Below are 40,736 nucleotides of genomic sequence, written 5' to 3'. Positions count from 1 at the left end.
CAAAGGCGTTCAGAAAGGGATGACTGGAGGCAAAAGGGATAAGATCGGGTTAAACCGATCGTTCCCATTTGCTGAAGTCACGCCCTTTCTGCCTTTGCGAACCCGACTAGGAGGGTGTGAGAGGATGCGAGAGAAAGGGACCTTCTGGAGCAAAAAACTAGAGAAGGCTGAAGGCCTTCGACAGATTTTTGCGAAGAGGAGTCCTTTCTGCCTTTGCGAACCCAACTAGGAGGGTGCGAGACATAGCGATTAGACTCGGATGACTGGAGCAAGTCAGCATCTTCCTATTTGCGCTCAAAGTTTCCGAATGCAAATTGAAATTCGACAGTTGCATACAAGACGTCCGAGCGCAAATTCACAAACGCTATTTGCTCTCAGGCCGACTGAAGGCAAATCCACACCTTCTATCTGCTCTCAGGCCTACTGAAGGCAAATCCACACCTTCTATTTGCTCTCAGAACCGCTGAAGGCAAATCCAGCCCATTTTACTCACAAAGGCTAAAGAGAACAATAAAAAGACCAGCTGAACAGCTGGCCTCGACATGTCGCAATCTGCCTTCTTGCTTGTGGGGAGCGTGAAAGCAAGGCTCTGACATTGAGCCTACCGAATGAGTATATGCTTCGATTGCTTTTAAAGGAAAATTTATGCATGTCTGTTTCCCAACAGACAATTACATTATAGCTAAGCTTTATTGATATCATGTTAAAAACCTGTAAATCTTATGTAAATTTATGGGATGAAGTCTACCTTTTGCCCCCAAACCGGATAATACTGGCCGGGACTGACTTCATTCATCTTGTCGGCCACGTCTTGGGACTGGTAGAGTTGGACAATTTTCTGAAGCGTAGGGTTATCCTGGTCTTCCTTGCGGGCTACGATCAAGTTATAGCGGTCGTTAGGAATTTGATCCAGGTGGTCGGCATCGGTGAAGATATTGTCCTCAATCTTCATGCCTGCGTCCTCAGCGAAGGACCCGTTCACAACCGCCGCGTCCACGTCCTTGACCAGACGGGGCGCCTGGGCAGATTCTACCTCTACCAGCTCAATATTCTTAGGATTCTCAACCACATCACTGACCTGGGAGAGGGTTGACCCACCATCGCGGAGCTTGAGCACACCCGCTGTCTGTAGGGCTAAGAGCGCCCGACCCTGGATGGAGGTCTCCTGGGGAATCAAGACCTGGCCGCCTTCTGGAAGATCCTTGAGATCATCCACCTTGTCCGAGAAGATATAGAGGGGCGTGATGAAGGTCAGCCCAATCGGTGTCAAGTCCTCCTTGTGGTCCTCATTCCACTGCTTGAGGAAGGCATAGTGCTGGAAGGCGTTGAGATCGACATCGCCATTGGCCAGGGCCTGGTTGGGCTGGTTGTAGTCCGTTAATTCTGTCACTTCCAGGTCGATCCCTTCTGCCTTAGCCTTGTCTGCCACGAACTCCCAGATCTCCTTCTCGCTCGAACCGACCACCGCCACACGCACCTTTTCCTTAGCTGCCTGGTTCTTTGACGACGCCTCCTCTTGTTTGCCGCAAGCCCCCAAGACTAAGAGCGCTAAAAATGCTAGAAAAATTTTCCCAAATCGCTTCATACGATCACCTTTCCCTTCTGTAGAGGCTACTATAGCAAATATTTCGCCAGGCCGGAAGTCTCAAAAAGAGAACAGGAGTGATCGATTGTGGGGATCAGTTGTGAAAGATACTAAATTTAATAAAATTAGCCTCCCCGTTCATTAACACACGAGGAGGCTTATTAGATTTGAGGGGGTATTGGGCAACTTGCCTTCCAGGGGCTGGTTAGCAAGTTCTTGGGTGCCAACTTGCTAATAGGAGGTCCATTCGCCAGTTCGTGAATGCCAACTCGCTAACAAGAGCCTCATTCGCTAGTTCCCCACCATTCATCAATCCCCCAAAAAAGAAAAAACCAGCCGTAGCTGGTTTTACCCCCCTCCTAATGGTGGAGTTGGTCTTCGAGAATCTGGTCGCCGGTCCATGCCTTAGGGTAGAAGGTTGGCCAATTGTCCATTTCTTCAAAGAGGGCTTCGTGGGAGTCATTGCCGACGAAGATATGGAAGTGGTTGACCCCTTCACTCGGCGCAACGTGGTGGTCGGAGAATTGGACATAGTTATACGCGTCATCATCCCCGGAGACCTTAGTAAAGAGCGGCCGGACGCCGCGGTTACCCTTCTCATAATCCAAGATTTTAGACCCTTCTGCCCGGTAGGTCCCGGTTGCGGTCGACCCGTCCTTCTTAATAAAAGTGATCTGGTCGCCCTCAATCTTGATCCCCTTGAGGTCGGTCTGGTAGCCCTTCTGATAATAGGCCTTGTAATCTTCCGCCGACTTCTCGCCCTCGGACTTGACCGCCTTCAATTCCATAACAGGGTCCAAAGTGCCGTCTTCTAAATAGGGGGCCACCGACTGCCAGTCGCCCTGCCAATCTGCCAGGGTCCGGTCCGCCACATCCGCATCATCAAAATAGCCCGCTTGGACCTGGAGCGCCTTCTCGTGATCGGCCTTGAGATTGGGGTTAGCGGCTAAATAGGCATCAAAGTCCTTCCGCTCCTCTTCAGTCAGCTTGTCGGCAGGAACTTTATGGTAGTGGTCACCGTGCGCGACTAGGTAGTCTTCTCCCTCCTTGCCGACCAGGGTCTCCTTGGTCACTTCGAATTCATGGTCGTGACCTTCGTGATCATGATCGTGGCCATCCTCTCCATGCTTGTGCCCCTCATGGCTATGGCCTGAATGATCATGGCTAGCGGCCTGCTCAGTCTGATTAGAAGAAACTGCCGATTGCTTAGCCGGCGCTTCCGAAGTCTGGCAAGCCCCCAAGGCCAAGACACTCAATAAGCTCACCGTCAATAATTCTCGTTTCACAAAATCCCTCTTTCTTTTATTTAAATCGTAACCGTTACGATTAATAGTTTAATGGAGATTTAAGGGACTGTCAACTGGAGAAAGAAAAAAAGCCCCAGTCAATTGAGACTGGAACTCAATAAGCTGTACACATTCAAGGACGGATGGGAAGGCAGTGTTTGTTGAAGTAAAAAAATAAGACAGTGGAGGGCTTGCTTGGGATAAAATATTTAGAATTTGAATGAGATGGTTTACCTGCAATCTAATAAATTATAACTTTATACTTATGTTATAATATTTCAAGTGCATGATATGAATTTGTTTTGGTGCGTGATTCGCGTATCTTTTTGCTGATGTAGGCAGGCGTAGTCTGCGTGCACTCATGTCGTCAATATCGACTATTTGACATATCGTTCTAATGAGATATCATGCACTTATTTTTATTAAGGATTAGATATGAACTTACAAATTAACAATTTTACAACAAGAACCGAATTAGCTAATTTACTTGAAATTGAATTACAAACTTTAACGCGCTTGCTCTACTCTCCCGACCAAAATGTTAATACCCAATATCATACCTTTAAGTTAGAGAAAAAAGGGGGGGGTGAGACAAGAACAATTGCTGCTCCAAACGACTCTTTAAAACGAGTTCAGAGAAAATTAAATGATCTTCTTAACCAATACTATTTAGAAGCTTTCGCTTTCAGAGAACCTGAAAAACAGATTTCGCATGGTTTCGTGAGAGAAAAAAATATTTTTACAAATGCTTCCCAACATAGAAATAAAAAATATATTCTTAATATAGATTTAGAAGACTATTTCGATCATTTCCATTTTGGCAGAGTAAGAGGTTTTTTTGAAAAGGATAAACGATTCAAACTTTCTAAAGAGATGGCAACTGTTTTAGCACAATTAACCTGCTATAAAAAAGTTTTACCGCAAGGCGCTCCTACTTCTCCTACAATTGCAAATATGATTACTGCAATACTTGATCGCCGCATATTATCCTTATGTCAAAAATATAAATTAAAGTATACCCGCTATGCAGATGACTTAACCTTCTCAACAAACGATAATACTTTCAGTGATAAATATGGTGAATTCTTGATTGAATTAGATCAAATCGTCAAAGCTTGTGGGCACGATATTAATCATGATAAGACACATTTTCTTACCTATAAAAACAGGCAAACAATTACTGGACTCTCTGTGAACGAAATAGTAAATGTCCCAAGAGCTTATAGTTCTAAAACTCGTGCAATGGCCCACAGTTTATACACTAAAGGGGAATATTTCATAGGCGATAATATCTATAATATTAACGAGAATGAAAGAACCTTAGAGATCCTAACTGGTAGATTTAATTTTTCGAATTGGATTGATAATCTTAAGTTAGAAAATAATCAATTTACACAAAATAACAAGTCTTTAAGAAGTTATTCGAAACGAGAAAGAGATTTCTCTAAATTTCTATTTTATAAAACATTCTACGTCAACGCTATACCCCTATTAATTACTGAAGGTAAAACTGATTTTTCATATATTAACTCAGCATACAAATCTTTACTACCTCGGGGTATTGAAGTAGTCAATAATTTTGATTATAAACATTTCAAAAAGAACAATTCAATTACTACATATTTTTTGAATTCAAAGAGTAAAGATAATAAAACAGGCGAAGGTGGAGATGAGCTTTCTAAGCTCTTTTTCCAATATACTTCTCAGATAACGTTTGGAAAAGGAATAGTAGAAGACTGCGAAATTGATATAGGATTATCTACGGTATCGCCTCATTTTTATCATTATTTTCGACAATACGGTCATCCTTTTAACCATCATCCTGTCGTTATTCTCTTAGATAACGAAAATGGTAAGAACAAACCTTAAAAAAAATTCTTGAAAGCTATTTACAAGGGTGGTAATTATCACCCCCCCTATGAATTATTACAATCTAATAATTTTTTACATTTAGTCGGAAATCTATATCTGACAACCATCCCTAGTCCCCAAAAAAATCCTAATGCTTTTGAAATTGAAAATTTATTTACGGAAGAAGATAAAAAACGTTTATCCTTTTCTAGAAATCGAAAGGCTGCTTTTTCAAAAGCCATAGAAGAAAATAGAGAGACTATAAATTTCGACAACTTTATCGAATTATTTGAAATATTAGATGATATCAAACAGCATTATTCAAACTCTGAACAATATTAAAATCAAGAACCGTATCGATAAATTCTGCATAATAGCGTCGATACGGTTCTTGATTTTTTAATATTCATAGTAAGTTTAAGAGTTATTCTCAACAATCCCATCAAAATTCTCTGCCTGCTTCACGATTAATTCAATCACCTTATTCCGTTGATCTTTTGGATACTTATACTTGGCTAGTAAGCGCTTAACAGTTCGGCGCATGTTGGCACGTCCTGATTCACGCATCATCCAGTCAGAAGTTATTTCATTCGATATAGTTTCTGCTAAATCCTGGGTGAAAGTAATTAATTCTTCATCTGTATAGAAATCTGATATATTTTCAGGTTTACTAATGGCATGATAGAAAGCTAGTTCATCTGGACTTAAACCGGACTCTTTATTTTCTTTATTCAATTCCACCATATCTTTGGCTAATTTAATCAATTCGATTCGTGCTGATGCTGCTGTATAAGATGGTTGTGAGTCTTCTACATATAATCCCACAAAGCGATCCAAACTTTCTGCATTATCAACCATACTTTGTCGATAAGTCTTCATAATACGTCGTAACCGTTCTGAGAATTCCTGCCCTTTGACGATATCTCCTTTAGAAAACACTTTGATCTCATCACGGATGAGTTTATTAAGCAATTCAATACTTAAGTTTTGTTGCTGCATCTTTTCGATTTTAGCAAGGAAAAGTGGATCAAATAAGCTAAAGCCTTTATCAAAGTCCTGGAATAGGTTAATGACACCTTCACTATGGATCGATTGTTCTAATAAACCAGAAATCTCTTTATTAATATCTGATTTATTCAATTTTCCTGGTGTAGTAATCCGATTCATACTTGTTCGAATGGCTTCAAAGTAGGCTGACTCTCTTTGCTCATGCTTTGTTGAGATAGAAGAACAGAGCGTGTGAGCTTGTTTAAGCGCATAGGCTTCCTTCTTGAAGTTATTTTGCTTCTTCTCGGAGAAGGTCAAGATATGATTAAGTCCTTCGATGATTAGCTCGGCGAGTTCAGCATTCTCTATCTGTTCTGAGAATATGGGAGAATAATTGAAGTTATAGAAGAAAACACTACGAATGACTTCTAATTTCTCTTGGAACATTGGATAGGCTGAGTCGCGAATATTCGCATTATCAATCACTTCTTGGTCTGCCTTGGTGTAATCGCTCATTGCTTCTTTAAGTGCTGAAGCAATGCCAATATAATCAACGATCAGTCCACCCTCTTTATCCTTAAAGACACGGTTTACCCGAGCAATCGCCTGCATGAGGTTATGGCCTTTCATGGGCTTATAAATATACATGGTAGATAATGAAGGCACATCGAAACCTGTTAACCACATATCAACTACGATCGCAATCTTGAAGGGATCATTATCATCTTTAAATCGTTTAGCAAGTTCTTCCTTGTCCGCTTTAGAGCCAATAATTGACTTCCATTCCTCAGGGTCATTATTATTAGCTGTCATAACTACCTGAACCTTTTCATCCCAATTTGGGCGTATCTCTAAAATCTTTTGATAAATTTTCATAGCTATTGTGCGGTTATAAGCCACGATCATCGCTTTACCGGTTAAAAGATTTTCTCGAGTTTCTTCATAGTGGTTCACAATATCATGGACTAAAGTATCAATAGCTTGGTCTGAACCGATAATTTGTTCCAAGCGGCTCAGTTCGTTCTTACTGGCTTCAATATCCCACTCATTGGCTTGTTCAGATAATTCTTCATACTTATGGTCGATCTCATTCAATATCGCATCATTTAAGCCAAGATTAATCACTCGATTCTCGTAAAAAACAGGTCGCGTCGCCCCATCCTCTACAGCCTGACTCATATCGTAGATATCAATATAGTGCCCAAAAATTTCCTGAGTATCTTTATCATTTTCAGTCAAAGGCGTACCCGTAAAACCAATATAGGTGGCATTAGGTAAGGATTTTCTAACTAATCTAGCCATCCCAGACAGGATCTTCCCGTCTTTAGTCATCTTCTCACGCAGACCGTATTGGGACCGGTGGGCTTCATCAGCGATAACAATCACATCATTTCGATCAGTTAAGGCTTCTTCTGATTCCGCAAATTTCTGCATAGTAGAGAAGAAGATCCCATTTGAAGCGCGATCATTCAGCAGAGCATGAAGGTGTCGCCTCGAATCAGCTTGAATCGGTTGTTGCCTGAGAAAATCCTGAGCTCTTGCGAACTGACCATAGAGCTGGTCATCTAGATCATTACGGTCCGTCAGAATCACAAAAGTCGGATGATTCAGAGCTTGGATCATGGCATGGGTATAGAAGACCATGGAAAGCGACTTACCTGATCCTTGGGTATGCCAAAAGACACCGCCTCGACCATCCCCTGATTCAATGGCTTGAAGGGTAGAATTAACCGCCTTATGGACAGCAAAATATTGATGGTATTGAGCTAAGATCTTAACCGTGGCTTCTTCCTTATGTTCAAAGAAAATAAAATTCTTAATCAAATCTAAGAAGCGTTCCTTGTTTAAAACACCTGTCAATAGGGTCTTATAGTCCGCATAGCGGGTCGACTCATAAGAGCCGTCCACTGACTTCCACTCCTTGTACCAGGCCTCATTGGAAGTAATCGTCCCTAACTTGGTCGTTGTAAAATCTGAAACGATATTAAAAGCGTTATAGACGAATAGTTTTTCAATATCATATTGATAATTCTTAATTTGACGGTAGGCTGAAGACACATCAGCTGTTTGAGCTGTCATAGATTTTAATTCAATGACCGCCAAAGGAAGACCGTTAACATAAATAAGAATGTCTGGACGCTTGGTATCCTTACCAACCAAAGTCAATTGGTTAGTCACAACAAAAGAATTATTCTCGATATTGTCATAATCAATTAGATAAACACGATCCGTTATAGACTGATCATCTTGGTAGTGAGCCACTTCAATCCCGTTTTGTAAGTAATCGAAGAAAAGCTCATTACGGTTAACCAAGAGGCCAGCGTCAATATGTTTAATTTGGTGAAGGGCTTGGTCAAGAACTTCTTCAGATAAATTTGGATTCAATCGGTGCAAGGACTCCTTTAGCCATTCAATCGCTAAAGGAGATTTTATACTATCACGAACAATTTCTTGTTGGTTTACATACTGATAGCCTAAATTTTGGATTGAATTGATGAATAACTTTTCCAAGCCATCTTCTAGATAAATTTCACTCATATATATCTTCCTTTAGTTTTTACTAATCTGGGAAACGTCAATTTCGCCTGACATGAGTTTGGGGAGGAGGGTGTCGCGTAATTTACTTAACGTTATGTTTTCTTGTTCAAGAGATTTTATCATCTTGAAATGAGGATAAATTATATTATGGAAATCAATAAGGTAGCATTTAGGTGGATAAATCACTGATAAATTTTCAAAAGATTTCTTATTAATGTTCTTCGTTGTACTTCCACCGGAGCCTATTGCATTCAAATATTCATAAGAATTTTTCATAGTCAAATATAAATAATATGTTAGATAATCTACATTAGGTATAATAGAATTTATCTGTTGATTTGTCTGACTGTTTTCTGATGTTAAAATAACTAATCCAACTGTAGCTATACAGCTAACACAGATCGTATCTGCTGGAATTGTCTTATTAGGTTGTGATAATTCCCCTTCATTTGATAAATATCTCTCTGTTGTCACGATATAGGTGTTATTATGCATATCTGGAATAGTTATGAAAGGTAAGGATCCTCCATAAAATTTTTTATTTTTAGTTGGTGGTGTCTTTCCAGTTACTACTGATTTTGACAAATCTTTGATCCTAGCTACTGTCCAACCTTTAGGAATTCTACCCAATTCACTATCAATAAATTCACCATCTTGAAAAGGTTCAAAGTCAATAAACCAAGATTTAAAGATAGCTTGGGCCTGGGCTTCGAGGTTAGCGATAATTTTGTTGTTGGTAGCGATTTTTTGATCTAAATTACTAAGAATTGCAGATATCTTATTTTGGATTTTTAAAGGAGGGACAGTTACATTAATATTCTTCATAACGCGTCCCGAAACTTCACTAAAAGTACTGCCGCTCCCTTGTGATTTAATATTTTCAATATTATTAATTAACAAGTAGTACAGAAAATCACTAGTTGTCTTCTTATTAGGTATTATCGATTTAAAACCTTGGTTAGTTGCTAACTCCTGACTAGCTATTGCAATATATCCTATAGGCGCTCTGGATGAAAAAAGAACGGTCCCTTTCGGTAAAATTTTGGCACTCGAATTATCAAGACCCTCTTTAGTTATATTTCTTTCCCCTCTAGAAATATATTTCGATTCATTATTAGAAAGATCTTTAGGGGTTATCCATGGGATATCACCCCCGTAGTAACTCGCTATTTTAGTAGACGGTGTACCTCCGCCTACAATTTTTCCTAAATCTTCTAACTTCATTTTTTGCCAGCTACATATCATATCCAATCTCCCCTAACAGCTCCATTATTTGATCTTCTAATTGATGAGATTCTTCAAAAAGCTGACCTAAATCAACAGCTAGACGCTCCATCTTTTCTTCAAAGGGTTCTCCGTCATCGGCTTCTTCCTCCAAACCAACATAACGACCAGGAGTGAGTACAAAACCATTATTCTCAAGCTCTTCAAAATCAGCTACATGCGAATATCCTGCTTCTTCGACATTTTTACCCTCTGTAAAGTCACGGTAGGTCTGAGAAATTTTATTAATATCTTCCTGACTAAGATCACGGTGAGCGCGATCGATCATGTACCCAAAGTTTCGGCAATCTAAGAAGAGCGTCTTACCCGCCTCTTGCTTATCTTTATTAATGATCCAAAGAGAGACAGAGATGCCCGTTGAATAAAACAGGCGATCAGGCATGGCAATAATGCATTCTACTAGATCATCTTTAATGATATTCTCACGGATCGTCCCTTCTTTGCCTGAAGCTGAAAGTGCCCCGTTGGCCAAGACCAATCCTAACTTACCCTTCGGCGCCAAATGATAGATCATATGCTGCATCCAAGCATAGTTTGCATTACCTTCAGGTGGTACGCCATACTTCCAACGAACATCTTCAGTTAGCTTATCGCCACCCCAGACTTTAAGGTTAAAGGGTGGATTAGCTAAAACATAGTCAGCACGCATAGTTGGATGTTGGTCGTTGAAGAAGGTATCGGCAGGCCCCTGTCCTAAGTCACCTTCGAGTCCATGAATGGCTAAGTTCATCTGAGCTAATTTCCAGGTATTGGCATTCGATTCTTGACCATAGATAGATAGTTCATTCACCCGACCTTGGTGTTTTTCAATAAATTTGGCTGATTGGACGAACATACCACCAGCCCCGCAGCATGGGTCATAAACACGACCTTCATAGGGTTCTAGTATCTCAACAAGAGTCTGAACAATACTTGTAGGCGTATAGAATTCCCCAGCTTTCTTTCCTTCTTGTGAAGCAAATTGAGACAGAGCATATTCGTAAGTCCGGCCGAGAATATCCTTGGCATCTCCATGTTCCTTTAATTTTAGATTGTTGAAGAGATCAACAACTTCTCCTAAGCGACGTTTGTCTAATTCAGGTCTGGCGTAATTTTTGGGTAATACTCCTTTTAGACGATCATTTTCTTCCTCAATCGCAACCATGGCTTGGTCAATTACTTGCCCAATCTCAGGCGTCATCGCTTGTTGGACCACATAAGACCAACGTGCTTCTTTAGGAACAAAGAAAATATTCTCTGCAAGATATTCATCGCGGTCTTCTTCAAAACCGTCACCTTCAGCGACTAATTCCTGATATTTTTCTTCAAAACTATCTGAAATATATTTTAAGAAAATTAGCCCTAGAACCACATTCTTGTACTCTGCTGCATCGATGTTTCCTCTTAACTTATCCGCTGCATCAAAGATTTGTTTTTCAAAACCTAGATTCGCGCCACTTACTTTATCTGCCATATAATCCACACTTTCCTTACGATCTTTTCTTAACTTATCTTACATTATAACAAAGTTCATTGCTTCTTCTCTTAAAGAAGGAGAAAAGTTAAATAAATTCTAAATCTAGTCTTTCTAGAGCGTTTCGAAAGCTGGTCTTTGTAATCTCTAAATTGTGTCTTGAATTCACTAAACGGAGAAGAGGCGGAAAGTCGGGATCGCCTTCCATTTCACTAATCATGCTCCCCGCCTTAATTAACCCTTTTTGCTTATGTGCCATGGGGCCGACCAAGATATAGACATAACTCTTATTCTGACGCAAAACCGAAAAATCGAAACGTTCGATATCTTTATAAGTAATGATAAATTCAAAGCAACTTGGATCATAACCTGACATTTCCGCTAGCTTAAGGAGATGTTGTTTTTTTACATTAGATTGACCAATAACAAGAATTTTCGATTGCTTTTGTATGGGTCTATCTCTTAAGGAGCTTCTGAAGCCAATAGAAGTAAGAAAATTGTCTAATTGGCCAAGCCGGTTAAACTTCAATAACTGTATATGAAGGAATCCCTGAATTTCTCTTTCAAGTTGTTCTAGCTCTTCCATTCCTCTAACCATTGACATCCTATCACTCCTTAAACAGACGATTACTTTCTTCGCAGTAATCCTCCAAAGCTAGTTCTAATTCCAAGATTTTTTGGCTAATTTGTTCTAATTTCCTTTCGATAAGTCTCCCCCAATGCTCCTGTTCTTGTATTGTAGCTTTTGGGACAGGAAGTTCTCTCAAAGATTTAACACTTGCTTGTTTAATCGCTCCTGAACTATAAACTGCCTGTAACTGTTCCTGGCCAAGCTCACTTTGTAAGTAAGCTATTAGATAGTAGGGATTCAAAGACTGCTGCCTAGCCCGAATGACTAAGAGGCTCTGATCAACAATACTTTGGACGCCCTCTTCAGCCTGATAAATAGCTATCCCTAAACTTGAACTAACTCGTGTAATCAACACGTCTTTATCTTCCAGTAGGACTGGGGACTCAGGAAGATCAGTTAATGAGGTAACTTCTGCTACTAAACCATTATTAAGGCCGCTACTTCGAATCAATTGAAAGGAAGTTAATTCATCTGTTTTTAAATCTTCAAGATCCTTTTTCTTTAAATCGCTGCCCCTTAAAACATCCGCTAACTCACCTAGTGGTCTAGCATCTTCGATAGGAGTTAATAGATAATATGACGGCAACAAACGACCAGTCTCCAAGACTTCTTGGCAGGGAACCTCTTTATGCTTCGAAAATTCAGGATCAATAATCGTTTGAATATCTTGGTCTGAGAAATAATAGCCATTACGACCTTCTATATGCATTTGACTTGCATCAATAAAGTCTATACTCTGGTTTCCAAAACTTAATTCTAATAATAAAGATGGAATAGCAGTGTAAGAATAATAACGCTCAGGTAACTGGATCACACGATGAATGAAGCCTTTTTCAATAAATCTCTCTTTTAACTCTTCAAAAGCTTTACGGTGTTCAATGCCGCAAGGTACGCACAAGAAAGCCTGACCAGTTTCTTTAAGGTGATTCATCGCCAGTTCAATAAAACGCCATTCTGACTGATTAGAAGTCCTATCTCCCCAAGGGCAATGGGAGAAAATTAGATCAAATTTCTTTTCGCCATATACCTCACTATAGTTATTTAAATCATTAACTTGTATTTCTATATCGTTCATACGATCAGGGTAAATCACTTTTAATTTCATTGCTGAAATCGCTGCGTTTTTTTCCTCCCGCTCTACCAATGTTAAACTTTCAAAGCCTTTGTTTCCTAAGCGTAATATCGAATTTCCTCTGCCACTTGTGAAATCTGCGATATCTCTTCTAGAGCTATCAGAGACCAAATGCTGGATTAACTTAATCAGATTGTCAGGGGTTTTATGATAGATAGCCCGTCTGTTCGTCTGAAAAATTTCCTCCCCTTCAATTAAGAAAGATTGAAGGTCACTTAAACTGTACTGTTCTTTAACCTTATCGTAGTTTTTTTCATAGCTTTCTGGCTCTAGCTCAGATAATAATCTATAAATCAAAGGTTCATTTTTCTTAGTTTCTTCGAGGATTTGTTGAGCAGTTAAATTTTGAGAAGTCATTTGATAATGGGTATAGGCAAATGCGTAGATATCAAACTGCTCTTCTTCTCTATACAAATTGCAGTATTCAAAATATCTTCTTTCTTGTTCCTTTGTCAGCATAGTAGGCCTCCTCTTTATTGTATAACTTTAACTTTTATTTTGTTATATCGGTTAACATTAACTTTTTCAAGTTATTTTTGGAAGTTAATGTTATACAAAATAAGCCCCCCCTTTACACAAGCCACACAAGACTTTTACATAATCTAAACATCCGCTCGCTATAATTGAGGGTAGTAGTAGATTAATGATATGGAGGGTTTAATATATGAAGAAGTTAACTGTTGGTAAGCACCTCTTGTTCTCATCGGCTGTGGTCTGTGCCTTTGTGAGTGCGGGCCAGGTGTCGGTTGCAGCTGCAGAGCACACGGAAACAATCCAACCCCGGACGGTTGAACGGGCGGCGACTGACCAGGATAAACAGAATACGCTTAAGGTCTCGGACCAGATCGCCCAGGAAGCGCCGCTCAAGACCCAGGAGAATATCTCTTCGGCAACGGACTCCAGGGAACAGATTGTGGACCAGGATCCGACTTTCGAGCAGGTGGTGACGCCGGTTAAGGAGACTGAGATCCCGACAACCGTTGAGGCGGGGCAAAAGCCCGGTTCACGTTTTTCGATAGCGATCTTGCCGGATACCCAGTTCTACGCCCGCTATACGACAGAGGCCGAGGGTGACCAATTCAATGCGGCTTATGGGTCGGAACCTTTTGCGACCCAGACCCAGTGGATTGCGGACCATGCGGATGACTATGGGATTGCCATGACTCTCCACGTGGGGGATGTGGTCGACCAGGCCAATAAGCCCGCCCAGTGGCAGGTCGCTAGCGAGGCCATGGGTATCCTCGAAGCCAACCAGGAACCTTACCTGATCATTGCCGGCAACCACGATATCGGCGGCCAGGCCTTAGAGAATGGCCAGAGTCCTTACTATGGCTACTATACCGACGTCTTCCCCGGCGAACGGGCGCAAAAGAACGCCACCTTCCAAGGCCGAGGCCCCAACGATGCCCATGAATACCATATCTTCAATGTGGACGGCCAAGACTTCCTCGTCCTCGGTCTATCCTGGGGAGCTGAAGGAGCAGAATTAGACTGGGCAGAAGCGGTTTTGAAAGAAAATCCAAACACGCCAACCATCCTGGTTTCCCACCAGTTGATCAACAACGATACGGTGACCTCACAGACCCTGAAGACCCCATTCGGTGAAGTGGTCTGGGACCGGCTCATTGCTCCTAATGACCAGGTCTTCCTGACCTACAATGGCCACCACCACGGGGCGTCCCGCGTCAAGCGAACCAATAACTTCGGTAATCCCGTCTATCAAATCCTGACCGACCAACAGATGGCCTATATGGGCGGGAACGGCTACATGGCCCTGACCGAGTTCGACCTGACCAATGGCAAGATCCATCAGACGACCTTCTCTCCCTGGGTACCGACCAAGGCTGAGGAGACCCGGAACGGCTATGACCAAGTCTTCCTGACCGACGACGGGGCCAGCTTCACTTTCGACTTCGACTTCAAGGGCCGCTTCCCTAACTTAGTAGTCGGACAGCCTGATGACCCCTCCTATTCCAGCCAGCTGCGTACCTATTACAGTGAAAACTACCAGGCCCCTCAGCCTGTTGAACAAGAAGAGCCAAGTTCAGAGGATGACTACCCTGTCGTTGAAGGCACCGTGGCCCACTGGCGGATTTCCGGCGAAGACGGCATAGTCGTTAATGTTGGCGACGCCTTAGTCGACATCACGAACCCGGCCAACAACTTCTACCGGGCGCCCCTCAATGAAGGCAATCTCGGGGGCGCTGTCCTGGAAGACGTGACCTGGTCCAAGGACCACCACCCCCTATCCTCGAATGCGGGATCGATCCGCTTCGAGAATGGCAGCCGCCCAACGGCTGACAATCCACAGCACCGGGCCTCCTACTTCCGCACCAAGGACGGGGCTCCAATCAATCTGGAAAACTTTGAGAATGGTTATACCTTCGAAACCTTCATCAAATTTGATCCTAACTACAATCCAGATGGCGTCAACAACTGGATGCAGTGGCTCGTCCGCGAAGGCCAACGTCAAAATATCCCCGGCTATGTGGGAACTGAGGGCGAGGAACCACCATTCGCTTGGGACTTCTCTAACCTGAGCGAAGTCCAATTCTCCTTCGTCGATCAACAGACTCCGGAAGCAACTGAAGGCTCAGCCTGGTCAGGTGAAATTGTGGACCTGAGCGACTGGTACCACCTGGCCGCGGTCAACGACCCTGAAACCAAGACCCTGACCATGTATGTCAACGGCGTCCCTGTCCTCCGCAATGCCACAGACACGGTCGGCCTAGCTGACGACAAGGGCCAACCATGGCGCCTGGGCGGGTCCTTCTACGGCGGCCAGGGCGAGCACGGCTTCATCGGCTGGATCGGGGAAACACGTTTAGTGGACCGCCCTCTCCAAGCTAAGGATTGGTTAACAGCCCGTGCAGCCAAGCCAGAAACTCCCGGAACAGGGACTGGCGGTACAACAGGAACTGGAACGACGACAGGTCCAGCCAAGCCAGATCAACCAGGAAGCAAGCCTGGTTCAGAGGTCAAACCAGGGACCAGCACTAAACCTGGGGCAGGTGTTAAGCCTGGACAAAATGAAGGCCCAGCGACTCCAACCACCACTGGCGATCAGGCTAACCGCAAGCCAGAGCAAGGACAAGCGGCTAGCCAAGTTGATCCTGGTCAGACAGGAAGCCCAGCAACTGACCAGGCTAGTGGTCAAACGACTCGCTCAGAAACCGGTGCAGGTCAAGCTGAGCAGACGAAGCCAACAGTAGCAAGTCGTCAAACCGCTAGCGAGCAAGTGACCCGTGCTAAAGACCCAGCCAAGGCTAAAGAAAGCTCACGCTCACTTGCTTCTAAGAAGACAGCTTCCAGCCTACCCCAAACGGGTGCTAGTGCAGGTGTACTCGGCTTTGGCTTGAGTTTAGTCGCTCTGGGTTCTGCCTTTAGCTTTAAGAAGCGTAAATAGAATCTTACCGCTCTCACTTTAATGGTGCTAGTGAAAAGCAAATCTTTAGTAAAAAGCAGCAGATACGCGCCTAAGCTATCTGCTGCTTTTAATCGTTGAAGTATAAATAAAAATGCCCTACAAGTCCTTCAAGAAAAAGCGGTCCATAGTGGTATGGATCAAGTTCTCAGGACGAGAAATTTCCCTGAAGCCGTACTTCTGGTAGAGGATAATGGCGGTCGCCAAGTTCGAATGGGTCTCTAGGTAGAGCTTTTGATAGCCAGCTTCCTTGGTCTTGTCTATCACTAATTCCATCAGCATACGACCTAGGCCCTGCCCTTGACTCTGGGGAGCCAAGTAGAGCTTCTGCAATTCCGCACAGTGGTCAAAAATCCCACATTCTGCATAGCCAACCCCACCTAGGACCCGGTCCTGGTCGTCCACGGCCACATAATAAGCCCGCTCTTGGGGCTTGGCTTGGTAAAAATCGCTCAGATGGTCTAATTCCGGATCATAGTAAACTGTCCCCGGCAGGTCCAAATGAAAAGTTTCTAGAGTCGAACGAATAAGACCAGCCAGCTGGCTATCGTCCTTGGCTTGGATGGGCCTAAATTTCATGAGAGCATCCCCTTTTTCCTTAAGATTTAACTAGTATAGCACAAAGGCTTGGAGCTTGTGAGTTCAAGCACAGAAATGCTAGAATGGAAGTAAGTGAACAACTGAACATACAGGAGGGAATACTATGACACTCGTTATCAATATCATCTACAGCGGCCAGGGCGACAATGCGCGAAAGTTCGCCCAAGACATGATGGATCGTGGCGTCGTCGACCGCATCCGCCAGCAGCCCGGCAACCTGCGCTATGACTACTTCGTCCCCCTAGAAGACCCCAAGAGCATCCTCTTAATCGACACCTGGACTGACCAGTCCGCCCTCGACGCCCACCATAAGTCGCCCATGATGGGAGAGATTGCCGAACTCCGCGATAAATATAAACTGCGGATGAAGGTGGACCGGTATTTGCCGGAAGGAGAAAAATAGTAGAAAGAAAAGCAAGCTACAAAAGAAGGTAGCTTGCTTTTTGTTTGAGAATTATTTACAGTTTTTAACTTTATTTTCGACTCTCCCAAGACAGGTCTTCCCCATTACTTGCAATAACCTGCTTGTACCAGTCGAAGGAATCTTTCTTCTTGCGGTCTAGACTTCCAGACCCGTTATCATCACGATCAACATAGATCATGCCGTAGCGTTTGGACATCTGGCCGGAAGTGAAGGAGACGAGGTCAATAATGCCCCAAGACGTATAGCCCCAGAGCTCGACACCGTCATAGTTAATAGCCTTGGACATTTCTTCGATATGCTGTCTCAAATAATCCACCCGGTAATCGTCATGGATCTGGCCGTCTTCGCTAATTTCGTCATAGGCGCCTAGACCGTTCTCAACGATAAAGAGGGGGAGCTGGTATCTTTCCCATAAGCGGTTCAGGGTATAGCGCAGACCTACCGGATCCACTGCCCAACCCCAGTCACTAACTTCCAGGTAAGGGTTCTCTACCTGGTATGGAATCTGGCCATGAATCTTGTAGTCATCATCCGATTCTTCAGACGCGATATCCACTGCATTGGACATGTAGTAGCTAAAGCCAATATAGTCAACCGTCCCTGCCTTGAGTATATCTTCATCCCCAGCTTGAATGGGCACAGAGATATTGTCACGCTCAAATTTCTTCAAGGTATAGCTTGGATAATAGCCACGGACCTGGACATCAGGGAAGAAGAAGCGAAGGCGCATGGATTCGTCAGCTAGCATCACATTGTCAGGTAGGCAATTCTTCGGATAGATTGGCACATGGGAAATCATGGTTCCAATCTTGAAGTCAGGATTAATTTCTTTGCCCTTGGCGACTGCTAGGGCACTCGCTAAGAGAAGGTGGTGGGCTGCGGTATACATCACTTCTTCAGCATCCTCCCCTTCTTCAACAGTCACCCCCGCATTGGTCCACAAGAAGATTGGATTCTCATAGTCCATCATATTGTTAATCTCGTTAAAAGTCATCCAGTACTTGACTTTATCCTTGTACCGTTCAAAAACAGTTTCAGCGAAGTGAACAAAATAGTCAACGACCTTACGATTCCTAAAGCCACCGTATTCCTGGGCCAAGTGAAGAGGCATCTCAAAGTGAGTCAAGGTAATGACTGGTTCAATACCATTAGCGATAAGTTCATCGAACAAGTCGTCATAAAACTGCAAACCTTCCTCATTGGCTTCCACTTCGTCCCCTTTAGGAAAGATACGTGACCAATAAATCGACGTTCTAAATGCTTGCAAGCCCATCTCCTTGAATAAGGCAATGTCCTCCTTGTAGCGATGGTAGAAATCAACCGCTTCATGATTGGGGTAATAGACATTGGGATCAATCTCTTGATGGATTTCGCGGGCTTGTCCAGCGGCTCCTGCTGTTAGGACATCTGCCACACTTGGGCCCTTACCGTCAGCATCCCATCCCCCTTCTAATTGGTGGGCAGCTACTGCACCACCCCATAGGAAGTTTTTCGGAAATTGTGTCATTCGTCTACTCCTTTCCTAAATCAACTCAAAATGTTGAAAAGCCTTATATATTCCATCATCATCCACCGCTGCGGTCACATAGTCCGCAGCTTCTTTGATTTCAGGACCTCCACTGGCAACCGCGACGCCAACTTGGCAGTAGTCAATCATGGAAAGGTCAATTTTGGCATCGCCAATGGCTAGGGTAGCTTCTTTAGGATGGTTGACCAGTTTTAAGAGTCGGCCAATTGCGCCAGCCTTTGTGATGTTAGCGACACCAATATCACCGAAGAGGGCCTTCTCACCATTACCTCCCCAGGTTCCAACTTTCAGATGGGCGAACTTGTCCTTGGCTTCAAGGTAGTCGTCATAGGATTCTAGGATAAAGGAGACTTTATTCAAATCTGTTCGTTTGAGATCCCCTCCGAAAATCATTTCAGGGAATGACTTCCTCACATCCATATCTTCAGGATGAGGTTGGCCCTTATAGGCTGCATATTCCTGCATGGTCGACCGACCGCGCTCTTCAAAATTGGGACTGGCGAAGAGACCATTATTAGATTCCAGGTAATAGGCTAGGCCTTTGTCATCCAACCAATCAACGATCGCCTGGCTATCTTCTGTCGAAAGCACTTCTTCGTAAAGGACTTCATCCTCATATTCAATATAAGAACCGTTACCACCAATATAACCATCAAAGCCAATATCTAAAATTTCTTGGTACATCTCTGCCTTGCTCCGGCCTGTAACGGGCAAGACCTTGTGCCCATTAGCTCGGGCTTGACGAATAGCTTGAATAGCCGATTCTGGAATTTCATTGCGGTAGTTAGTAATTGTCCCATCCACATCTAAGAATACAAATTGTGTCTGCATAGATCCTCCTCTTTAGGCATCAGGGGCTTGGAGACTGCCCCCATTTGTTTCAATCACTTCTTTATACCAGTCAAAGGAATGCTTCTTATAACGGCTTAGCGTTCCTTCCCCATCATCATTACGGTCCACATAGATAAAGCCATAACGCTTAGATAGTTCAGCAGTCGATGCCGAAACGAGATCAATACAGCCCCAAGTGGTATAACCCATCACGTCAACACCATCTTTAATGGCTTCCCCCACCTGGTAGAGGTGCTGGTTGAGATAGTCAATCCGGTAATCATCTTCAATCGTTGGCCCGTCTAGACCGTCAACGAGTTGGTCTTTAGCACCCAAGCCATTTTCAACAATAAAGAGAGGCAGTTGGTAGCGGTCATAGAAGTCATTGAGGACGAGTCTTAGACCGACCGGATCGATCTGCCAGCCCCATTCACTGGCTTCAAGATAAGGATTCGATAGACCGCCTAGAATATTCCCCTTACCGGATGAATAGGCTTCAGGATTATGGGCAGCGGCGACACTCATATAATAAGAGAAGGAGATAAAGTCTACTGTATGTTCCTTCAATAAGTCTGCATCCCCATCGGCAAATTCAATCTCAATCCCATGCTCTCTGAAGTAACGCTTGGCATAACCTGGGTATTCCCCACGCACGTGAATATCAGAGAAGAGATAGTTGTGGTTCTCATAGTCACGGGCTGCTAATTGGTCGAGCGGGTGCGCCGTCATAGGATAGGCTGGCATAGCAAGAACCATGCAGCCAATCTGGAAGTCAGGGTTGATTTCATGCCCAATCTTCGTTGCTAAAGCAGAAGCCACGAGTTCATGGTGGGCTGCTTGGTAGAGGTCAGACTCGCTGAGTTCTTCTTTAGGCGTGGCAATCCCTCCACTGATGAAAGGCAGGCTAAAAAGGGAGTTAATTTCATTGAAGGTTAACCAATACTTCACCTTATCTTTATAACGTGTAAAGACTGTGCGTACATAGCGAGCATAGAAATCGATCAACTTTCGATTGGCCCAACCATTATATTCTCGGGCGAGATGGAGCGGGGTCTCATAGTGAGAGAGAGTAACTAAAGGTTCAATACCATATTTAGCGAGTTCATCGAAGACATCATCATAGAATTGCAAGCCTGCCTCATTAGGTTCTGTCTCATCACCCTTAGGAAAGATACGGGACCAAGCAATGGACAAACGAAAGACCTTAAAGCCCATCTCCGCGAACAAGGCAATATCTTCCTTGTAGCGATGGTAGAAGTCAATGCCTTCTAACTTGAGATTATCTGGAGTGGGTTCTTCAGTCACCCGGCCAAAACCACCGTCTGGCGTAACATCTTGAACACTCAATCCCTTACCATCAACATTATAAGCTCCTTCGAATTGATTGGCAGCCGTTGCGCCACCCCATAAAAAATTCTCTGGAAATACTGACATCTTATCCATCCTTTCTATCTACACAAGTGTCATAACTCGACTCGATTGATCAACTGGACCTTCTTCAACAAAAACATCCATATAATCTGCTGAATTCGTGACGATCACTGGGGTTACTGTATCATAACCTGCTTCAGCAATCTTATCCTGGTCAAAACTTAGCAATAAATCACCTGCTTTAAATTCTTGGTCAACAGCAACCTTAGTATCGAAGTAAAGCCCATCTAATTGGACCGTGTCTAAGCCGACATGGATCAATAATTCAACCCCATCTGTGCTCACTAGGCCAATCGCGTGGTGAGTTGGGAAGAGGGAGACAACCTTGCCATCGAAAGGTGCATAGACCTTACCTTCACTTGGTTTAATAGCGAGGCCCTTACCCATCGCACCACTCGAGAAGACACTGTCATTCACTTGGCTCAGTGGGATCACTTCCCCCTTAAGTGGTCCTGCGATTTCAATCTTGAGTTCCGTATCAAGTGCTGATTTGCTTTCATTACCTGTCTCCTCCTTAGCCTCAACCTTATTATCTCCTGCCCCAAAAATAAAGGCAAGAACCGTGGCAATAACGAAGGAAGTTCCCACGCCAATACTGTAACCGAGCATAGGAGAATAGCTAGGAATAGTTAAGACACTGTTAAAAGCAAAACTAAACAAACGAACATCAAAGACACCGACAATTGCTCCACCAATCATTGAAGCGACCACCATGAGTGGAATAAGACGGCGATATCTCAAGATTAAGCCATAAAGAATTGGTTCTGTTACACCTGCTAAAAGTCCTGAAGTTGTTGCCGAAAGGGCTAGTGACTTTAATTGCTTATTCTGCCGACTCCTTAGGAAGATACCAAAGGCAATGCCTGTTTGGGCAAAAGTAGCAGCCGCTGTGATAGGATTGATAATATCTCCACCTTTGGCAAAGTTTTCAATCATCAAAGGGACTACCCCCCAATGGACGCCAAGAATCACTAAGAAGGGCCAAATCCCACTAATTAGGAAGCCCCCAAGGATCCCTGAGAAATTAACCAGAGCATTAATCCCTTGCCCAACTAAACCACTAGCATATTGGGCAAAGGGTCCGAAGGCAAGCACCGTTAGTGGCACCATAATTAAAATTCCCATCATAGGAACAAAGAACAAGGAAATCGTATCTGGCGTGTGTTTCTTCAAAAAGCGTTCTAAGGGGGCATAGAGAGCCATGGCTAGAAGAATTGGGAAGACGGTTGAGGCATAGTCCGTCACCACTAAGGGTAGGCCCATAAAGTGGAGTCCTTCTTGAACATCTAGTAAAGCGGTATAGCTTGGATCGAGTAAGGCCGCGGCAATAGCACCGCCTACAAAAGGATTAGCATTCAACTGCTTAGCCGCTGTGATCCCAACAAAAATCGGTAAGAGGGTAAAGAAACCAGAACTTGCTGCATTAAGAACAGCATAAGTAGCCCCCTCTGTATCCATTAAAGAGAAAATCGAAACAATTGCCAGTAAGGCCTTAATCATCCCTGCCCCTGTCATAGCTGGTATGAGCGGGGAAAAGGTGCCTGAAATATATTCAAATATCTTGTTCCAAGCATCCTTTTCCTCTTTCGTGCTCTCTTCACTGACAGTCTGATCATTACCTGAACGGATGGGATAATTATCCATAATCGCTTGATAGACCTTAGATACCTTATTCCCAATGACTACTTGAAATTGCCCACCCTGTTCCACAACAGAGAGAACTTCTGGAATATTATCCAAGGCCTCACGGTTGGCCTTCGAACTATCTTTCAACTTAAAGCGTAAGCGGGTCGCACAATGGACCAAGCTTCGCACATTTTCTTCCCCACCCACATTTTCCATAATGGCCTGGGCTAAATCATGGTTTGACATCTTTTCCAACTCCTTTATTCCTCATTTTCTAACTGACTTATCACGCGTTGAATATGGATCATCAAATATAATTTCTCTTCCTGACCAATCGTCACCTCAAGTTTCTGCTCAATATATGCAGCTACTTTTTCGACGCAGGCGCGCACTCTCGGATACTTCTTGACCATCTGCCCATAAAGGAAATCATCACTATCTGAATGATTTCCCACTGTTTTGTGGTCATATAAACGAATCACTAGATAGCGCAGGTGGGTGACAAAACGACTGTAGTGGAAGGACGAACTATCTAACTGAATCCCATAGAAGTAAGACACAATATCTAAGATATCTTGAACCATCTCAATGACTTCAATGGTTTGATCCATCCCTGGACTATCTACTTTGGCATTGATGATATGAAGAGCAATAGCCGCTGCTTCATGCTCAGGAAGGGCTAGTTCTAATCGTTGATAAATCAATTCCAGGGCCTTCTCGCCGATCATAAATTCGACGGTGTAAAAATTCTTAACCTCCCAATAGAGAGGAGAAGTGACTTCCAGGCCTTTTTGTATCCGGTTAATAGCAAAGTCCAAGTGGTCTGGCAGGGTCAAATAAATATTATTATTTAACCGACTTCCTAGAACACCTTGGGCATATTTGATAATATCTGTCGCTATTTCGACAATCACAGGGTCAATCTTATGGTAGATTTCATAATCACTCTTCTTACTTGAGTCCATGACAAAGACCTTCTCAACCTTTTCTAGTTCAAGGTCATCCCCCACTCGTTTGTTAAAGCCAATTCCCTTGCCCATGGCTATAATCTCTTCATTCTTCTCATTCATAGACATCACAACATTATTATTAAAAACCTTCTTAACTTCCAAAATCTCACCCCTCTCGCCAAAAAGAAAAGACCTAAATAAAAGTCTAAAGCTAGTCTGCCTAGCCCTACACCTTTACTTAGGTCTTGCCTGATTGAACAGTCACAATCCATATCTATCTCTTACTATAGCAAATCTGCTCTTGTTTTGCAAGCGCTTTTATAGAAAGAAATAGGAATAGAAGTTTAGCTCCTATTCCTATCTGAAATCAACGACTTTTAACTCACTCTCTTATTGGAACTGCATCCCGCCATCAACGATCAAGGTTTGGCCGGTGATGTAGTTGGAGTCTGGGCCAGCCAAGAAGGAAACAGCCGCAGCCACATCTTCAGGTTCCGACAGGCGACCGAGTGTGATGTCCTTGGCGAATTGTTGCATGCCCCAGTCATCATCCTTGCCAGCATTCTTGCCAACTTGGTGGGCGATGTCGAACATCATTGGGGTCTTCACGATCCCTGGCGCGTAGCAGTTAACTGTAATGTTCTTCTCTGCTAAGTCGCGAGCTGTGGTTTGGGTAATGCCGCGGACAGCAAACTTAGTTCCCGCATAGAGGGCTAAGTTCGGATTGCCGACTACCCCAGTTTGTGAGGTCGCGTTAATGATCTTACCGCCATTGCCGAACTTGTCGAACTGCTCAACCGCAGCTTGGGTCCCCCAATAAACCCCACCGACGTTGATCTTGTAGACCTGTTCGAATTGTTCAGGGGTGATGGTTTCGATTGGTGTAGTTGGGCCAAGGCCTGCATTGTTCACGATCACATCGAAACGCCCAAAAGCTTCTGCTGCTTGTTCTACAGCCGCAAAGACTTGGTCGCGATCAGAAACATCTACCTTAACGGCGATAGCCTTCTTCCCCTTTTCTTCCAAGCTAGCAGCCACTTTCTTGGCTTCCTCTTCGTTCAAATCAGCTACAGCGACTGCAAAGCCATCTTCGGACAAACGTTCAGCGATGGCCTTCCCAATCCCTTGAGCAGCACCAGTAACTAATGCAACTTTTTCTTCTGCCATATTAAAATCTCCTTTTTTTATTATTATAAATAAATTATACCAAGCTTTGCAAGCGGTGTCTAAGAGAAATCCCCTGTGATCGTTAATTGCGATGAATCCTGGTCACTTATCGATACTGCCAGTCAAGCGATTCTTCCACTATACTAGTCACTAAGATAAATAGAAATAAAGGAGCGATTGACTTGGCTTACGATTTTGATCAGATCATTGACCGCAAAGGGACGAATGCTTTAAATACCGATGGTTTCCGCGGTTATATCTTCAATGCGGATGATTCCATGACCTTTCCTTATGCAGATGATGAGTTTATTCGAATGTGGGTAGCGGACATGGAGTTTGCGACACCTGATTTCATCCGTGAGGCTATCAAGAACCGTCTCGACCGTCAGATTCTAGGCTATACCAAAGTTTTTAGCCCTGATTACTATCAAGCTGTGGTTTCCTGGACCGAGCGGCGGAACGATTGGACATTTCCAAAAGAAGAACTAGTCACCGCACCAGGTATCATCCCAGCTCTCTATGAACTGGTCTCCTATATTTGCCAGTCCAAAGATGATAAGGTTTTAATCCTAACCCCTTCTTACGCCTACTTTGAGAAGGCAGTTAGCGCTAATGGAAATCAATTAGTCACTTCTCAATTGATCCATAAAGACGGACACTTCTCTATGGACTTCGATGATCTCGAAGAGAAGTTTAACCAGGAAGACATCAAACTGTGTATCTTCTGCAATCCTCATAATCCGACTGGCCGAATTTGGACAGAGGAAGAGCTTCAACGCTTTGGCCAACTGGTCCAAGCGCATAATACCTGGTTAATTTCCGATGAAATCCATTGCGACATCCGACGCCCTGGCTTAGCTTACCATCCCTTTGCCAAAGTGTTACCGGACTATGACCGACTGATTGTGACCTTCGCCCAGAGCAAGGCCTTCAATATGGCCGGACTCATGTTCTCCAATGTGGTCATTCGCAACCAGGAACTCCGACAAATCTGGAAAGCCAACCACTATGACTTCGAAAATCCCCTCAGTCTAGCCGGCAACCAGGCCGCTTATGAGAAGGGCGACCAGTGGCTAGACGAGATGAACGCTTATTTAGCTGATAATTTTACCTTCACTAAGTCTTTCATTGACCAATATTTGCCCCAAGCTAATTTTGAAATTCCAGGAGCAACCTACCTAGCCTGGGTTGATGTTAGCGCCTATCTTCCTGATGATGTTACTGACCTTCCCCTTTACTTCGCTAATGAGGCAGGGGTGCTCCTGGAGGGCGGCGACATGTTCGTCAATAATTCGGATGGCTATATCCGGCTCAACCTCGCCATGCCACAAGCTATTCTCCAAGAAGGACTCAAACGCATTAAAAAACTTCTCACACAGAAAGGACACTAAGCATGAAAAAGAAAAAATCACTCATCTTATTGGCCCTCCTCCTTCCCCTCTTCCTCTTAGCTTGCGGGAAAGAAAGTGGCCAATCGCAAAAAACAATAACCATTGGAACAACCGCCATTTCTCAAGACGTCCTCGATAAGGCGATTGACGTCTTTAATAAGAGCCAAAATGAATACAAGGCTGAGAAGAAAGTCTTTGATGATGCAGTTGGCCCGAATATAGGGGCTGAGGATGGCAGCTTAGATGCGACCCTCCACCAACACGAGCCCTATCTCAATAACTTCAATAAGGAAAAGAATGGCCATCTCAAAAAGATTGGCCCTCCTATCTTCGCCTTCCAAATTGGTCTCTATGCCAAGGACATCACTGACCTCAAGGATGTCAAAGATGGCATGACCGTTGCCCTCTCCAATGACGTCAGCAACGGCGCCCTGGCCCTCCAATTATTAGAACAAGAAGGTCTCATTAAACTGGACCCAAGCAAGAGCCTGCCAGCTGTTGAAGATATCACCGAGAATCCTCACAATCTGAAATTTATTGAGATGGAGCGGATGCAATTAGCCAACGCCCTAACTGATGCTGATTTGGCCCTCGTAATGTCTGACGTCATGAAGGAAGCCGGCCATGACCCAGCCAAGGCCCTGGCCTATGCTCAAGAGCCCGGCATCTACCTCGTCGTCAAGGAAGAAGCCCCTTGGAATGACGCCTTCATCAAGGCCCTCACCAGCCAAGAAGTCAAAGACTACATCAACAACGAAACCGAACAAACCAAGAAAGCCTTATTCTAACTTCACAGACAAAAACTATCCGCCCAGTGTAAGTTACTGGATACGGATAGTTTTTTATACACTACAATATCTCCCCTTCCTCAAAGACATCCATGGTCCGCTCAAAGGTCCGCTGGATATTCTCCCGATCAATCTCAAGCAGATAATCGTAGATAATATCGCACATAATAATAATGGGCAATTGGGGTGAAATCCGGTTACCTGAATTCAAATTTTTCACCGTCGCCACGCGTACTATTTCATTAAATTGGTCCTTCAATGACACATCAAAATTGGCTGTCACCAAGAGCGTATAGGCTCCCTGTTTAGCTGCCTGGCGTAGGCTGTTGAGGACCACCTTCTTCTGTCCTGAGATACTAAAGCCAAGGACACAGCACTCCTCATCGATAACCACCTGGTGGACGCGCATGGCATCGGCATCACTCACCGTAGCGCTCACGATCCCTAGGCGCAACAAGCGGCTGGTCATCTCCTCAGCAGCTAGGGCGGAACTCCCTACGCCATAAATAATCACCCGCTTGGCTTGACGGATGGCATGGGCAATCCGGAAGAGTTGGTCTGAATTGGCTAAATTATAGCTTTTATTTAGGATGGCATTGTAGTCAGATAAGACTTTTTCAATGTTTTGACTGCCTGGATCATCTTGCTTCTTGGGCAAACCTGTCCGATAATCATAGAGAAACTCTCGGTAACCCGAATAGCCCAACTTCTTAGCAAAACGGGTAAAGGTCGCCGGGGACACATGGAGGACCTCTCCCAAGTGTTCAATGGAGTAGTCTTCGTCCTGGTGGCTGTCCTCAACGAAGTAATCCGCCACAATCCGTTCCGTTGACGTTAGAGATTCATAAGACGTCTCAATCAAAGGCAGAATACTCTGCGAAAATTTAATCATAACCTTCTCCCTTACCTCCTCTTTATCGATTATTAATCAAGAGTCCAATGAGCCTCCGTTCCACTTTTGAATTTGGTTGTTAAAGAGCCATGGCACCGGCTCGAGCCAAGGTCTCTCGCCTAGCGAGCATTCAAACGGCTAGTACGGCTAATCGCCTACTAGCCGTAATTCACATCGCTTGCTTTTCATGGCTAACAACCAACTTCAAAGCTCCACTCCTGCTCATCAAAAAGCACTTTTTTAATAATCGACCAGTATTAATATAAAAATCAAAAGAACTATACTGTCACTCTCTATTATAGCCAAATACTCAAAAAATTTCCCCAGCAACTTGACTCATCGAAAGCCAGCTTCTAGGGAAATTTTTATTCTTTTTTATTTACTAAGTCCAGGATGTTCTTGGAGGAAATGGTAGACAGCCCCTAAACGTCCAGCTTCATTACCCAAGCCTGCTGCTACAATCTTTTCGGGCAAGAAGAAGTCACTCTCAATCCGCTCTGCCAGGGCTTGTTCAATCCGAGGCAGGAGGATAGCTGACTGGGCCATGACGCCCCCTCCTAAGATAATCGCATCTGGGTTCAAGAGATAGACCATGGGCAGCAAGCCCTGGGCCAGGGCTTCTGTGAACTGACGGATGGCTTGGTCTGCCTTGTCATCTCCTCTCTGGTAAGCCGCAAAGACCTCCCGACCTGTGACCTGGTCCTGGCCAGTCATCGCGGCATAGTTCCGGCAGAGAGCGGTCGTCGACGCGATATCTTGGAAGCGGTCCGAGCCAACAGGAAGGTAACCCACCTCGCCTGCACTAAACTGGCGACCAAAGTGAATCTTGCCATCGATGAGGACAGCGCCTCCTACTCCTGTGCCGATGGTTAGGCAAATTAGACTAGCCTCTGTATCGTAATCGCCCTGCCAGAACTCCCCATAAGCTGCTGCATTGACATCATTTAGGATACTGAGGGGCAAGCCTCGTCCTTCTTCAATGGCCAGGCGGAAATCCGTTCCCTGGTAAGCTGGGATGGTGTAGCCCGAATAGATGACCTTCCCCGCTTGGGAGTCAATGACTCCGGCGCTGGAGATGGCCACCCCATCCAGACCCCCTACACTTGCTTGATAGTCATCCACTAGGGCCAAGACCTGGTCGAGAATGCCATTGGTCTGGTCTTCAATAGAGACTGCTGTCGCTTCTTCCCTAAAGTGTCCCAGGGATTGACCGAGAGCGTCATAGAGGTCTGACTTGATAGTTGTCCCCCCAATATCAATGGCTAGAATCTTCATGGCAAACGCTCCTTAATCGTATTTGACCTTGAAGACAGCCTTCTTGATGCTCTGGCTCTTATCCACAATCAAGCCCGTCTTATGGACGTCTTCTCGGTCTAAGACCAAGATTTGACCAGGTGCAATGATTAGCTCTGACTGGGCGGGGCCTTCAGAAGCTTGGAAGTCATCGCCTGGGTCATAGTCGCCCAAAGTCATATGGGCGATGAAGTTATGGGCAATCCGTTCCTTGCCTTCAATAGGCACATGGATATCAATATAGTCCCGGTGACTCTCCCACACCCTCTGGTCCGGCGTGGTCGTGTCATAGGCAATCACATTGTAGAAGAAACCTTCTTCAATCGGGTGATTGCCTGGCTCATCTTCTGAAATATCATGGGTCTTGAGATAGGCCGTCACCCGGTGCAGGGCTTGGCGGTCCGTATAAGTTAAGTGGTTCATATCATAGAGTTCCATTAGTCTCTCACCATCCAATCAGCATTTTCTTTAATTTCAGGGATATCATAAATGGTTGTGTATTTCGGTGCTTGGGCCTGGTCAGTCTTAAAGATCAAGGAAACCACATAGCCGACGATCAGAGAAACCGCGATTGAGATCAGGGAGTAAGCCCAGATACTCACGCTATCAGCTGGCAAGACATATTTGACACAGATCATGATGATAGAAGACACGATCAAGGCAGCATAAGCCCCGTACTTGTTGGCACGCTTGGAGAAGACGCCGAGGATGAAGACCCCGCCGAGGACCCCAAGGACCAGTCCCATAAAGCTGTTAAACCATTCGTAAGCGGATACAATTTCAGAGTGAGCTAAGATAATCGAGATCACAATTGAGAAGATCCCGACCCCTAGAGATACCCAGCGGGCAATCCAAGTCCGCTTGGCGTCATCGAGGTCCTCAGTCAGTAAGTCCTGGATATCCAAGGTCCAAGAAGTGGCAACTGAGTTCAGCCCAGTGGATAAGGTGGACTGGCTAGCGGCATAAATAGCAGCTAGGAGGACACCGGTAATCCCAACTGGTAAGCGGTAGGCAATGAAGTAGGTGAAGATTTGGTCTTGGGGCATTTGCGCGCCTGGATCTGATGGGTTTTGGATTTGATAGTAGGCATAGAGCCCGGTCCCAATCAGATAGAAGACGGTCGCAATGAAGATTGACAGGGCCCCATTGGTGAACATCATCTTGTTTAATTTCTTAATATCTTGGGTCGTGGTAAAGCGTTGGACAATATCTTGACTGGAAATATAAGACGATAAGGTATTAAAGCCTGCCCCGACAACCAAGAGGAAGACTGATGTATGTAAGAGATTGGGATCGAAGAGCACTTCATCTGGCCCTAAGAACTTATCGGCTGTCAAGTGGTTCATAATAGTACCAAAGCCCCCATCCAGATCATGGATCAAGAAGACGAGGGACAAGGTCACCCCAACTAGGAGGACAGAGCCTTGGATAAAGTCCGTCCAAAGTACCGATTTAATCCCACCGGTGAAGGAGTAGACAATAGCGACAGCCCCCATTAGAATGATCAGGATATTCACATTAATCCCTGTTAGGAGAGCCAGGGCAGCTGAAGGCAGGTACATGATGATAGACATCCGCCCTACTTGGTAGATAATAAAGAGCGCTGCCCCGATAATCCGTAGAATCTTAGAGTCAAAGCGTTTGTCAAGGTAGTCATAGGCTGTATCAATATCTAGCCTGGCATAAATCGGTAAGAAGAAACGAATGGCGATCGGTATGGCCACCAACATCCCTAATTGGGCAAACCACATGATCCAAGTCCCAGCATAAGAGTTCCCAGCCAAGGACATAAAGGATATCGGGCTCAAAAGGGTCGCAAAGATAGAAACCGAAGTCACATACCAGGGGATGGACCCATCCCCCTTGAAGAACTCCTTACCCTGCATCTCACGTTTTGAAAAGAATAAACCTGCAATCAACACCGCTAATAGATAGACAATCAGGATAATTAAATCGATTGTCGTAAACCCGCCTGAATTCATAGCTAGTCTCCTCCCCACAAGCCAGCACGGCTATTTCATTAACTATACATACTCTTTGTAAATACGATCTGCTTCCTTAATTTGTGCTTCCGTCATTGAAGCCATTGGTTTCCGGCTTAAGAAGTCCCCTTGGTCGCAACCTTGTAATTGTAAGAGACGTTTCAAGGTTGGGTAGAGGCCATTAGCGAGAACGGCTTCAATCAAGTCGTTACTTTCCTTTTGGAGTTGACGGGCCTTGGCTAAGTCATTGTCAGCCACTGCATCGAGGATCCCCTTGGCTCGGATGCCGTTCACATTGTAGGTTGATCCGATGGCCCCATCGACTTGGTAAATGGCTGCTGGGAATAACATTTCGTCAAAGCCGGAGTAAATCTTGGTATCTGGGAAGGCATGACGGAGACGTTCTAACAAGAAGAAGTCAGCAGCGGTGAATTTCACCCCGATAATATTATCAATGGCCAGTAATTCATTGAATTCAGCCATGCCCATGCCAATTCCGGTCAAAGCTGGGATAGAGTAGATGATCAAATCATTGTCAACAGCCGCTGTAATGTCTTCATAATAAGCCTTCACTTCAGGGAAGGAGAACTTATAGTAGAAAGGTGTCACAGCAGATACGGCATCGTAGTCTAAATCGGTCGCATATTGCCCTAATTCGATGGCTTCGTATAAGTTGGTCCCACCGATTTGGGCAATCAATTTAACAGCATCGCCTGCTTCATCCTTTACAATATCAAAGATTTGCTTCTTGGTTTCCTTTTCGAGGAGGAAGTTTTCCCCGGTTGACCCGCCAACATAGAGGCCGTCCACCTTCATGTCATCAATGTCATGGCGGACGATTTGACGGAGGCCCGCTTCATTAACCTTACCTTCCGCATCGAAAGGTACGAGGAGCGCTGCGATAATGCCTTTGATATCTTTTCCTGTACGTTTAGTCATTTTAAAAACCCTTTCTATCTATTGATGAATTTTAGTGACAAATTTTTCTGTAATTAATTGGGGGCGGGTAATAGCGGAGCCGACAACGACGCTGTAAACTCCAAGGTCAAGCACCCGTCGCGCCTTGTCTGGAGTATCAATGTTCCCCTCTGCAATAATGGGATGGTCGACTTGGCCTAGGGCTTGGCGGATCAATTCGAAATCATTGGCTTCGATCTTGAGCTCCTTACTTTGCTCTGTGTACCCCACCATGGTCGTCCCAATATAATCAAAGCCTAAACGATCAGCTTCTAACATTTCATCTAAGGTGGAGCAATCCGCCATCAATGCTTGGTCGGGATACTTGGCCTTAATTTCTTTCACAAAATCCTCTAATTTTTGATTGTTGGGCCGCTTAGAAACTGTGGCATCCAAGGCAATCACTTCAACCCCCGTGGCCACTAAGGCATCAATTTCTTTCATGGTTGGGGTGATATAAATCTCTGCGTCCGGATAGTCCTGCTTGATAATCCCAATAATGGGAAGGTCTACGACTTCTTTGATTGCTTCAATATCTGCCACAGAATTGCTGCGAATCCCCTTGGCACCGCCTTCCTGGGCTGCAACCGCCATCCGCGACATAATATATGAACTGTGCAAAGGCTCATCATCAAGTGCCTGGCAGGAAACAATCAATTCGCCTTTTGCCGACTCTAGCATCTTTAATCCCTCCTATAAATTTTGTAATCCTTTACATGCCTTATTCTATGCTAATGCAAACCCTTTTTCAATATAATGGCGATAAACTGAAAGTACTTTTATTTTATGAAGATTATCATTAGTTTTTAGCTCAGTTGGGTGAATTTACTTTCAGCTCAGGGCCTTTCTTCAAACAAAAAAACAGCGCTAGGGGCTTGGCTAGCGCTATCAATAATATAGAATTTATTAGCTATAGTCACTCTCTAAGTAGGAAATGACATCTTCCAAAGATTCCTTAATGGCGACAGCCTTGTCCCGCACTTCCTCATCGGCTGGGATCAAATCAGGAACCACAATTGTTGGAAGTCCTGCCCGGTAGGCTGCTCGGACGCCATTCTTTGAATCTTCAAGAACCAAAACTTCCTGCTTATCTTCGGTATGAGTCAGGTCAAAAGCTTTTAGATAAATTTCGGGGTCAGGCTTGGCTCGCTTGACTTCATTGCCAGCTACTATCCCTTCGAAATAATCAGCGAGTCCCTTGCCCTCTAGGTTGCGGATAATCTCATCCCGCCGACTGCTCGAAGCAATATAGAGCTTAATCTGTCGCGACCTGAGATAGTCGAGCAAGTCATAAAGCCCCTTTTTGTCATCGATATTATCGGGATCTTTTAAGGCTTCCTCGATGTATCGAACCGTCAAAGCGATAAAGTCATCGACTTGCGGCTGTCCTTCATAGTGCTTATGAATATAAGCTAACGTTTCTTGCTCATTTGTCCCGAGATAGCCTTTGAACACTTCGATATCATAGTCAAAGCCTAGCTCATCCGCAGCCCGCTTCGTCTGCTCGTAACCCACCTTCTCTGTATCAAACATCAAACCATCCATATCAAAAATCACTGCTTTTAATGCTTTCATGATACCCTCCTAGGTCCATAAATAAGGTGAAGTCCGTTCTATTTTGTAAATCTTTAATTATACAATAACAGCGCTCAGACATCTTGTCTAGCGCTGTTATGGTGTCTTCCCCTATAAAGAGGATCTATTTTTTCTCTGCAGCATACTCTGCGTTACGCTTCTTCATTTGTTTGGCATACCAAACAAAGAGCAAGGTGTAAATCACTAGAGCAATGGCGGCATAGATAATGAATTCAATTTGGCCTTGGGAGGCATTCCCAACAAAGTAAGCCAAGAACTTCTCAACAGGACCTTCAATGGTCGTCCCTGAGATCAAGGCCGAGCTATCGATGCCTGCAGGGAAGGCGCCTACTTTCTTAGCAGTTTCGGTAACGAAGGGTGCCATGATGGTCCCAGCGTATAGGAAGGTTGGGAGAACCAGTGCCCCGATCGTAATCATCCGAATGATCTTACCGCGAGTCACCACTAAGAGGGCTGGGGTCAAGCCCATGGCAATAATCCCAGCTAAAGGCATGATCCCATTCTTAGGTAAGATGAGCGCTTCAACCAACATAATCGGAGCTAGGACATTGGCTGCTGCCCAGACTTCTGCACGCCCCGCAATGAAAGGCCAGTCCAGGCCGATATTGAAGGTACGCCCTTCGAAACGTTTACTGGTGAAGTCGGTTACCCCTTGAGATAATGGTTCAACTGAAGCAATGAACCAAGAACCGATGACAGAGAAGAGCTCCAAGCAGGCTGCTGCTGTGAAGGCTAAAGTCAAGATCTTGTCTGGACTTTGGCCGCCGAGGATCCCAACAAAGAGTCCCAGGTAGATCCCGATAGCAAATTTTGATCCCCAGAAGCCAATCTTATTATTGAGCTTGGCTGCGTCAAAGTCATATTTATCTAGCCAGGGGAATAATTTGTCGAAAACCTTATCGAAAACCATGATGATCGGGTTCATCATATAGTTCATGTGGGTCGTTGTCATAGGGTTGCCATCTGGGGCATTCATTAAATCGTTGAAAGTTGGCTTCATCAAGTCTGAGTTGATGATCTTCAGGACTCCGATGAAGACAACCAAGATGGTAGCGACCAAGAGGGGAGCCCCACAATAGATTGCAAATAAACCAACTAGGGATAAATGCCAAACGTCAAAGATATCGACGTCCAAGGTGTTAGTCTTATTGGCTACCAACATGAGGATATTGACAACCAAAAGGATCAACATGAAGTAGAGGGTATAGGGCGACCCCCAGGTGATGGTTGCCATCGGTGCCCAACCAACGTCCGTAATATTTAACTGTAGCCCCGTCCCCTTAACGAAGTCTGCTAAGGCTTCTGAGAAGGAGGACGTGAGGATATTCATGATCGCCCCAACCCCGGTTAAAGCAATTCCTAGTTTAATCCCACCTTCCAGGGCTTTCGTAAATTTCACACGAAAACATAATGCCAAAACTGTGAGCACAATCGTCATTAGAGGGGCCGGCCCTAAGTCGATAATTGGCTGGAGAATCGTATTGGCAAATTCAATAATGCCGTCCATTTCTATCCACTCCTACTAAGGCTTCTTATTAGCCGAGATCTTTTATCACTTGCTCGATTTCATTATAAACAGGCTCAGCCATGGCAGGAATACGATAAAGGATTGGTCCAGCGTTAACGACTGGAATGGGGATTTCAAAGCCTAAATCGGTATCAGCGATTTGTGCAAAGATATCGTATTTTTCCATCATGTCTTCTGAAATATCCTTGATCATCACGGCATCACAATGGACATCATAACCTCTATTTGAGAGTTCTGTCTCTAAGGCATCTTTGATTTGGTGGCTGGAGTTAACCCCTGCGCCACATGCTGCTAGAATTTTGACCATTTTCTACACCATTTCCTTTCTAGAAGTTCTCTTGTAAAAATTGATAGATTGCTTGAGGATCTTCGCTGGCTAGGAAGTCTTCAATTTTGTCTGCATCTGTCCGGTTAAAGAAATCCATGACTTGGGCCAGTAGACCAGCCTGGGCTTCAGCATCTTTATTTAGGAGCATAAAGAGGAAGCCAACTTCAAGGGCCTGGTCAGGCTGGATCATGCTGTGGAAGGTCACAGGCTTTGTGAGCTTAATGGGCACAATCCGTGTCACCGTCACATATTCTGATTCGGTATGAGGAATCGCAATGTTAGAGAAATTGGGATTCACAGGCTGCATATCTAAGGCTGTAGGATAGTTCTTCTCTCTTTCAATTAAGCTGTCGAGGAAGCCCTCTTTAACCAAGTCTAGTTGCTTAAGCTCTTGGTCAACTTGTCTAAAGATTTCCTCTGCATTCTCTCCCCCAAGAACAAAGCAGGTCTCCGGAGCAAATAAGCTGCTCGTCATAGTATCCCCTCTCTATTCTGCTGAAATCTTATCGGTCCAAGGCGTTGCAGTGTCCGCTAAGACTTGGTTTAAGTTTTGGATATTTTCCTTACCTTGGGTGCTCAACCATTCCCGGCAAGCGGCTTCGCCTTTTTCTGCATATTCTGGAACGGAGTCTGCCCAAGTCGCACGGCCACATAATACCCCGTTGAAGGCTGCACCGGCTTCTTTGGCGAATTTCAAAGTGTCTTGGAAGAGTTGGGCAGATACCCCACCTGATAGGTAGATATAAGGTAAGTCTGTGGCGGCGTCTTGTTCTTGGAAGAATTTCTTAGCTTCTTCTTGGCTATAAACTGCTTCGTCGCCATAACCTTCCACGAAGTTCATATTGACTGGTACTTCAACCTTGAGCACGTCCACTTGGTAGCGGTCATCGGAGAAGACTTTGACAGCTTCATTGACCTTGTGTGGGCGAACTTTAGCATATTCTTTGCCTTTCGCATCATCAATATTGGCATCATAGGATAGGATTTCAAGGAAGAAGGGGATATCTTCTGCCTGGCATTCGCTCCCGATCCGTTCAACGAAGGCATGTTTCCAATTATTAATCTTTTCGTCTTCATCTACATCATAGTAGAGGAGGAATTTAACGGCGTCAGCGCCTTCTTCTTTGATGCGCTTGGCTGACCAGTCTGGTAGGAGGTCAGGTAGGCGGCCAACTTCAGAAGCGTCATAGCCGGTTTCTTCATAAGCTAGGAGTAAGCCACAATCGCTATCCTTCTTAGCAGCGGCAGGTAAGCCGTATTCTGGGTCCAATAAGATGGAAGCCGCATAAGGGGTTAATTCTTCGGAAATGGCAATCTTAAATTGTTCCACTTCTTTTTGAATATCTTCAACTTCCCCTGCACTTTGGAGCATCTTCTTCAAGGAACCCCGTTGGTCAATGGCTAAGGCAGAAATCACCTGGTTGTCAGTTGATAGTTTCTTCAAGTGGTCGAGCTTGGCTTGTGAGACTTTCTTCATTTGTAAACACTCCTCTTCCAAATGTTTGTTTTTGTTTATCTGTTGTGTTTATATTATAACGCTTCCACTAAATTGTCAAGGACTTTATATAAAGGCTTTCATTTTTGTTATAGACGGAATTAACTATATGTTTATAGGATTTATCTGACTATCTTATTTTTCTTTGTTAAATTTTGCGAGCGAAAGGATTGACTTTCGTATTCAAACATACTAAACTATAAACAAACAGATTTAAACAATTCTTTTTAATGATGGAAGGAAGGCTATGAAATGAAAGTAGTTATTGGAGCAGACCAAGGCGGTTTCGAACTTAAAGAAACCATCAAAGCTTATTTGGAAACAACAGACCATGAGATTATCGATGTGACTGAGACACCAGCCAAGGACTTCATTGCCTCAACTGCAGCAATCGTTGACAAGGTTCAGGCCGATGACAAGACTCTAGGCATCGCCATTGATGCTTACGGAGTTGGTAGCTTCATGGCAGGAACCAAACATAAGGGAGCGATTGTGGCCAACCTATCTGATGAACGGACAGCCTATATGACCCGGGAACATAACAACGCCCGTATCATTACCCTAGGCCAAGAAATCGTTGGCCCTGAACTGGCCCGCAATATTGTGCGTGAATTCCTGAAAGCAGACTATGCTGCTGGACGCCACCAAGTCCGCGTCGATATGCTCAACGAAATGTGCTAGTTCGTCAGACTGAGGAGGTTAAAAAAATGAAAATTGCTATTGGTTGTGACCATATTGTGACAGATATTAAGATTGCCCTTGCGGATACCTTAAGAGAGAAGGGCCATGAGGTGATCGATGTCGGAACTTACGGCTTCGTCCGCACCCACTACCCTATCTTCGGGAAACGGGTTGGCGAACTCGTGGCTTCTGGCGATGTCGACTTCGGGGTTGTCCTTTGCGGGACTGGTGTTGGGATTTCCAATGCAGCCAATAAGGTCGCTGGGACACGGACTGCCCTGGTTCGCGACATGACCAGTGCCCTCTACGCCCGGCGTGAATTAGACGCCAACATTATCGCTTTTGGCGGCAAGATCACAGGGGAATTCTTGATGAGCGACATCATCGAAGCCTTCATCCATGAAGACTACCAAGAAACACCTGAAAACAAGGCCCTCATTGAAGAAATTGCCAGCCTAGATAGTCAAGATGACAGTAAACATAGCGACCATCTCTTCGATACATATCTCGAAAAATGGAATGAAGGCTATTACCACGATTAGGGCCTGATGGATTCCATGACTTGAAACACTGTAGTTAGGCCGACAGACACCAGCTACAGTGTTTCTCAGTTTTCTTACACAAATTCTGCTAGTGAGCATACGTTGCGCTTTTGAATTTGGTCCTTAAATTTTAGAGGGTCAAGAACGGCTAAAGCCGTTTTGTACTATATCCGTAAGTCGCTAGCGCTCCAACGGCTAGAGCAGCATCGGCTCGAGCAGCTTCAGCTCTTGGAGCGAAGCGACTTATGCGATAGCTGTTCGAACAGCGTGAGATTACAGATATCATATGCTGGCCAGAGATGAAGTTCAGGGCTGCGCCAGCAGCGTTGCTACCTTCTTCTCGCCTAGCGAGACTCAAAGAATTAGAGTGCGACAAAAGTCGGTTAAGCCTGAACCACTGGAGCAAAATCTAGAAGAGCCTTGCTAAAGGCTCGCCTAGATTTTGTGAAGTGGAGTCAGGGTTGACTTTTGGAGCAGGTTTGGGCTAGTAACGGCTAACGCCTACGTTCCGTAATTCGCTTCGCTTGCTTATACGTGGCTAAGGACCAACTTCAACGCTCCACTCCTGCTCATAACCGAACAGATGACTTTCTGTTTATTAAATAGGAGAATTAAAAATAAAAATTCTAATCCCGCTTCAGAAAGGAGCCTCTCCCATGATTTTAACTGTGACGATGAATCCTTCGATCGATATTTCTTACCCTATTGACCATCTTGAAATTGATGGGGTGACCCGCTGTCAAGACGTCAGCAAAACGGCTGGTGGTAAGGGCTTGAATGTTGCCCGGGTGATCCACCAACTCGGTGAAGATGTCTTAACCACTGGGATTCTCGGTGGCCACCACGGCGCCTTCATCAAGGACCAGCTCGACCGTGACGGCATCAAGAATGCTTTCTCAACTTGTGCAGGTGAAACCCGAGACTCAATTGCTATCCTACACGAGGGCAAGCAGACCGAAATCCTCGAAAGCGGCCCAACTATCTCTAAAGAAGAAGAGGCAGCCTTCCTCGACCAATTTCAAGGCCTACTAGACCAGGTGGACACCATGACCATCTCAGGTTCCATGGCTAAGGGTCTCTCCCCCGACCTCTATACCGAGCTCATCCGCCGCGCCGCCCAAGCCGGCGTAGCTACTTTACTCGATAGCTCCGGTCAATTCTTAGCTGACGCCATCGCAAGTTCCGACAAGCCCCTCTTGATTAAGCCCAACCACCATGAACTGGGGGACCTCATTGGTGAGACCCTCGACCCTAGCGACCTCGACAGCCTCCACCAAGCGCTCTTGAATCCTCGTTTCCAAGGCATTGAATGGATTGTGGTATCCTTAGGTGGTGAGGGCGCCTTCGTCAAGCACCAAGACAAGTTCTACAAGGCGAATATTCCAAGTATTGAAGTCGTTAACCCCGTTGGCTCTGGCGACTCCACGATCGCTGGCCTAGCCATTGCCATCAGCCAGCACAAGTCGCCAGAAGAGGTCATCAAATATGGGATGACGGCTGGAATTTTAAATACTATGGAGAAGAAGACAGGGCATGTAAACCCTGACAACTTCCAAACTATCTATGACCAAATTGAAATTAAAAACTATCCGAACACCTAAAATTCTTTAGGGAAAGGAGCTAGCAAGATGTTAAAAGAGGATCGTTTAAATTATATCGTGGAGGAGGTCAACCACTACGGGCATATCAAGGTAACTGATATCATCGACCAACTCCATGTCTCTGACATGACCATCCGGCGTGACCTCGATGAATTAGAGAAGCGCGGCCAACTGCGCCGGGTCCACGGGGGAGCAGTCAGCCTGAATGATTATCCCAATAAGGAACTCTCCCATCGCGACAAAAAAATCATCAACATTGATCTCAAAAAAGCGGCTGCGCGTGCCGCCCTCCCCTATCTCAAGCCAGGTGAAACCATCTTCTTGGGACCAGGGACAACCATGGAAATCTTTGCTAGCATGATGGACGACATGGACCTGCGCGTGGTGACCAATTGCCTCCCTGTCTTTAAGACCCTCAACGAGAAATCAAAACAGATGAAACTCTACCTAGTGGGCGGCGAAATGCGGAAGATCACTGAATCCTTCCACGGCTCTATCACTAATGCCGCCCTGGCTAGTATCAACTTCCATAAGGCCTTTGTCTCCTGCAATGGCTTGAATAATTCCGATATTATGACCGCCACCTTCGAGGAAGGCAATGCCCAGAAGATCGCTTTGAATAATTCGACCGAACGCTACTTAATTATCGATAGCTCTAAGATCGACAAGCGTGATTTCTATACTTACTACAAGCTTGAAGACATCACTAAGGTCTTCATTGACCACAACGAACCTCTCATCCGACCTCTTGAAGCTAGCACGAAGATCGAGAGTGGCGAAGTGGAACGTTAAACTTTATAATGATTAATAAACTAGCAGCTCGACCTTATCGGCCGAACTGCTAGTTTTTTGTTGGTAATAGTAAAGTATGTTGGTGAGGGTCACCATTCCGCTTGTGAACTTGCTGCTTGTGAACGTTCGAATCTGGGTTCTA

General features: G+C 44.7%; 35 protein-coding genes. 10 read left to right on the top strand and 25 right to left on the bottom strand.

Annotation, left to right across the window (positions count from 1 at the left end):
* Window positions 1–730 precede the first annotated feature (730 nt).
* Window positions 731–1,585, bottom strand: coding sequence for a MetQ/NlpA family ABC transporter substrate-binding protein (locus HMPREF2626_RS09705; RefSeq protein WP_070620735.1), 855 nt, complete (start codon window positions 1,583–1,585; stop codon window positions 731–733).
* A 359-nt stretch (window positions 1,586–1,944) separates the two neighbouring features.
* Entirely contained in the window at window positions 1,945–2,871 is a 927-nt protein-coding gene (locus HMPREF2626_RS09700; protein WP_070620733.1) for a ZinT/AdcA family metal-binding protein, read from the bottom strand.
* A 435-nt stretch (window positions 2,872–3,306) separates the two neighbouring features.
* On the opposite strand from HMPREF2626_RS09700, the gene HMPREF2626_RS09695 reads away from it, so the two are divergent.
* Window positions 3,307–4,740 (top strand): retron Ec67 family RNA-directed DNA polymerase/endonuclease, encoded by a 1,434-nt coding sequence (locus HMPREF2626_RS09695; protein WP_070620730.1) that lies wholly within the window; start codon window positions 3,307–3,309, stop codon window positions 4,738–4,740.
* Window positions 4,741–4,749: 9 nt separating this feature from the next.
* Complete coding sequence (locus tag HMPREF2626_RS10045) at window positions 4,750–5,064, top strand: hypothetical protein (RefSeq protein ID WP_141744625.1); 315 nt, start codon at window positions 4,750–4,752, stop codon at window positions 5,062–5,064.
* A gap of 75 nt (window positions 5,065–5,139) precedes the next feature.
* On the opposite strand, the gene HMPREF2626_RS09690 is transcribed toward HMPREF2626_RS10045, so the two are convergent.
* From HMPREF2626_RS09690 to HMPREF2626_RS09670, 5 genes are all read right to left on the bottom strand, one after another.
* Window positions 5,140–8,247 carry a type I restriction endonuclease subunit R gene (locus HMPREF2626_RS09690; RefSeq protein ID WP_070620729.1) on the bottom strand — a complete coding sequence of 1,036 codons (3,108 nt, stop codon included), beginning with the start codon at window positions 8,245–8,247 and terminating at the stop codon, window positions 5,140–5,142.
* A gap of 12 nt (window positions 8,248–8,259) precedes the next feature.
* A complete protein-coding gene (locus HMPREF2626_RS09685; protein WP_246818956.1) occupies window positions 8,260–9,471 on the bottom strand; it encodes a restriction endonuclease subunit S in 1,212 nt (403 codons plus the stop codon).
* A gap of 10 nt (window positions 9,472–9,481) precedes the next feature.
* Entirely contained in the window at window positions 9,482–10,984 is a 1,503-nt protein-coding gene (locus HMPREF2626_RS09680) for a type I restriction-modification system subunit M (RefSeq protein ID WP_070620723.1), read from the bottom strand.
* 88 nt (window positions 10,985–11,072) lie between these two features.
* Window positions 11,073–11,588 carry a hypothetical protein gene (locus tag HMPREF2626_RS09675; protein ID WP_070620720.1) on the bottom strand — a complete coding sequence of 172 codons (516 nt, stop codon included), beginning with the start codon at window positions 11,586–11,588 and terminating at the stop codon, window positions 11,073–11,075.
* 4 nt (window positions 11,589–11,592) lie between these two features.
* On the bottom strand, window positions 11,593–13,206 hold the full coding sequence (locus HMPREF2626_RS09670) for an N-6 DNA methylase (RefSeq protein ID WP_070620717.1): 1,614 nt from the start codon (window positions 13,204–13,206) through the stop codon (window positions 11,593–11,595).
* 205 nt (window positions 13,207–13,411) lie between these two features.
* On the opposite strand from HMPREF2626_RS09670, the gene HMPREF2626_RS09665 reads away from it, so the two are divergent.
* Window positions 13,412–16,153 carry a LamG-like jellyroll fold domain-containing protein gene (locus HMPREF2626_RS09665; RefSeq protein WP_070620714.1) on the top strand — a complete coding sequence of 914 codons (2,742 nt, stop codon included), beginning with the start codon at window positions 13,412–13,414 and terminating at the stop codon, window positions 16,151–16,153.
* 117 nt (window positions 16,154–16,270) lie between these two features.
* Here the strand turns inward: HMPREF2626_RS09665 and HMPREF2626_RS09660 are convergent, their stop codons facing one another.
* Window positions 16,271–16,750 carry a GNAT family N-acetyltransferase gene (locus HMPREF2626_RS09660; RefSeq protein WP_070620711.1) on the bottom strand — a complete coding sequence of 160 codons (480 nt, stop codon included), beginning with the start codon at window positions 16,748–16,750 and terminating at the stop codon, window positions 16,271–16,273.
* 124 nt (window positions 16,751–16,874) lie between these two features.
* Here HMPREF2626_RS09660 and HMPREF2626_RS09655 point away from each other — a divergent pair, with 124 nt between their 5' ends.
* A complete protein-coding gene (locus HMPREF2626_RS09655) occupies window positions 16,875–17,174 on the top strand; it encodes a putative quinol monooxygenase (RefSeq protein WP_070620709.1) in 300 nt (99 codons plus the stop codon).
* A gap of 70 nt (window positions 17,175–17,244) precedes the next feature.
* On the opposite strand, the gene HMPREF2626_RS09650 is transcribed toward HMPREF2626_RS09655, so the two are convergent.
* From HMPREF2626_RS09650 to HMPREF2626_RS09625, 6 genes are all read right to left on the bottom strand, one after another.
* Window positions 17,245–18,702, bottom strand: a complete 1,458-nt coding sequence (locus tag HMPREF2626_RS09650) for a 6-phospho-beta-glucosidase (RefSeq protein WP_070620706.1) — start codon at window positions 18,700–18,702, stop codon at window positions 17,245–17,247.
* Window positions 18,703–18,717: 15 nt separating this feature from the next.
* A complete protein-coding gene (locus tag HMPREF2626_RS09645; protein ID WP_070620701.1) occupies window positions 18,718–19,554 on the bottom strand; it encodes a Cof-type HAD-IIB family hydrolase in 837 nt (278 codons plus the stop codon).
* A 12-nt stretch (window positions 19,555–19,566) separates the two neighbouring features.
* Window positions 19,567–20,988 (bottom strand): glycoside hydrolase family 1 protein, encoded by a 1,422-nt coding sequence (locus tag HMPREF2626_RS09640; RefSeq protein ID WP_070620698.1) that lies wholly within the window; start codon window positions 20,986–20,988, stop codon window positions 19,567–19,569.
* A gap of 18 nt (window positions 20,989–21,006) precedes the next feature.
* Window positions 21,007–22,857 carry a beta-glucoside-specific PTS transporter subunit IIABC gene (locus tag HMPREF2626_RS09635; protein ID WP_070620692.1) on the bottom strand — a complete coding sequence of 617 codons (1,851 nt, stop codon included), beginning with the start codon at window positions 22,855–22,857 and terminating at the stop codon, window positions 21,007–21,009.
* 14 nt (window positions 22,858–22,871) lie between these two features.
* Entirely contained in the window at window positions 22,872–23,723 is an 852-nt protein-coding gene (gene licT, locus HMPREF2626_RS09630) for a BglG family transcription antiterminator LicT (RefSeq protein ID WP_070620689.1), read from the bottom strand.
* A 228-nt stretch (window positions 23,724–23,951) separates the two neighbouring features.
* Entirely contained in the window at window positions 23,952–24,728 is a 777-nt protein-coding gene (locus tag HMPREF2626_RS09625) for a (S)-acetoin forming diacetyl reductase (protein ID WP_070620688.1), read from the bottom strand.
* A 182-nt stretch (window positions 24,729–24,910) separates the two neighbouring features.
* On the opposite strand from HMPREF2626_RS09625, the gene HMPREF2626_RS09620 reads away from it, so the two are divergent.
* The gene (locus tag HMPREF2626_RS09620; protein ID WP_070620685.1) at window positions 24,911–26,119 is read left to right on the top strand and encodes a MalY/PatB family protein; all 1,209 of its coding nucleotides are present in this window, start codon (window positions 24,911–24,913) and stop codon (window positions 26,117–26,119) included.
* A 2-nt stretch (window positions 26,120–26,121) separates the two neighbouring features.
* The gene (locus HMPREF2626_RS09615; protein WP_070620681.1) at window positions 26,122–26,907 is read left to right on the top strand and encodes a MetQ/NlpA family ABC transporter substrate-binding protein; all 786 of its coding nucleotides are present in this window, start codon (window positions 26,122–26,124) and stop codon (window positions 26,905–26,907) included.
* A 61-nt stretch (window positions 26,908–26,968) separates the two neighbouring features.
* Here HMPREF2626_RS09615 and HMPREF2626_RS09610 read toward each other — a convergent pair whose 3' ends face one another.
* The 11 genes from HMPREF2626_RS09610 to lacD form a co-directional block, all read right to left on the bottom strand.
* Window positions 26,969–27,799, bottom strand: a complete 831-nt coding sequence (locus HMPREF2626_RS09610) for a MurR/RpiR family transcriptional regulator (RefSeq protein ID WP_070620678.1) — start codon at window positions 27,797–27,799, stop codon at window positions 26,969–26,971.
* A 375-nt stretch (window positions 27,800–28,174) separates the two neighbouring features.
* Window positions 28,175–29,074 carry an ROK family protein gene (locus HMPREF2626_RS09605; RefSeq protein WP_070620675.1) on the bottom strand — a complete coding sequence of 300 codons (900 nt, stop codon included), beginning with the start codon at window positions 29,072–29,074 and terminating at the stop codon, window positions 28,175–28,177.
* 12 nt (window positions 29,075–29,086) lie between these two features.
* A complete protein-coding gene (locus HMPREF2626_RS09600; protein WP_070620672.1) occupies window positions 29,087–29,530 on the bottom strand; it encodes a NanQ anomerase/TabA/YiaL family protein in 444 nt (147 codons plus the stop codon).
* The gene (locus HMPREF2626_RS09595; protein WP_070620669.1) at window positions 29,530–31,074 is read right to left on the bottom strand and encodes a sodium:solute symporter family protein; all 1,545 of its coding nucleotides are present in this window, start codon (window positions 31,072–31,074) and stop codon (window positions 29,530–29,532) included. Before HMPREF2626_RS09595 ends, HMPREF2626_RS09600 begins: the two co-directional genes overlap by 1 nt.
* Window positions 31,075–31,116: 42 nt before the next feature.
* A complete protein-coding gene (locus HMPREF2626_RS09590) occupies window positions 31,117–32,013 on the bottom strand; it encodes an N-acetylneuraminate lyase (protein WP_070620666.1) in 897 nt (298 codons plus the stop codon).
* An 18-nt stretch (window positions 32,014–32,031) separates the two neighbouring features.
* Window positions 32,032–32,712, bottom strand: a complete 681-nt coding sequence (locus HMPREF2626_RS09585) for an N-acetylmannosamine-6-phosphate 2-epimerase (RefSeq protein WP_070620663.1) — start codon at window positions 32,710–32,712, stop codon at window positions 32,032–32,034.
* 225 nt (window positions 32,713–32,937) lie between these two features.
* Entirely contained in the window at window positions 32,938–33,606 is a 669-nt protein-coding gene (locus tag HMPREF2626_RS09580) for an HAD family hydrolase (RefSeq protein ID WP_070620660.1), read from the bottom strand.
* 124 nt (window positions 33,607–33,730) lie between these two features.
* Window positions 33,731–35,134 (bottom strand): PTS galactitol transporter subunit IIC, encoded by a 1,404-nt coding sequence (locus HMPREF2626_RS09575; protein ID WP_070620657.1) that lies wholly within the window; start codon window positions 35,132–35,134, stop codon window positions 33,731–33,733.
* Between the two features lie 28 nt (window positions 35,135–35,162).
* Complete coding sequence (locus HMPREF2626_RS09570) at window positions 35,163–35,462, bottom strand: PTS sugar transporter subunit IIB (protein ID WP_070620653.1); 300 nt, start codon at window positions 35,460–35,462, stop codon at window positions 35,163–35,165.
* Between the two features lie 19 nt (window positions 35,463–35,481).
* Window positions 35,482–35,958, bottom strand: coding sequence for a PTS sugar transporter subunit IIA (locus HMPREF2626_RS09565; RefSeq protein WP_070620650.1), 477 nt, complete (start codon window positions 35,956–35,958; stop codon window positions 35,482–35,484).
* 12 nt (window positions 35,959–35,970) lie between these two features.
* Window positions 35,971–36,960, bottom strand: a complete 990-nt coding sequence (gene lacD / locus HMPREF2626_RS09560; RefSeq protein ID WP_070620647.1) for a tagatose-bisphosphate aldolase — start codon at window positions 36,958–36,960, stop codon at window positions 35,971–35,973.
* 270 nt (window positions 36,961–37,230) lie between these two features.
* Here lacD and lacA point away from each other — a divergent pair, with 270 nt between their 5' ends.
* The 4 genes from lacA (at window position 37,231) to HMPREF2626_RS09540 (ending at window position 40,594) form a co-directional block, all read left to right on the top strand.
* On the top strand, window positions 37,231–37,659 hold the full coding sequence (gene lacA, locus HMPREF2626_RS09555; RefSeq protein WP_070620644.1) for a galactose-6-phosphate isomerase subunit LacA: 429 nt from the start codon (window positions 37,231–37,233) through the stop codon (window positions 37,657–37,659).
* Between the two features lie 26 nt (window positions 37,660–37,685).
* On the top strand, window positions 37,686–38,201 hold the full coding sequence (lacB, locus tag HMPREF2626_RS09550) for a galactose-6-phosphate isomerase subunit LacB (RefSeq protein WP_070620640.1): 516 nt from the start codon (window positions 37,686–37,688) through the stop codon (window positions 38,199–38,201).
* Between the two features lie 656 nt (window positions 38,202–38,857).
* Window positions 38,858–39,802 (top strand): hexose kinase, encoded by a 945-nt coding sequence (locus tag HMPREF2626_RS09545; protein WP_070620638.1) that lies wholly within the window; start codon window positions 38,858–38,860, stop codon window positions 39,800–39,802.
* A 27-nt stretch (window positions 39,803–39,829) separates the two neighbouring features.
* Entirely contained in the window at window positions 39,830–40,594 is a 765-nt protein-coding gene (locus tag HMPREF2626_RS09540; protein ID WP_070620635.1) for a DeoR/GlpR family DNA-binding transcription regulator, read from the top strand.
* Window positions 40,595–40,736 lie beyond the last annotated feature (142 nt).

Origin of the sequence: Aerococcus sp. HMSC062A02 (genome assembly GCF_001809535.1) — a bacterium.
Lineage (GTDB): Bacteria > Bacillota > Bacilli > Lactobacillales > Aerococcaceae > Aerococcus.
Note: the sequence above shows the minus strand (reverse complement) of the source record. Positions and strands in the feature narration are given on the sequence as shown.

Coding starts and splice junctions, on each gene's coding strand:
- HMPREF2626_RS09705 (WP_070620735.1), bottom strand. CDS start 1,585: ATGAAGCGATTTGGGAAAATTTTTCTAGCATTTTTAGCGCTCTTAGTC.
- HMPREF2626_RS09695 (WP_070620730.1), top strand. CDS start 3,307: ATGAACTTACAAATTAACAATTTTACAACAAGAACCGAATTAGCTAAT.
- HMPREF2626_RS09690 (WP_070620729.1), bottom strand. CDS start 8,247: ATGAGTGAAATTTATCTAGAAGATGGCTTGGAAAAGTTATTCATCAAT.
- HMPREF2626_RS09685 (WP_246818956.1), bottom strand. CDS start 9,471: ATGAAGTTAGAAGATTTAGGAAAAATTGTAGGCGGAGGTACACCGTCT.
- HMPREF2626_RS09680 (WP_070620723.1), bottom strand. CDS start 10,984: ATGGCAGATAAAGTAAGTGGCGCGAATCTAGGTTTTGAAAAACAAATC.
- HMPREF2626_RS09675 (WP_070620720.1), bottom strand. CDS start 11,588: ATGTCAATGGTTAGAGGAATGGAAGAGCTAGAACAACTTGAAAGAGAA.
- HMPREF2626_RS09670 (WP_070620717.1), bottom strand. CDS start 13,206: ATGCTGACAAAGGAACAAGAAAGAAGATATTTTGAATACTGCAATTTG.
- HMPREF2626_RS09665 (WP_070620714.1), top strand. CDS start 13,412: ATGAAGAAGTTAACTGTTGGTAAGCACCTCTTGTTCTCATCGGCTGTG.
- HMPREF2626_RS09660 (WP_070620711.1), bottom strand. CDS start 16,750: ATGAAATTTAGGCCCATCCAAGCCAAGGACGATAGCCAGCTGGCTGGT.
- HMPREF2626_RS09655 (WP_070620709.1), top strand. CDS start 16,875: ATGACACTCGTTATCAATATCATCTACAGCGGCCAGGGCGACAATGCG.
- HMPREF2626_RS09650 (WP_070620706.1), bottom strand. CDS start 18,702: ATGACACAATTTCCGAAAAACTTCCTATGGGGTGGTGCAGTAGCTGCC.
- HMPREF2626_RS09645 (WP_070620701.1), bottom strand. CDS start 19,554: ATGCAGACACAATTTGTATTCTTAGATGTGGATGGGACAATTACTAAC.
- HMPREF2626_RS09640 (WP_070620698.1), bottom strand. CDS start 20,988: ATGTCAGTATTTCCAGAGAATTTTTTATGGGGTGGCGCAACGGCTGCC.
- HMPREF2626_RS09635 (WP_070620692.1), bottom strand. CDS start 22,857: ATGTCAAACCATGATTTAGCCCAGGCCATTATGGAAAATGTGGGTGGG.
- HMPREF2626_RS09625 (WP_070620688.1), bottom strand. CDS start 24,728: ATGGCAGAAGAAAAAGTTGCATTAGTTACTGGTGCTGCTCAAGGGATT.
- HMPREF2626_RS09615 (WP_070620681.1), top strand. CDS start 26,122: ATGAAAAAGAAAAAATCACTCATCTTATTGGCCCTCCTCCTTCCCCTC.
- HMPREF2626_RS09610 (WP_070620678.1), bottom strand. CDS start 27,799: ATGATTAAATTTTCGCAGAGTATTCTGCCTTTGATTGAGACGTCTTAT.
- HMPREF2626_RS09605 (WP_070620675.1), bottom strand. CDS start 29,074: ATGAAGATTCTAGCCATTGATATTGGGGGGACAACTATCAAGTCAGAC.
- HMPREF2626_RS09600 (WP_070620672.1), bottom strand. CDS start 29,530: ATGGAACTCTATGATATGAACCACTTAACTTATACGGACCGCCAAGCC.
- HMPREF2626_RS09595 (WP_070620669.1), bottom strand. CDS start 31,074: ATGAATTCAGGCGGGTTTACGACAATCGATTTAATTATCCTGATTGTC.
- HMPREF2626_RS09590 (WP_070620666.1), bottom strand. CDS start 32,013: ATGACTAAACGTACAGGAAAAGATATCAAAGGCATTATCGCAGCGCTC.
- HMPREF2626_RS09585 (WP_070620663.1), bottom strand. CDS start 32,712: ATGCTAGAGTCGGCAAAAGGCGAATTGATTGTTTCCTGCCAGGCACTT.
- HMPREF2626_RS09580 (WP_070620660.1), bottom strand. CDS start 33,606: ATGAAAGCATTAAAAGCAGTGATTTTTGATATGGATGGTTTGATGTTT.
- HMPREF2626_RS09575 (WP_070620657.1), bottom strand. CDS start 35,134: ATGGACGGCATTATTGAATTTGCCAATACGATTCTCCAGCCAATTATC.
- HMPREF2626_RS09570 (WP_070620653.1), bottom strand. CDS start 35,462: ATGGTCAAAATTCTAGCAGCATGTGGCGCAGGGGTTAACTCCAGCCAC.
- HMPREF2626_RS09565 (WP_070620650.1), bottom strand. CDS start 35,958: ATGACGAGCAGCTTATTTGCTCCGGAGACCTGCTTTGTTCTTGGGGGA.
- lacD (WP_070620647.1), bottom strand. CDS start 36,960: ATGAAGAAAGTCTCACAAGCCAAGCTCGACCACTTGAAGAAACTATCA.
- lacA (WP_070620644.1), top strand. CDS start 37,231: ATGAAAGTAGTTATTGGAGCAGACCAAGGCGGTTTCGAACTTAAAGAA.
- lacB (WP_070620640.1), top strand. CDS start 37,686: ATGAAAATTGCTATTGGTTGTGACCATATTGTGACAGATATTAAGATT.
- HMPREF2626_RS09545 (WP_070620638.1), top strand. CDS start 38,858: ATGATTTTAACTGTGACGATGAATCCTTCGATCGATATTTCTTACCCT.
- HMPREF2626_RS09540 (WP_070620635.1), top strand. CDS start 39,830: ATGTTAAAAGAGGATCGTTTAAATTATATCGTGGAGGAGGTCAACCAC.